The sequence below is a fragment of the Ammonicoccus luteus genome (genome assembly GCF_050880385.1).
Taxonomy (GTDB): domain Bacteria; phylum Actinomycetota; class Actinomycetes; order Propionibacteriales; family Propionibacteriaceae; genus Enemella.
In genome coordinates this window covers 111,821-158,637 of record NZ_JBNZCI010000008.1, presented here as the reverse complement: position 1 = coordinate 158,637, position 46,817 = coordinate 111,821, and the positions used below count along the sequence as shown (strand labels likewise).

Here is a 46,817-nt window from a genome sequence, read left to right as displayed (position 1 = left end):
CCCGCGGCGGAAAGGCTGCGCTGTGGCGCGAAAAGGAGTCCGAGCGGGTGATCTTCCATACCGACCGTGGCAGCACCGGCGGATTCAACTGGTCGTCGCAACACCTGATCGTGGAGGTGCTTGGTGGCGAGTTCGAGGAAGCCGTGGCCGGAGTTGCCGGCTGGTGCACGGCGGCAGTGGGCGGCGGATCGGGCGTTGCGGCCGGCGATGCGGTCGCCGGGGCGGCCGGAGCCGTCGCGGGCGGTGCAGCGCGAGTTCTGGCGGTTGATTGCGACCGGTGTCACGACGGTCGAGGCGTCGGAGGCCGTGGGTGTGTCGTGGCCGGTCGGCGCGCGGTGGTTCCGTCACGCTGGCGGGATGCCACCGCTGAGCCTGGACGAACCCTCGGGCCGCTACCTGTCGTTCGCCGAACGGGAGGAGATCGCGATCCTGAGGGCACAGGACAAGGGCGTGCGCGAGATCGCCCGCGCGATCGGGCGGGATCCCGGCACGGTATCGCGCGAGCTGCGCCGCAACGCCGCCACCAGGGGCGGGAAGCCCGACTACCGGGCCCTGGTAGCGCAGTGGAAGGCGCAACAGGCTGCGAAGCGCCCCAAGACCGCCAAGCTCGTGACCAACGACAGGTTGCGCGAGTACGTGCAAGAACGTCTCTCGGGCAACGTCCACCGGCCCGACGGCACGGTCGTTGGGCCCGAGCCGCCTGCGTGGAAGGGCTTGAACAAGCCGCACCGGCAGGATCGGCGGTGGGCGACTGCATGGAGCCCTGAGCAGATCTCCCACCGATTGAGGATCGACTTCCCCAATGATGAGTCCATGCGCATCAGCCATGAGGCGATCTATCAATCGCTGTTCATCCAGGGCCGTGGCGCGCTCAAGCGGGAGCTGGTCGCGTGCCTGCGGACCGGCCGGGCGCTGCGCCAGCCGCGGGAGCGGTCGCGGAACAAGCCGCAAGGACACGTGACTGCCGATGTCGTGCTCTCCGAGCGGCCCGCCGAGGCCGCCGACCGGGCCGTGCCCGGGCACTGGGAAGGTGATCTGATCATCGGCACCGGCCGGTCCGCGATCGGAACGCTCATCGAGCGGTCCAGCCGTTCCACGCTGCTGGTGCACCTGCCCCGGCTGGACGGCTGGGGCGAACAGCCGGTCGTGAAAAACGGACCCGCGCTCGGCGGTTACGGCGCAATCGCGATGAACGCCGCCCTGACCGCATCCATGACCCGCCTGCCCGAACAGCTACGCAAGACCCTCACCTGGGACCGCGGCAAGGAGCTCTCCGCACACGCCGAGTTCGCGCTCGAGACCGGCACGAAGGTCTTCTTCGCTGACCCACACTCACCGTGGCAACGGCCCACGAACGAGAACACCAACGGCCTGCTGCGACAGTACTTCCCCAAGGGCACCGACCTGTCCCGCTGGAGCGCCGATGACCTCGAAGCCGTCGCGCTCGCACTCAACAACCGACCCCGCAAGACCCTCGGCTGGAAAACCCCGGCCGAGGTCTTCGATGAACAGCTACGCTCCCTTCAACAAACCGGTGTTGCATCGACCGGTTGAACTCGCCACCTACACCGCGAAACGGTTCACCCAGCTCTGCGGCGAGCTGGGGATCCGCCAGTCCATGGGGCGCGTGGGATCGTGCTTTGACAACAGTGTCGCCGAAGCGTTCTTCTCATCGCTGGAATGGGAAGTCCTATCCCGCCATCCCTTCGCCACCCGCACCCAGGCCCGCGCGGTCGTGCTCGACTGGTGCTACGGGTTCTACAACCACGACCGACGCCACTCCACGATCGGCCTGGTCAGCCCCATCCAGTACGAAACCACCACGGCCTCCAAACCGGACGCCGCATAACAAACCTCTACGATTTCGGGGGAACCACAGAACGTGTTTCCGGATCATTGGTCGTTCCTGTTGGGTGAGATCGCGCTGTTCTCGTTCATCATCTTGTTGATCACCGGGGTGGTCCTGACCCTGTGGTTCAAGCCCTCGATGGCCGAGATCGAGTACGAGGGCAGCTACCAGCTGCTGCGCGGACTGCAGATGTCGGAGGCGTTCGCCTCCACCCTCGACATCTCCTTCGACATCCGCGGCGGGCTGTTGATCCGCCAGATGCACCACTGGGCCGCGCACCTGTTCATCGCCGCGATGTTCGTGCACATGCTGCGCACGTTCTTCACCGGCGCGTTCCGCAAGCCCCGGGAGATCAACTGGCTGCTCGGCGTCGGGCTGTTGTCGATGGGCATGGTCGAAGGCTTCGCCGGCTATTCCCTGCCCGATGACCTGCTCTCGGGCACCGGGCTTCGCTTCGCCGACGGCATGATCCGCTCGGTGCCGATCGTGGGCACCTGGGCCGAGTTCTTCGTCTTCGCCGGGGAGTTCCCCGGCGAGTTGATCATCGCCCGGCTCTACATGGTCCACATCCTGCTGTTGCCAGGGCTGTTGCTCGGGCTGATCGCCGCCCACATCGGGCTGGTGGTCTATCACAAGCACACCCAGTTCCCCGGCCCCGGACGCACCGAACGCAACGTGGTCGGCTACCCGGTCTATCCGGTCTACATGGCCAAGCAGGCCGGCTTCTTCTTCATCGTGGCCGGCGTGATCACCCTGATGGGCGCGTTCGCCCAGATCAACCCGGTGTGGACCATCGGCCCCTACAACCCCGCCCAGGTCACCGCCGGCTCCCACAACCCGACTGGTACATGGGCCCCGCCGAGGGCGCGGTCCGGATCATGCCCGGCTGGGAAACCCACATCCTGGGCACCACCTGGTCGTGGAACATCTTCATTCCCGGTCTCGGCCTGCTCGGACTGTTGTTCACCTCGATGGCCCTGTGGCCGTTCTTCGAACAATGGATCACCAAGGACAAGCGCGAACACCACATCCTGGACTACCCCTGGCAAAACCCGAACCGGACCGCGTTCGGTGTCGCCGCGATCACCTGCTACCTGCTGTTCCTGATCGCCGGCGGCAACGACATCATCGCCGTCCGCTTCCAGGTCTCGCTCAACGCGGTCACCTACTTCATGCGGGTCGCGGTCTTCGTGCTCCCGGTCATCGCGTTCATCATTACCAAACGGATCTGCCTGGGCATCCAACGCGCCCGCCACGAACGCCTGCTCCACGGCTCGGAATCCGGACTGATGGAACGCTCCGCCGAGGGCGCCTACTACGAAGACCACGCCCCCATCTCCGACGGCGAGGCCTACGCCCTCACCCACCGCAGCGACATCGTCCCGATCGAGCCCACCCCCGACCACGACACCGCCGGCCTCACCACCAAAAACGGCATCAGCAAACGCCGCGCCCGCTTCCACCGCTGGTTCTTCGGCCACAACATCCCCAAACCCACCCGCACCGACATCGACCAAGCCCGCAACCACACCGACCACCACACCCCCGAACTGACGGGCAGCGTGACCACGTCACGCCGCACGTCCGGTGGGGACGGTCCCGACCGGAATGACGGGCCGGACGCGCACGACCGGAAAGGTGACCACCATGGTTGACGGGGCCCTGATGCTGACGATGATGGCGGTGAGCGCGGTCCTGGTCGTCATTGTCCTGTTCGGTGGGCGCCAACCCCGACGGCGACCCGTCAGCGGTCCGGGCCGCGCCCCCACGTTCGCTCCCGACGATCTGTCCGAGCTTTCGACCCGCTTCAAGGTCGTCGACGAGGAACACCGGAGGAACCGGCTCAAGAAGTCGGAGGAGCTACACCGTCGCTTGGACATGCTCGTGGCGGGTCGCGCGCCCGTCCGCAGGGTCGCACCCGCACCGGATTCAAGCGACGCGAATCGGGCGCACATCCACTTCGCCGATGGCACGACGCTGCGCGTCCGGGTCAACCTCGATCAGCTTGAGCCCCTCATCGAGGCCGTCAACCGTTCCACGGTCTGGCTGAGTTCCTATCGAACCGGTGCATCCGGCCTGCGGCTGTCCTTCGACTCCCGCCAGGGACGGGTTGCCACGATCCAGCTCGGCGTTCAGGTCTCGTAAGCCCTGCTGCCCCGCTCTGGAGTGTCACCGTCGATCGGCCGGTGTCGTCAAGTCCCCGGCCAGTCGTCGGCCAGCGGCGCTGCCGCTGTCGAGCGCGCCTTGGATCGAAGCATCGGAAAGGTCGCCCGCGACGATGAGGTCGCCTTCTGCATAGGACGGGGCGAACGCCCTACCGGGCTCGATCGTGGCCAGGGCATGCGGCAGGTGATGCACCGCCAGCACCGGCCACCGATCAGCCGAGCAGCCGTAGATGGAGCCGACGTGACGGCGTACGTCCTCCTCCCGCGGCGCCTCACCGGCCAGCAGCGTCGACGCCTGCACCAGATGACGCCCCGCGGGCGCGTACGACGGCTGCACGTTGCTGATCACCAGCGTGTTCACCACCGGCCCCTCCCGCCGACCGTCCACATGCAGGTGTATCGACTCCGTGGGCGGCTCATCCGGCGCGAACCACCAGGTGGCCAGGCCCCGCATCGGCGCGACGGCGAGCCGGCACAGCGACGAGGTGGTCCGCGGGTCGGTCGCAACCACGACGCCACGCGACGCGAAGGACTCCCCCTCCGCATCGACGCGCCAGCCGCCCACCTCGCGGCTGACGCCGGTCACCCGGATGCCCAACCGGATCTCGGCGTCGGTCTGCTGCCGCAGCAGGGCCGGCAGCGCCGCCATGCCCTGAGCGGGCAATCCGGGCGTACCCAGGGCGAACCAACGCACCAACCAGCGCGCGAAGGCGGCCGACGACGCTCCGGTGCCGTCGCCGAGCACCCCGCTCAGGAACGGCTCGAGGACCTGCTCGCGCAAGGGGCCGCGGGCACCCACAGCGTCGAGCGACGCGGACAGGGTGGTGTCCGACGTCTGGGCCAGCGCGTCGCGCCCCCGTAACGCGGGCGTCACCCACGCGGCCAGGCCGGCCGCGCCGCGGGGATCGCGGCTGACGAGACGCAGCAGCCCGGCTGACCGCCAGGGTGCCCGGGAGGGGTCGGTCACCGTTCTCAGATCAGGTCCCCGCCGCACGACGACACCGCGCCCGAACGGGGAGATCGCCAGGCGATCGACATCCACCGCGTCGCGCAGCGCGGGATACGCGGGATTGAGGACCTGGAAGCCTCGGTCCACCCGGTAACCGTCGATCACGTCGGTGCGCACCCGCCCGCCGATGTCGTCGGCGGCCTCCAGAACGACCGTACGCACTCCGCGGCGGGTCAACTCGCGGGCCGCGTTCAGCCCGGCGAGGCCGGCACCGATCACGATCACATCAGCATCCATGAGTCACCTCTCCACCAACAGGAGTGGACTGATCGCGGCCTCACCGCCGATTGAGCCTGGCGATGGTCCCGGACAAGGCAGTCGCGAACGTGCACCAGCCGGCGTACGCCCCGAACGCCAGTGCCTTGCCCGGCCCGGCCTTCGCGCCGCGGCGCGTGAGGTCGGCGGACGACGCCGCCAGGGCAGCCGCACCGACGGTCGCGAGCGGCAGGTTGTGCACCCGGAAGAACAAGCCGCTCCACCCCGCGTTCAGCACCAGGTTCACCCACAGGGCCCGCCGGAAGGCGGCCGCGTCGTCGGCCGCTCCGGACTCCTCCAGGTCCGCACTCGTGGCCGTCGCGGCAACTGTGATGAGGACATACAGCGTCGTCCAGACGAGCGGGAAAGCAGCGGCCGGCGGTTGCCAGGACGGCTTGCGCAACTGGGCGTACCACTCACCGTTCGGCTTCGTCAGCACCGATCCGACAGCGGCGCAGGCCGCCACGGCGGCGCCGATGCGGGTCAGGGTGCGACCCCAACGCCCCGGGTCGAGGTGAGCCGTGGCGCGCGCGACGGCCGCCTCGAAGCCCAATGTGCCGCCCGGAGGGTCCCCGAGCAGTTCGGCGGCGTCGTTCTCATGCTTGACGGCATCGTGGATGAGGCTGCCGACCAGCGGCCGGGCGATGTGCTTGCTCACCGGGGTCACGAGTCCGACCCAGTGGGAGGCCAACCCGGGTGTCAGCACGGGCACGGTGCCGACGAGGCGGGGCTTCAGACCTGTGACGCGCGCATAACGGCGCATCATGTCGCTGTAGGTCAGCACTTCGTCCATGCCGATGTCGATGGTCCGGTTCACCGACGGGTCGAGATCCGCCGCGGCAACCAGATAGTGCACCACGTCATCGATGGCGATCGGCTGGATGCGATTGCGCAGCCACTTCGGCCCGATCGCGGCCGGCAGTCGCTCGCTGAGGTGCCGCAGCATGTCGAAGGACGCCGATCCGTCACCGAGGACGATGCCTGCCTGCAGGACTGCCGTGGGCACACCCGAGTCGAGCAGGATGCGACCGACCTCCACCCGCGAGGCCAGATGATCCGACAGGTCACCGTCCGGGTGCAGCCCGCTGAGATAGACGATGCGCGAGACATTCTGCTCGCGCGCAACGGTGGCGAACTTCTCGGCCAACTCGCGGTCGCGTTCGCGGAAACCGCCCTGGGCGTCCATGGAATGCAGGAGATAGTACGCCGCCGTGGTCCCGCCGAGAGCGCGTTCAAGATCCTCACGCTTCGTGGCATCGCCCTGGACGACCTCGACCTCGTCTCGCCAATCCTGAGGCAAACGCGCGGGCGTGCGCGCCAGCACCCGAACGTGCCAACCCGCTGACAGGAGCGCCGGGACGAGCTGGCCGCCAACATAACCGGTGGCACCAGTGACCAGAACCGTTCGTGGACTCATCTCAGCCTCCCAGGGCGAAGATCGGTGGCAACAGGAACAGCATTCCGAGCGACCACGTGAGGTGGGACGCCATCGGGCCGAGCACACCGCCGGTCACGCGACGCTGGGCAGCTGTCAACAGACCCAGGCAGACGGCGGCGAACGTCAGCAGCGGCACGCCGGAGAACAGGGTGGAGGCGGCATAGAGCGCCGTGGACCCCAGGGCATTCATACGCGGGGGCAGCGCGGCGTACACGGCTCCCCGGAAGAACAACTCCTCAGCCAGGCCACTGACCGCCGTGATCAGCGCGACCAGCCACAGGGAGCCGAACCGAGCATGGTCGAGCAGCCCTTCGACCGGCGCCCGCAGCACCGGGATCTGGGCGATGACCAAGGCGCCGGCGAGAAACAGGCTGAGGAGGATGAGCCCCAGGATGAACCCCTGCAGCACTCCACGGCTGACTCCGCCCTCCCTCGTCCGGCCCCGGCCCAACCGCAACGGTCCCGAGGCCAGCGATCCCACGACCCACAGCGCGGCAACGCCCAGAGTCGCCGGATAGAAGAGCGGATCACCCGGCCGCACGGACAATGCCAGCCCGAGGGCGACGGCTCCCAGCGCGAGGGTGACTCCGACCACGATCCGTCGGCGCAGGCGGAGCGCCGGTGTTTCCGTGCGCTTACGCTCCACCGGGCTGATCAACGACGCCCGGAAGAACGCTCGCAGCTCGCCGACGACGGGCTTCACGATTCCGCGACCGCCACTTTCTGGCGCGGGTCGAGTCGCAGGTTCCACAAGGCCTCCCTGACTGTCGCGTCCCACCCCAGGCCTAGACAAAACTTGAACAAGACCGAGGGGCCATCGGCAACCACCGTAGCGCCCGCCGCCTTGGACACGCAGGGGTGCCGTGTTGGTTGTGCGCAATGGCGCACGGCGAAGGTCGGCCTGGTGGATGTGAAATCGGGCCGCATTCAGCTGTGCGCTCAATTCGTTCTGACCCAGTTCTCAGGCCAACAACCCTTTCCGATGCTCTTCGACAAGGGGCGCCCGATGTCGGGACGGCGGCTCAGACGGCACCCGAGCGCAACTGTGACGCGAGCTCCGCGGCAGCGTGGCCGATGGGCGAGGGCAGCCGCACCGCTCCGGCGACCTGGTCGCCCTCACTCCCGCCGACCCAAACGGGGAGAGCCAGCGCAGCCAGCCGGTTCGTGACCGCCTGCGCGGCTGGCGCGGCACCGACGTGGACGCCGAGCACCGCTCCGCGCGGCAACCGTTCCTGGGCGGCGGTCGACCAGTCGTCGGCGGGGACGTCCGCGCCCAGGTAGGCGACTTCGACGCCGCGCAGGCGCAGGCAGGCCGAGAGCGCGAGCAGCGGGATCTCGTGGCGTTGGCCGCTCGGCAGACCGACGAGCACCAGCGGGCTGTCGGGCTCCGGCTGCGCACGGTCGAAGTGGGCCGCGAGGACACGCATCACGCCCCCGGCCGCAAAGTGCTCGTGGGCGGCCGTCAACTGCCCGCGCTCCCAGGCCTCGCCGAGCCTGGCCAGTTCGGGCATCAGCCAGTGGTCGATGACCGTCTCGAACGGTCCGGTGGCGAATGCCTCCGCCAGCTGGTCGGCCAGGTGCCGGGGGCGAAGGCTGGCCGCCGCCTCGACGAGATCGCTGCCCGTCGCCGGCGGCGTCTCCGGCGACGGGGACTGCTCGAGGACCGCGGCGGCAGCCTTGGATGCCGGCACGCCACGATTCATCAGCGCGGTCATGCGCCGCAACCGGGCAACGTCCGTGTCGGAATAGAGCCGATATCCGCCGTGGGATCGCATCGGCTGCACGACGCCATAGCGGCGCTCCCAGGCCCGCAGGTTGTACTCCGAGATGCCGGTCAGGGCGGCAGCCTGCTTCACGGTGTACACGCGGTCCTCCGATGCGGCCGTCCGAAAGCCCTCTGCGCGCTGGCCGCACCGGGAGCAGCCAGAGCTTAGACAAACTCTGCATAATCCGGCAACGGTCGCCGGCTGCCGGGTTGTGGCCCGCTAGCGTCCTGTCATGACCTCGAACAGCATCCTGTGGCTTCGCCGAGACCTCCGCCGAGCCGATCACCCGGCCCTCGTCGCCGCCGCGGACAACGGCCCGGTCGCGGTGCTGTTCGTGCTTGACCCCTCGATCTTCGATCCGGCCGGGCCGGTCCGGCAGGCGTGGATCGCCCGAACCCTGGAAGCGACCGCTGCGGCGTACGAGGGGAAGCTGTGCGTCCGTCTGGGCGATCCGGCCGAGGTGGTCCCGGCGGTCGCGGCGGAAATCGGGGCCCGATCCGTGCATGTCTCCACCGAGACCGAGCCGGATGGCAGCGTCCGGGACCGCCGGGTCCGCGACCGGCTCGGCGAGTTGGGGGTGGCCTGGGAGGAGACTGGATCGCCGTACGCCGTGACGCCGGGTCGGGTGCGCAACGGTGAGGGTGGGGCCCACCGGGTGTTCTCACCCTTTGCCAAGGCCTGGCGGAATCACGGATGGCGCCCCCCCGCTGAAAAGCCCGCGGACCTCGCACTCCTCGAACTGGAGTCGGATCCCGAAGCTTGGGAGCGACTCACTGCGGCAGCCACTGCCCCAGGGCTTCCGGATCTCCCTCCGGCGGGCGAGGACGCGGCGCTGCACAGGTGGCGGACGTTCCTGGCCGATGACCTCGAGGCGTACGCCGAGGACCGCAATCGCCCCGATCTGTCGGCCACCTCGCGACTCTCGCCGTACCTGAAGCTCGGCGTCGTCCACCCGCGCACGCTTCTGCACGACCTCGCCGACCACCCGGGCAAAGGCCCCGCGATCTTCACCAACGAGCTCGCGTGGCGTGAGTTCTATGCCGACGTCCTGCACCACAATCCGGACAGCCTCTGGCAGGACCTGAATCCCGCGCTCGCGCAGATGCCGTACGACGAGCCCGAGGACCTGATCCAGGCGTGGAAGAACGGCCGCACCGGTTATCCGATCGTCGACGCCGGGATGCGCCAGCTGTTGGGCAGCGGGTGGATGCACAACCGCGTGCGGATGATCACCGCCAGCTTCCTCTGCAAGCACCTGCATGTGTGGTGGCCGGTCGGGGCGCGGCATTTCCTGCAGCACCTCGTCGACGGCGATCTGGCCTCAAACAACCACGGCTGGCAGTGGGTGGCGGGCACGGGGACCGATGCCGCGCCGTACTTCCGCATCTTCAACCCCATGCTGCAAGGACCCAAGTTCGATCCGGAGGGCGCGTATGTGCGCCGGTGGATTCCCGAACTCCGCCACCTCGAGGGAAGGTCGGCGCATGAACCGTGGAAGAACGAGCAGGGGTACGCCCGCGGCTATTCGGAACGGATTGTTGATCACGCCGAGGAGCGCAAGGAGGCCTTGGCCCGGTATCAACTCACGCGCTGATGGAGCCGGCGGTCAGCGCCATGTGCTCACCGGGCTCGCCGCGCTCGATGCGCCCGGGATCGTGTCGGCGTCGGTCGATCGAGTTGGCGAACAGGACGGCCACTGCGGGCAGCACCAGGGCCGCCACGAGGAGCACGATGCCCAAGGCACCGGGCACGAGGATCATGCCGACGAAGCAGACCATGCGCAGCGTCATCGCCACCAGATAGTTGCGCTGGCGGCGAGCAAGATCCCGGGACCGCCCGGGCGCGGCGGTGGTGATCAACGGAACACCTGCCCGAGCTTCACGCTGTTCTGCCCGCCAATCACTCATTGAGTCCCCGTCCCTGGTTGTGTGCTGGCAGGGCGGGCGCCTTGCCGGGGGAACCCGCCCTGCCTCTGTGGGCTATTCGGCGGAAAGGGTGCTTCGGGTTGCATCGGTGACGACGTATTTTCGGCGGGTGCCGTCGGGGCGGCAGCTCGGGCTGGCACAGTGTGGCGCATGCTCCGCTTGCCGCATCCCCATCTGATCGCGCTGCGAACCGCCGCGACGATCGTGCTCAGCTGCCTGGTCGCGCAGGCGGGCTGGGCGGCCGCCTTCCTCGGTGGTGACACCGGCTATCGGGCGCACCATCGCGTGGGCGCGGCGGTCACGGTCGCCGTGTGCGTGCTGGCAGCGGGCGTGTATGTCGTCCTCCGACGCTCGGCCGGCCGGGTGAACGTCGCACTGGCGGTGCTGGTCGCGGTGGGTGCAGGCATGCAGTACGCACTGGGCGAGGCGGGGATCACTGCCCAGCACATCTTCATCGGCGTCCTGCTGGGCATGCTCGGCACAGCTCTTACGTCGTGGACCTATCGCCACACGCTCCCGGCCGCGAACGCTGGGGGCGACGACGCCGGTCCGGACCTCCCCACCGAGACGTAGACTGCTCCAATGCCTCATCCTCGGCGGGATTCCGTCGCTCCCGGGCAGGAGTCGGTGTGGGACTATCCGCGTCCCCCTGCGCTGCGGTGGTGCAACCAGCGCATCCGCGTGGTGCTCGGTGGCCAGACCATCTGTGACGCGCCGGGGGCCTGGCAGGTGCTGGAAACCAGCCATCCGCCCACCTACTATCTGCCGGGCACTGCGTTCGTCGAGCAGGCGATCACCCCGGCCGACGGGTCGTCCTTCTGCGAATGGAAGGGCGCCGCCCGCTATTTCGATCTCCATGGCGGCGGCCGGACTGCCGACCGGGCCGCGTGGACCTATCCCGAGCCCTCGCCCGGCTTTGAGCGCATCGCGGAGCACATCGCGCTGTACGCACACGCCGTGGACGCGTGCTACGTCGGCGACGAGCTGGTCCGGCCCCAACCCGGCCGCTTCTACGGTGGCTGGATCACCGAGTCGGTGGCCGGACCTTTCAAGGGAGTCCCGGGCAGCTTGGGTTGGTGAACGTGTCTTTTCTTGCTTGCGTCGATAGGTGAAGTCTGCTTCACTTGTTCTCGCAAGGGGAGTACTCCAGAGGCGTCCTGTCGTCATTACGGCCCTGAGGGAGGGGTCCGGCTGGGCGGGCCCGATCGGGCCGGAAGAGACCTTCGATCATCGGAATCGAAAGGTGTCCGTCATGGGTGTTCCGTTCTGGGTCTGGGCCGCATTGCTGGCATTCATCATCCTCATGCTCGCGGTTGACCTCTTCGCCCACCGCCGGGCCCACGTCATCGGCGTGCGAGAAGCCGCTGTCTGGTCAGCGATCTGGGTGGCCTTCGGCGTGCTGTTCGGAGTCATCGTCTGGACCGCCTGGGGGGCGGGATTCGGACAGCAGTACTTCGCCGGCTATCTGATCGAGAAGTCGCTGGCCGTCGACAACCTCTTTGTCTGGGCCATCATCTTCAGCTTCTTCGGCGTGCCCCGCGAGTTTCAGCATCGGGTGCTGTTCCTGGGCGTCCTGGGAGCCTTGGTTTTTCGCGGCATCTTCATCGCCGCCGGTGCGGTGCTCATCGAGAATTTCGCGTGGATCCTCTATGTTTTTGCCGCCTTCCTGCTCTGGACGGGGTGGCGCATGATCAAGGAGCGCAACACGCATCTTGATCCCAACGAGTCGGCCGTCCTGCGCATCTTTCGGCGCGTGGTGCCGATGACGAACGCTTTCCACGGCCAGAAGCTGGTGGTCCGCAAAGAAGCTGGTGGTCCGCAAAGGCGGGGTCGTCCTGGCCACGCCCCTGCTGGCGGTGCTGGTCCTGATCGAATTCACCGACATCGTCTTCGCCGTCGACTCGATCCCCGCGATCTTCGCCGTCACCGACGAGGTGTTCCTCGTGTTCACCGCCAATGCCTTCGCGATCCTTGGGCTGCGGGCGATGTACTTCCTGCTCGCCGATCTCATCCACCGCTTCATCTATCTGAAGATCGGCCTCGCTCTGGTGCTCATCTGGGTGGGGATCAAGATGCTGCTGAAGATCGACATCCTGTACGTTCCGACGCCCATCTCCCTGGCAGTGGTGGCCACTATCATCACCGTGTCGATCGTGGCCAGCCTGCACGCCACCCGTGGGCAGGGTCGCCGGCCCCTGGAGAGCGCGTCCGAGCCGCCCTTCCACGTGGCGACCGCGGCCGAGGACGCAGCCCTCGAACCCCTGTGGGGACGTGGTCACGGTCCCCTCGCCAAGGCAGGAACCGGGACCGTGTCCGGCAAGGGCACCGATGCGGAAAGGCAGATCTGACGTGGGGCGCACCCCGGTGACCCGGCCGCCGTGGACCTTCCTCACGAATCACGGTCACGTCCTGCTGGCCGTGGCGCGGTCCCCGGACGCCCTGGTCAGCGACATCGCCGGTCAGGTCGGGATCACGACACGGGCAACCCTGACCATCCTCGATGACCTCGAGAAAGCCGGTTATCTCACCCGGGACCGGGTGGGTCGCCGAAACCACTACTCGGTGGCCCGGCATCGCCCGTTCCGGCACCCCGCGATCGCCGGCCATGAGGTGGACGAGTTGCTGTCCATCTTTGCGCTGGACCCACCCATCGCGGGCGGGGAACGCCGGCCTTAGCGCCGGCAGGCTCCCGGCACGTCCGGGTCTGCACGGTAGACCTGCAGACCCGGACGTCAGTCGCCGAGGTGCTGACGGAGGAAAGCATGGGTCTCGGCCATGGCCCGGGACCACAGCCGTCCGTAGGCGTGCTCCTCGCCGTCGCGCTCGATGAGGCGCGCATCCACGTTCGCGGCCTGCAGCAATGCATGGCTGCGGCGCGACCATTCGATCGGACACGTCGAGTCGGCCGTGCCGTGTTCGATCAGCACCGGCACGGCGACGCGATCGAAGAACGTGCGCGACGACAGGTCGGCATAGAAGCTGTTGTCGTCACTCAGCGGTCCGAACCTCCGTTCGAGTTCCGCGACGGCTTCCGGCCGGGAGCGCGCGGTGAAGTGGCGCACGTTGTCCACGAAGGCCGAGCTCACCGACGCCCAGATCACCGCGGCGCGGACCTGCTCCGGCGCGATGACCAGAGCGTTCAGCGTCACTCCGCCGCCCATCGAACGCCCGAACATGGCGACGCGGTCCGCATCGACTTCGGGCATCGCCTTCAACGCCGCGGCGGCATGGAGGGCGTCCTCGGCGTACCCCAAGCGCAGCTCGCGATCGACCTGCGGAGCGGGCGAGGATGTCGCGTGGCCGCGGTAGTCGGTGTGGAGCACCACGAACCCCTGCTCGGCGAGAAACGCCTGTTCCGGTGCCATTCCCTGTCCCGTGACATAACGGCTGGGCTCGATGTAGCCATGGTTCAGCACGATGCCGGGAGAAGGCCCCTCGACCCGAGGGACATAGAGGACTCCGGAGACCGTGAGGTCCCCGCTCGGATAGTGCACGGCATGTTTGGTGTACGCCCGGGTCGTCGCCAGGGTGCGGAGTCGTTCGGGCGGGGCGGCTGCGTACCGGCGACGCATGAGCGCGGGCAGGGACGGCTCGTACCGGACCGGGGGCAGCGTTGGCGATGGGGTGGGGCTCGGCGAGCGTGCGGTGACGCTGGAGGCTGTCGGAACGGACGTGCTCGGCCCGCTCTCGCCGGGCGGGCTCGGCATTGGCGCGCCCTGGGGTGTGGAGCAGCCTGCGACCAGCCCCACGCTGGTCCCCACTGCGAGCCGCAAGGCTGCGCGGCGCGACCAATGGCTCATGCCTCAGATTCGCACAGTCGGTGGCCGCGGCAACAGCCCTTCCTGCTTGCTCACCCGCCGGTCCGCTGCGCTCGTGATCACCGCGCCCCGGCCTGGAACGCCGCGAACTCCTCGGCCGTGGGATAGGACCGCTGCGCCCCCGGTCTGGTGGTGGTGAAGCTCGCGACCTGGGCGGCCGTCCGGGCGGCGGTCAGGAGGTCGTCGCCCTCGGCGAGCCTCAGCGCAAGCGACCCGGTGAACGCGTCGCCGGCGCCGGTGGTGTCGACGGCCGAGACGGCCGGCGAGGACACCCGCTCCCCCGCTGCGTCGGTGATCACGACCGCTCCCTCGGCCCCGAGGGTCACCACGGCCTGCTGGATGCCATGGGCCGCGAGTCGTTGGGGTGCTTCGGTCAGGTCGTCGGAGCCCACCAGGTCGGCGAGCTCGTGCTCGTTGACCAGCAGCACGTCGGTGACCTCCAGCAGCGCCGGATCGACCTCGGCGAAGGGGGACAGATTGAGGACCACCCGCACGCCACGGGCAGCCGCATCCTGGGCGGCCGCGAGCACCGTGGCCTGGTCCACCTCGAGACACAGGCACAGGACGGCGGCGTCGTCGAGGATGTCGGCGCCCTCCGCATACCGCTGCGGTGACAGCCGGGCGTTGGCGCCGGGGGAGATGATGATGAAGTTCTCCGCGTCGTCGTCGACCGCGATCATCGCCGTACCCGTGGCCACGCCGGGCTCGGTGCCCACCCAGCGCAGGGCCACCCCCGCCTTGTCGGCCTCCGCGCGGAGCAGGGCTCCGTGCGGGTCATCGCCCACGAGCGCCAACAAGCCGACCTCGCCACCGAGTCTGGCCGCGATGGCGGCCTGGTTGGAGGACTTGCCGCCGGGGTTGATTGCGAGTTCCGACCCGGTGACCGTCTCGCCGGGCCGGGGCAACCGTTTGGTGCGCACGGTCAGGTCGGCGTTCATCGACCCCACGACGGCAATTCGCGACATCGTCACTCCTTGGACGTTGTTGCCTCGGCGGCCGCGGTCGCCGGGTCCGGCGCATCCTCCGGCGGCCGCGGGATCAACCAGGACACCAGCATCGCCAACAGGAGCAGCGCGCCACCGGTGAACATGCCCGCCTGATAGCCGCGCGCGGACCCCTCGGCGGCGAACGCCGTCTGCATGGCGAACAGCACCGCGAAACTCAGTCCGGCACCGAGGTTGAAGGCGCCCGCGTTGAGACCGGGCAGCATCCCGGGGGCCTCCCTGGGCGACAGAACCACACCGAGGCCGTTCAGCATAATATTGACCGTCCCTGCATAGGTCACGCCGATGGCGATCGAGAGCACCAGAAGGAGCACCGGCGTGGTGCGCCCCGAGGTCAGCGCCAGCACGATGACCCCGATCAGCGTACCGATCATGCCGACGCGCAGCACCACCAGATAACCGATCGAGCCGGCCAGCCGACCGGCGACAGGGCCCATGACCAGCCCGGCCAGTGCGTACGGCGTCAGTGTCCAGAAAGCGGCCGCATCCGCCGCGAGCCCGGGGCCGACCGCCCCGTCCTGGGCGATCCCGGGCACCAGCCCGTTCATGATGGCGAAGATGCCGGTCATGGTCAGCAGGGTCGTCAGCAGCAGCGCCCACATGGAGCGCTGCCGCATCTGAGCGGGGCTGATGAGGGGATGCGGTCGCCTGCCCGACATCCGCCAGAAGATGGCGAAGGCGATCGCCGCGACGACGAGCAGGACCCCGACCACCCACCAGTTGGCGGCGGCGAGCTTGCCGGCCTCGTTGATCGCGATCAGCGCCGCTCCCACGGTCAACACCAGCAGCAGCACGCCCGGCCAATCCATCGGTGCAGGCTCGCCCCCGGTCGACTCCGGCGTCAGGAACCGCACCAGCAGGGCCGCGACCACGGCCACTGCGGCCATCGCCCAGAACACCGACCGGAAGCCGAAGTTGGCGGCGAGCCAGCCACCGGCCAGGGCATCGACACCGGCCACACCGCCATTGATGGCCGTGACGACGCCCATCAGGGTGGCGTACAGCTTGTTGCTCGGGATCTCGTGGCGCAGCATGATGAGGCACAACGGCACGGTCGGTCCGGACAGGCCTTGGATCACGCGCCCGACGAACAGCATGGGGATCCCGGTCGCGAAGGCCGACACCACACACCCGATCGCCATGATCGCGAGCATCCCGAACAGCACCCGGCGCCGCCCGACCATGTCGCCGAGGCGCGGAAGGAACAGGGAGAACAGCGCCGCCGACGTGAAGAACGCGGTCTGGGTCACCCCGACCGCCGCCGGCGTGGTCTCGAGTTCCCGCTCGATGGACACGAGCGCTGGGGACAGCATGGACGCATTGAGTTGGAAATGGTGGCGCACGTGAGGGACACAACGTCGCTCAGGGTGACAACTCAGCGCGAATCCTTTGCAGGATGAGCAACCCGACCGTGACTTAGTGAGTTGGGCAAACGCCCCTGAGCTCGCCGCAGGCCAAGTCTGTCCGACCCCGAAGGCATGATGTACGTCGTGCCACGCCCCATTCCCACTTACGTGCTCCACATGACGCGGATCGAGCGTCTGTTCAACATCGTCCGGGATGGCCTCCTGCCGCAATCCGAATGCCGCAGGCGCAGCATTGCGGGAGTCGAAATCGGATATCCGCATCTTAAGGACCGGCGCTCCAAGACAGTAGTGCCATGCCATCCCGGCGGCACGCTGAGTGACTACGTTCCGTTCTACTTCGCCCCGCGGAGTCCGATGTTGTTCGCGATTAGCAGTGGGCAACTCGGACCCGAAGCGGCTCACACCGAGCGCATTATCTATCTCGTCAGCAGCATCCAAAACCTCCGCACCCACGGCCTGTCCGTGGTGGTTTCCGACCGCCATCCAGCCATGAGCTTCGCGAAGTTCACAACGAACGACGTTGACCTCGATCGCGACGACTTCGTTGACTGGCCGCTGATGGGTCAGAGGTACTGGAACAGCACGCCAGAAGAGCCGGACCGCAAGGAGCGTCGCCAAGCCGAGTGCCTGGTCCACCCGCATGTGCCATGGCCTCTATTCGACGCGGTCGTCACCAAGACTGACGAGATAGCTATTGCGGTCCACGCGGTTCTGGCTAGCGTGGATGCACACACCGCCGTCGCTGTCAGACGCGACTGGTACTTCTGAGGAATGAACATGCCGATCAAGCCGGGGACTGGAAACCTCCTGACGCAGGATGTTGATGCCCTGGTGAACACCGTGAACACCCAAGGCGTCATGGGCAAGGGCATCGCGCTGCAGTTCAAGAAGGCGTGGCCTGAGATGTTCCGCTCCTACCAAGCTGCCTGCCGACGCGGCGAGGTCGTGCCCGGGAAGGTGCATGTGTGGGAGACGCACGCCGCGACGGGCCCCAGACTCATCGTCAACTTCCCCACCAAGCGACACTGGCGGGAACGGTCTCGCCTCACTGACATCGTGGCGGGTCTGACAGATCTCACCCGAGTCATCCGCGAGTTCGACCTTCGCTCCATCGCGGTCCCTCCACTCGGCTGCGGCAACGGCGGATTGGACTGGCGCGATGTCCGCCCCCGGATAGAGGAAGCTCTCGAGCCCCTGGCGGACTCCGTCACCATCATCTTGTTTGCACCCTCAAGTGCGCCTGAAGCCGCTGCGCAGCCCAACCGTGAACAACGTCCGGCGCTGACTCCGGCCCGCGCTGCCATGCTCGGTGTAATGCGTGAATACGAGCGGCTCACCCTCGAGCCCCCCACCCTCATCGAGGTCCAGAAACTCGCCTACTTCCTCCAGCTGGCCGGCGAACCTCTTCGGCTGGATTTCCAGCCCGCCCATTACGGCCCGTACGCAAACAACCTTCGGAAAGCATTGCGCGCGATGGAGGGTCATTTCATCATCGGGTTTGGCGACGGGTCAGCGTCCGTCAACGACGCCGAACCCATCCGAGTGATGCCCGAGATGGACCAAGTGCTCACCGAATACATTGCCGTCCATCCCGAGACACGGCAACGCATCCAGGACGTACTCGAGACTGTCGAAGGCTTCGAAAGCACCTACGGACTCGAACTGCTCGCCACAGTGCGATGGATCCTAGAACACGACGAAGCAGCCCGTAGGAATACCCAAGTCGTCCACGACCGTGTCCAGAAGTGGAGCCGTCGCAAGGCTTCCTTGTTCACACAAGAACACATCGAACAGGCGTGGCGGAAGTCTGCAAAAGCAGTGGAGCCCGCATAGGTGCAGACCATCATGAATGCGATGTTGCCGAGCCTCCAGGCCCACGACCTGCAGCGGGCTCTGGTCGACTACCTCACCACGACGTTCGCTCTCGCCGACCAGCCGGCACAGGTCGCTCTGACCGACTTCCTGCATCACCAAACCGACGGCATTTTCAAAGGCCCCTTCACACGGCTTCGTCTTCCCTTCGCGCCGGCTGACACTGCCTGGCGTACCCACCTCGATTGGTATCCGGAGGATTTCACCCCCTACGGGCACCAGGCCCGGGCGTACGAACGTTTGAGCAGCAAGGGAATCACCGAGCTACGGCAGCCCCAGCCGACGCTTGTTACCACGGGCACGGGTTCCGGCAAGACCGAGGCGTTCACGCATCCGATTCTCGATCACTGCCTGCGCGCCAGGCGGCTCGGGATTACCGGGATGAAGGCGCTGATTCTGTATCCGATGAACGCCTTGGCGTCCGACCAGGCCCAGCGCATCGCGGACGCGATCACCACCGACGAGCGGCTGTCGACGCTGACGGCAGCGATCTACACGGGCGAGTCCACCACCGCCCGCACGACCGTCACCAAAGACGGGCTCATCACCGACCGCGCGATCATCCGGGACACCCCACCGGACATCCTGCTCACCAACTACAAGATGCTCGACCAGCTCCTGCTGCGGCCGGAGGACCAGAACCTGTGGCGGGCGTCCGCTGATTCGCTGACCTATCTGGTCCTGGACGAGTTCCACACCTATGACGGAGCCCAGGGCACCGATGTGGCGATGCTCATTCGGCGGCTCGGGCTCGCCCTGATGGAGCATCGGTCCGAGCCTTCGAGACGCTCGTACCTCGCTCCTCAGGCATCGGACAATCGCGACGACCGTGCTCCTCAGGCATCGGACAATCGCGACGACCGCGCTCCTCAGGCATCGGACAATCGCGACGACCGCGCTCCTCAGGCATCGGACACCTATCCGCTGGGGAATGTCATCCCGGTCGCAACCTCAGCGACCCTCGGTGACGGTGCTGACCCGGCGACCATGCTCGGCTTCGCGTCCACGGTTTTCGGGACGCCCTTTCCGCCCGAGGCCGTGATCACCGAGACCCGGCAGACCCGAGACGAGTGGACTGCCGACATCACGGAGGGCTTCGATCTCCCCCAACCCCGCACGGTGGGACTCCCCGATGCCGACGAGCTGGTCCGCCGCCTCACCGCTCGCGAGCCCGAGCCTGACGATCTGGTACGCCAGGTCCTCGCCGTGCTCTATGACGACGCCACCCCGGACGACGACCGGCATGCCATCGCCCTGCTCGCGCACCACCCGATGGTCGCCAACCTCCTCGACGCCGCCCATGAGGCAGCCTCCCTCGACACCCTCGCCGACACCGTCTTCCCCCGACCCGACGCCGGCGACATCGCCACCGGCTTTGTCACCGTCCTCATCGCGGCTCTCAGCCACCTCCGCACCCGTCTCGGCCGCGCACTGCCATCGGTCGAGGTCCACCTGTGGGTCCGTGAGCTCACTCGGATCGACAGGTACGCAGGCAGCGCGCCGGCGTACCGCTGGTCCGACGACGGCACCCTCGACGATCCGCACGCCACCGCCTTCCCGGCCATCTATTGCCGCCACTGCGGCCGCTCCGGCTGGGGCGTCACGCTCGAACCGACCGGCTGGAGCCTCCACCCCGACGACACCGCCATCCGGCGCAAGCACGCGATGAACGAGCCATACTTCCGGGCGCTCATCCATGCCCCGACCGAAGCGGAGACCGGCGTACTCGACCGACTCCGCTGGCTCGACGCCCGGACCCGCGAGATCCGCGGGAACGCTCCGGACGCCGACGACGAGGACTATCTCAACGGGCTGGTCCTGCCCGTGCTCACCCATGGCCGCGACGATGAAGAGGCCGCGCAGCAGGACGAATGCCCCTCGTGCGGCAAGCGCGACGGGATCCGGTTCCTCGGCTCCGCGATCGCCACACTGCTGTCAGTCTCGCTGTCCGCCCTGTTCGGCAGCGACGACCTGGCGCCCGCCGACAAAAAGGCGCTCGTGTTCACCGACTCCGTGCAGGATGCGGCGCATCGCGCAGGGTTCGTGGAGGCGCGGTCGCATACGTTGAGTCTGCGGTCGGCGATTAGGGATGGGTTCGGGGACGAGGCTTCGAGACGCTCCTTCGGAGCTCCTCAGCCATCGGTTTTCGGCGACCCGCAGCCATCGTTTCTTGGCGCTGCTCAACCGTCATTCGAGGAGGCGTACACGCCGACGGCGATGAACTTGGAGCAGTTGGCCGACACGGTTCTCCGGCACGCGGACGATCCGTTCGCGCGATACCGCCTGCTCGGGCCCGACATCGTCGAGCGGGAATCGTTCGCGCCGTTCTGGCGATCTCGCGCCGCCGCGCCCAACTGGGTGCAGCTCAACGTCAGGCGACGCCTGCTGTTCGACCTGGAACTCGAGTTCGGGCTGCAGTCCCGCTTCGGCCGCACCCTCGAGGCGACCGGCGCGGTCGTGGCCGAGGTCGATGCCCGGCCGGCAGTGCTGCTTCGCGCGGCGACCGCGGCGTACAACGACGTCTCCGCCCTCGACGGACCTCCCAGCGATGACACTTTGATCGCTTGGACCCGCGGCGTCCTCGAACGCCTCCGCGGTTCCGGCGCCATGCAGCATGAATGGCTCGACAAATACCTCGAGGAGGACGGCAGCCGCTGGCGGATCTGGGGCGGCCGGCCCAAGAAGCAGGGCATGCCCGCCTTCCCGCCCGGCCGGTCGGCGCCCACGTTTCCGCGCGTCGGGCCACCGCTCAACCGGTCCGCCGAGGTCCTCATGGACCAGGTCACCGCGACCCAGGGCTGGTACGCCGGGTGGGCCGCCAAGGTGCTCGGCGTCCCGCGGCCCGCGGGCGCGACCCTCAGCAAGCTGCTGCTCGGTCAACTCGCGCGGGCCGGCGTACTGCGCGAACTCCCCACCCGGACCGGCACCGCCTATGCCATTCCGCCGGCGCACGTGCTCGTCCAGCCCACCCAGCTCGACGACCTCGAAGCCGCGCGGCACCTGCTGCGCTGCGACACCTGCCACGCCGAGACCGCCGGCACCGTCACCGTCATCGACCAGCTCGCCGGCGCCCCCTGCACCCACGACCGCTGCCCCGGCCGGCTGCGCTGCGCGGCCGGGGAGGACAACTACTACCGCCGGCTCTATGGCGCCACCGACATGCGCCGCGTCGTCGCGCGCGAGCACTCGTCGATGCTCGACGACAAGACCCGCGTGGGCTACGAGAACGCGTTCAAGGCCGCCTCCGCCGACCCGTCGGCCCCGAACGTCCTGGTCGCCACCCCGACCCTGGAGATGGGCATCGATATCGGCGACCTGTCCACGGTCATGCTCGCCTCGCTCCCCCGCACCGTCGCGTCCTATCTGCAGCGCATCGGCCGCGCCGGCCGCCGCACCGGCAACAGCCTCAACCTCGCGTACCTCACCGGCCGCGGCGACACCCTCCCCCGCCTCGGCGACCCGCTCTCGGTGATCAACGGCGAGGTCCGCCCACCCGCGACCTATCTGTCGGCCGAGGAGATCTTGCAGCGGCAGTACCTCGCGTCGATCGTCGACCGCCTCGCCCGCCGCCCCGGCGCACTCTCGATCAGCAAGGCGCCCGGCGTGCTGGGCTCCGCCGATCCGGGCACGTGGCTGGGAGATCTCATTGAGTACGCCGACGGTCACGCGGAGGAGTTGCTGTCCGCGTTCCTGGCCGGTTTCGAGGGCCTGCAGGAGACCGCCCGAGATGCGCTGACGGCGTGGGCGACTCCGGCCAACGGGGTGGGGACGTCGGGGCTGGCCGCGACGGCGTACGCCGCATCCGGGCGCTGGCAGCGCGACCGGGAGGACCTGCAGTTCCGGATCGACGCGATCCAGACCGAGCTGCCCGACCTGCAGCTGCGCGCCGAATCGCCGGCGGCGAGCAAGGCGGACGAGCGGGCGTACTCCACCGCACTCGCCGCCATCAAAGGCACCCGCAAGCAGCTCGCCGACACGAACACCGAGTACTGGATCGCGGCGCTGGAGGCGCACGGGCTGCTGCCGAACTACACGCTGCTCGATGACCGGGTGACCCTCGATGTGGCGATCAGTTGGATCGACCCGGAGGACGATGGATACAAGCAGGATCACACCCGGCTCGACCGCCCCTCGTCGCGGGCGCTGGAGGAGTTCGCGCCCGGAGCGACGTTCTATTCGCGCGGGTTCGAGATCGGCATCGACGCCGTCGACGTCGGCCGGGATGCCGCGGACGTGCGGACCTGGGCGTGGTGCGCGGAGTGCGGCTATGCGCAGTGCCTGGACGAGCAGCCCGAGCTGGCCGCGTGCCCGCGATGTGGCGGGACCGCGCTGACGGATGCGAATCAGCGGTTGCGGGTCGTGGAGCTGACCCGGGTCTCCGCCCAACTGCAGCGCGACGAGGCGCACATCGGGGACCGGACCGATGACCGCAAGCGGGCGCGGTTCACGGTGGTGCCGGCGGTGGACGTGGCGCCCGACGACCTGGCCGGGTCGTGGTTCGTGGAGCAGCTCGGCTTCGGGGCCCGATATGCCCGCCGGCTCACGATCCGCTGGCTCAACATCGGGCCGCGCGGGCCGGGGCCGAGCAGGGATCTGGCCGGCGAGACGTACGCCGCGCCGCTGTTCCGGATCTGCCGCGGCTGCGGCGTCCGCGACCGGGCCACCCACGAGAACCGGCCCGAGGAGCATCGGCCGTGGTGCACCCATCGCAACGCCACCGACGAGAAGCATGTCGAGACGCTGGCGCTGTCGCGGACGTTGCACACCCAGGGGGTGCTGCTGCCGCTGCCGTGGTCGGTCGTGCTGGGTGACGAGTTCGCGCTGCCGTCGCTGACGGCTGCGATCCTGCTGGGCCTGCGCGAGACGTTCGGCGGATCACCGGACCACATCGGGGTGCTGGCCTGTCCCGATCCCGTGCTCGGGGGCGAGAACCGGAAGGCGTTGCTGCTGCATGACACCGTGCCCGGCGGCACCGGCTATCTCGCTGACCTGGCCCGCCCAGAACAGGTCTGGGACCTGCTGACTCGTGCGTACCTCCTCGTCCGCGACTGCGCCTGCGCCGACGAGGGGCGCCAGGCGTGCCACCGCTGCCTGTTGCCGTTCGCCGGACGAGAGCCGAACAAGGTCTCGCGCGCGACCGCCGAACGGCACCTGCGCGATCTGCTCACCCTCGGCGAGCACGACGACCCGACCGCCGGGATGCTGTGGCGGGTCACCAAGGACACACCGCCCGCCGACGATCCGTGGTCGCACCTGGAGAAGCGGTTCCACCGGGAATTCCGGGACTTGGTCGAGGGGCTGGGCGGGACGATCGTCACCCGCCCGACGGCCCAGGGCAATCAGCTCACGATCACGCTCGGGAAGTCGCGGCGGACTTGGTACCTCTCTCCCCAGCTCACCGTCTCCGGCGCCAAGCCGGACTTCGTGCTGGAGTGCTCGGATCAATCGATTCCCCGGGTCGCGATCTTCCCCGACGGGCGGCAGTGGCACGCCAGCCACGCGCACAACCGCTTGGCCGACGACGCCGAGAAACGCGCGAACCTGCGCGATGCCGGCTATGTGGTGCTCGCCGTGACTGCCGAGGATGTGCGGTTGCATCAGGAAGGCGTCACGCCCAATCCGCCGGCGTGGTGGGACGACCAGAAGGCCGCCTATGTGGTGCAGCACGCGCCGAAGTCGTCGGTGATGATGCCCGCCGTGCTCGGGGGGCCGTTCGCGTTCCTGCGGTCCTGGCTGACCGACCCGGATCCGGATGCTCAGCAGGCCTTGGCGCAGGCGCTGGGATTGATGTTCCTCCAGTCGGCTGACGCGGTGGATGGGGATCAGCCGTTGGTGGATCAGGTACGCCGCCGCGTGCGCGGGGGAACCTCAGTTGTCGCGGCTCCCCGGCCCGGCGGGATGTACGCGAAGGGCGCTCTCGGCGTGGGTGTTGCTGCGATCGGTCCAGGGCCGGCGCTGGAGCTGTGCGTGCTGCTCGATGATGGCGCGAAGGCGCTTGGTGCGCCGGGCTTCGAGGAGTCCTGGCGCGAGTGGCTGCGGCTGTCGAATGCGCTGCAGCTGTCGCAGGCGCCGTTGACGATCGCGACGCTCGGCATGGCCACGCGGGTGGACGTGGTGGCGCCTCCGGTGGAGGTTGCCGTGGAGATCGAGATTCCGGAGCCGTGGCGGCCGGCGTACGACAACGCCGCAGGCGACGACGAACGCACGTTCCTGCGCGCACTCGCCGACCGCGGGCTGCCCGCTCCCGACGAGATCGGCCCGGAACTCGGTGAGATCGGGCTGATCGTCGACTATGCCTGGACCGACCTGAAGGTCGCGGTCATGGAGGACCCGGCCGAGGAGGACGTCACTGATCTTGCCGCCGAGGGTTGGCGGCTCATCGGTCTCGACCCGGCCGCGGTCGCCGGCGTGGTCCAGCAGCAAGGACGTTGACCGAGAACAGCGTCGAGGTTTGGCTGGCGGAGAACGCTGCGGACTGCTGTTTGGCTGCGCTCAATTCGCGCTGAACAGACGGTATTGGCTGCCGCGGTCGCCCGGATTGCCAATCAGAACGACGTGACCAGACTCCCGCAACTTCTCCAGCGCGTACGTGATCTGTCGCTTGCTGAGCTTGGTCCGTGCTTCAAGCTGAGCGACCGTCGCAGCTCCGGCTTCCAAAGCCCTCAGCACTGCCTCGCCGTTGCGAGTCACGGCAGACGCAGGGAGAGATCGATTCGCCGCTTGGGAGTGAGCCCGCGGAGGGGAGTCCGCAAGTCGGTAAATACGGCCCCTCCCATCGCCCTCAGCAAGAGCAAGGCCTGCCTGCACCAAGCCGAGCAATTCCCGGCGCGCTTCAACTGAATCGAGAGCGAACTGAGTTCGATAGCCGTGGTTGGTCCATTCGCCGCCACGGCGCATTACGACCAAGGCGTGCTTCTGCGAGTCAGTCAGCTGACGCGACTCAGGAAGGTCCGAAATCCACTGAAGATCAGCCGGATCAAGAAGTGTGTGTCGTGGAACCAAGACGGTGAAGCGGACACCGCTGTCGATGAACTTGGGTGGCGTCATGCCGGCATCGAGCAACGCACGGCGAGCTGCCGCGATCCCCGATCCAATGCCCTCAATCACACGCGCACCGGACCTGGTTCGCAGGAATTTGCAGATCTCGTACAGCACCGGATTTCTCGAGACGCCACCCCCGGTCCGGCCGAGCTGCTCGACGGTGATCCCCCACAACCCACCTGGATTCGTCAGAACCATCTGCGTGCTGTCCAACCTCAAGTTGACCGAGACAGACTGGACATGGGGTCCAAGATCTCGATGGACCAGAGCATTTGCCACGAGTTCGCGCACTGCTTCGTCGGGGTATTGGGCAACCGATCGGCCTTGTCCCTGGCCGTCGAACACCACACGTGTCGACGTATTCCGCCGGATCCACGGAAGCGCCGCATCCAACATGTCTGGAAGAGCGCCGGAGATGTAGGCGATGTCTTGACTTCTGGTCTTTGGGTCGGTGGTTTCAGTCGGCACAACACTGGCCGTGATCTGGAGCGACGGCAGGAGCCGTTGCGGATAGCTGCCGAGAGCATAGAGACCAGCCAAGGTCAGTCGCGAGCGATCAGCCGCAATTACGTTCTTGTGGAAGAGAATGTCCTCGTCAGACATGGTCGCCAGGCGTGACGGCTGGTTGCGGACTTCCGCGACGAACAAGGAGGTCAGTGTGGAATCGAGGTCTTCCGCGCTGGAGCCTTCGACCGGCTGCCTGTCGAAAGTCGGCTGCCCACGATCACTGCGGAAGACCTCGATCTCTTGATCTGAGATCGAATGATCACCATCGAACCCGCGCACATAGGCGGCGCCTGTCCGGCGGACAACGCACGGTTTCAACGCGGCTGGCAGCTCCGGTACACGTGCAACCACCAGCGTCACCCCCTCGAACTGGACAAGCTCGATCTCGGGCGTGAGCGGCGGGTCCAACGCCTTGCGCGCTCTGTCAGCGAGCGCCCGCGCGAGCGCCGCGGGATCACCCAATCGGACGACCGAGAAACCTCTGTCCTCGGCAAGCCCCAGAATGATCACGCCGCCCCCGGGCCGGTTAGCGAAGGCTGACAACGTCGCTGTGAGGGATTCAGGCAGGCCGCCAGATCCCGATTTGATCTCCACATCCGTGCTGTCGCTGTGATCCTGCCGCGCGGCATCGATCAACTCGTTAACGACCTCGTCAGCGGCCGGATGGAACGTGGTGTTGTCCAGCTGGGGTTGTTCCTCCACAACCGGATTGTATATATACAAACGAGCTTTGTAGAGCTGATCTCCGCGAGCCGCCAGCTGCGGCGAACTCGCCTACGGGGATGTGGCGTCCCACTTTGCCGCGTGGCGGGCTCCTTAACTGCCACTCGCCCGCTTGGACAGAATGTCCCCATGGCTGAGTCGACTGTGATCCTGACCAAGCGGGGCCGCAACGCGGACCCGTCGATCCGCAAGCTCGAGATGGCCTTCCTCGACAAGCTCACCGCCGACGACGCTCTGCCCGGCCTGCACATCGAGCCGATCAACAACTCGGCCGATCCCCGGGCCCGCACCGGGCGGGTCAACGACAACTTCCGCGCCGTGCTGTTCCGGCTCGACCAGAACGGTTCGCCGGTCTACATCTATTACGGGGCGTACCCCCATGACGAGGGCACCGCCCTCGCCCAGCGGATGACGCTCACGATCAACCCGCTCAACGGGATCCCGGAGATCCGGGAGACCGAGCCGCGCCTTTCTGCCACGCCAGAACCGCGCCGGGAGACCAAGCCCACAGGCGACCAGGTCCGCGTACTCGGGCACACCAGCAACGAACTCACCGCACTCGGAATCGATCCCGACCTCGCGGAAGCCGCAGCGGAAGCGACCACCGAGGACGGTCTCCTGGATGCCGCCGCGCAGCACCCCGAGTGGCAGGGGATGGTCCTGCTCGACCTGTTGACGGGCATTCCGCTGGAGGAGATCGCTGAGCGGCTCAAGGCCGGCGCTGAGGCGACGGCCGACGAGGAGGACGAGGACACCCGCATCATCGAGGCGGTGCGGCGGAGTCCGGATACGCAGGCAACCTTCACCTATATCGAGAACAACGACGAGCTCCGCCAGGCGATCGAGGCGGGCGACTTCGGTGCCTGGCGGATCTGGCTGCATCCTGCGCAGCGTCGGCTGGTGGCGGCGGACTACAAGGGGCCCTATCGCCTGGCGGGTGGTGCCGGCACCGGCAAGACCGTCGTCCTCGTCCATCGTGCGCGGCGGCTGTGGCGGGCGGATGAATCGCGGCGAGTGCTGCTGACGACTTTCACCACCAACCTCGCCGACGGAATCGCCGAACAGCTGTCACTCCTGGATCCGGGCGTGCCGATCACCGACCAACCGGGTCAGCCCGGCATCTGCGTGGTCGGGATCGACGCCTTGGCCGCACGCGTGTTGAAGCAGGCCGGCGCAGCGATTGCCGAGGATGTCGCGACCGTGCTCGGGCAGGCGCGCGCGGAGATTGCCCGGCGTACGTCCCAGCAAGCCTGGCGCGACGCCATCGACTCAGCCGGCTCCGAATTGCCCGATGAGCTGCGCCGGCCGGAGTTCTTTGCGGCCGAATATGGCGCGGTCATCCTGCCGAACCGGCTCACCGAGGAACGGGCCTATCTGCGGGTACGCAGGCCTGGGCGCGGGGTCAGGTTGGGCAAGCTGCAGCGGCAGGCGGTGTGGCGGGTCGTGTCGGCGTACCGGATGAATGCCCGCATGGATGGCGCGCTCGACTTTGTCGAGGCCGCCATGATCGCGGCCGCCCACGTGGAGCGGACCGGGCCCCTTTTCGACCACGTGCTGGTCGACGAGGCCCAAGACCTCGGGCCGGCGCATCTGATGCTCGTGCGGGCGCTGGCGGCCGAGGGCCCCAACGACGTATTCCTCGCCGAGGACGCGCACCAGCGGATCTATGGCGCGCGGCTGGTGCTGTCGCACTATGGGTTGCAGGTGCGGGGCCGGTCGAGCCGGCTGAAGCTGAACTATCGGACCACGGCGCAGAATCTCCGGCTGGCACAGCAGATCCTCGAGGGCGGCGACTGGGTCGATGGCGACGAGGGCGTGGAGGAGCATGGGGGCTATCGGTCGGCCCGGCGCGGCCCCGAGCCCGAGCTGGCGGAGAGCGCGTCGCTGACCGCCGAACTGGACCGAGCTGCCGAGGTCGTGAAAGCGTGGCTCGCCGAGGACGCGAAGCCGGAGACCATCGCGATCCTCGTCCGCGACCAGCAGGTGCGTGACCGCGTGGCGACGGCGTTGGGCGAACGGGGCGTGAAAGTACGCGCGGTGGAACGCGAACGCGTTCCCGCGGGAACGCCCGTGGTGATGACGATGCACCGCGCCAAGGGGACGGAGTTCTCCCGGGTGCTGCTCTTCGGGATCTCCGAGGCGAGCATCCCGAAGGCCCAGCGGGCGTACGAATTCGATCCCGAAGCCCACGCCGAGGCGATCCTGCGCGAGCGTGCGCTTCTCTATGTCGCGGCGACCCGCGCGCGGGATGCGCTCGCGGTCAGCTGGAGCGGACAGGCGAGCAGCCTGCTGCCTCAACCGAGCCACTAGTTTTCGTGGGGTCGAGCTCTCCCTACTCGTTCCCCGGGGGCTGGCGCCTGCTCGGTTGGGACGCTGGCGCCCCCTGCCGCTCGCCGGGTCACCTCTGCTCGTGGAAGAACACCTTGGCCAGGACGCGTGCGCCAAGGGTGAAGGCGAGGAACAGGCAGGTCAGCCCGAAGAACTGCCACATCGACACGGTCGGCAACAGCATCGCGCCGCCCTGACGGGTGAGCAGGAAGACCCCGGCGATGCCCAGCACGCTGCCGAGGATCGTCAGGATGAACTGATAGCCGAGCCCGGCAACCCAGTCGCGGTCGTGCACATCCCCGAACGTGCGGATGTTGAGCGCGAACGTGCCGTCCTCGAGCTGTTCGCTGATCCGCGACAGCCGGCGCGGGAGCCGGGACAGCACCGGCACCAAGGTGGCGACCTGGTGGCTGGCCTGCTGCCTGACCTCGTTGATGCTCGCAAACCGCTTGGCCAACTCGGCGCCCCGGGTCCGGGCGATGTCGACCAGATCGATGTCGGGATCGATGAGCCGCAGCGTGCCGTCGAGCGTGCTGAGCGTCCGGAACACCGCGGCCAACTGCGACGGGATCCGCAACCCATGACCGACCACCAGCCGCACCAACTCCGCGAACATCGCCGCGCTGCCACCGGGGGCGAACCCGTCGCTGTACCGCATCACAAGCCGGCTCACATCGTGCTCCAGGCTCCGGTCGTCGATGCCGGAGGGACGGTCGAGCAGATCGAGGAGCGCGTCGGTGGCCGCGATGGAATCCTGGCGCTCGACGGCGTACAACAACAGCACCAGCGCCGTCCGCGTCGGCCGATCGAGCCGCCCGACCGAGCCGAAGTCGAGCAGCGCAAGCCCGTCGGCGGTGAGGATGACGTTGCCGGGATGCAGGTCGGCATGGAAGGTGCCGCTGACGAAGATCTGTTGGAGTACGCCGCCGAGCAGCTCCTCGGCCAGCTCCGCGCGGCGCTCGGCCGGGAGGGCGTCGAGTTCGGCGGCCGCCGAGGACAGCGGCTTCCCGTCGATCCGCTCCATGACGATGACCTCGGCGGTGGACAGCCCCACGTACGCCTTCGGCACGATCAGATCACTGGACGCGGCGACCGCGCGCATGTTGCCCAGCTCGACGCCATAGTCGAGCTCCTCGTGCAGCGATTGGCCAAAGCCCTCGGCGAGCGCGACCGCACCGATCTGGCGCCCCCACAGGGTCTGCCTCTCCAAGCGCTGCGCGAGCCGGAGGAGTATGTCGAGGTCGGCGGTCACCTGGCTGCGGGCCCGGGGCCGCTGCACCTTGACCACCACGTCGGTGCCGTCGGCGAGGCGAGCCGCATGGATCTGCGCGACAGAGGCGGCGGCCATCGGAGTTTCGGACAGCTCGTCGAACACCTCGTCAAGCGGTCGATCGAGCGCTGACTCGACGACCGGGCGTACCTCCGCCCACGGCTCCGCCGCCACCTCCGAATGCAAACGGGACAACTCGGCGACGAAGGCCGGCGGCAGCAGATCGCCCCGGGTGGCGAGCACCTGACCGAACTTGACGAACGTCACGCCCGCGTCGGTCAACGCCAGCCGCAGCGACCGTGCGACGCGGGGGGTCTCGAGGTCAGTCTTCTTGGTGGGGCCGAGGTACGCCGTCAGTCCGCGCCGGGTCAGAATCCACCAGATCTCGGCATAGCGGCGGAAACGGCGGATCCCACGCGGAGTGCCGGTCACCACGCTCGTGAACGTCGGCACCGATTCCGTCGGGATGATCGCCTCCAGAATCGTGAGCACGATCATCTGGGCGGTGATGATGCACCCGAGAAACACCACGCTCAACGCAACGGCCGGCCACGTCGGGGTGTCGCGCGAGATCTGGAAAGTCTCCAGATAGACGAGGGCGGCGTCGCTGCCCAGCGCGTTGGCGAAGGCGGCGACGATGACCACCCGACCCCACCCGACGGGTACGCCCAGCAGCCGCCTCGTCAGGAAGACCAGCAGAGCCGTGTTGATGATCCACGCCAGGACAAGCACGCGACACCTCCAGAAGTCGGTTTACCGACAGTCTGTCAGGAAGTTCCCCCGAGGCAAGGCGCTTGGCGTGCTGCCAGTGGCAGCTAAAGGACCGCAACACCGCAAACCGGTAGGCCACGTCCGAGCCAAGTTTCTCTTCGAACACTGACTTTCCACCGGTCGGCCGAGGCAGGCCTGACAAAACGAGGCGCATATGCTGCCCAGACTGTCCCGATACAACTCGAGGTAGGACCGTGCCCAACGAAGACCCCTTGGCAGAGAAGGCCGTTCGACTGTTCACGTTCCTGACCAAGGCGCAGCAACTGCGCCAACGGGCGGTGCGGGACGTCAGCGACTACACAACCGCCGGCTCGGTCCATTGGCTCGGAGATCTGCCCGACCACAGCGCGATCCGTTGGGGAGTCGACAGCAACTGGGACGAGTTCCCTCTGCTGAGCATCGACCGTCTCATCGCGCCCGAACCGCCGGGAGTGCCGCGCTCGCTCGCTCCCTGGCTGAGCAACGACGGCACCCAACCAAAGAGTCGTCCGGAACTGATCGACCCGACTCCGGAGGAAGGACCGGACGGCCCTGAGCGGCCGCCGGAGATCCAGCTCGCCTTTGATGCCTGGATTCCGTCGTGGGACGCGTGGGCGGCCAAGCGGCTGGAAACCGATCCGGTCCGCCGGGCTTATGGGGATCTGTTCAAGGTTTACGTCCAGGCCACGCAAAAGACCGAAGAGCTGGAACTCGTCCTCGGCACTGGGCTGCTGTCCTGGGCGGCTCCCGGCTTTGAGCGCGTGCGCAGGCATCTCTTTACGGTCGCTGTCACACCCATCCTCGATGACAACACCGGCCGTCTGGAATTCCACATAGACGAAGCAGCGATCGGATTGACCGCAGAGTTCGACATGCTCGACCCCAAACTGCTGCCCGATCCGCGCATGATCCCGCAGATCGAAGAAGCCGCCCACGAGATTGACCTGAGTCCGCTCGCCCCTGACACCGTCGGCGTCTTGGGCAACACTGCAGCGACCCGTCTCCACCACCAAGGACGATGGGACGCGAACGCCACTCCCCCTCCAGCGACAGCACATCCGGTCGTGTCCTGGGCCCCTGCGCTCATTCTCCGCCCACGAACCCAGCGCGGCCTGGTCAACGTTCTCGACTCGATCACACGACAGATCTCGGACAGCGGGGTCGCTCCGGCGGGCATCCTCCCCCTGATCGACCCGGACCGGCTTCCGCCGGTCACGGAGAACACCACCCCTGGCGCGTTGCTGAGCGTCGACGACGAGGTCATCTCACCGCTGCCCTTGAACGATGTCCAGCGCAGAATCCTCAACCAAGTCGACACCCACGCCCAAACTCTGGTTCAGGGACCACCGGGGACGGGCAAGACCCATACGGCTGCCGCACTTCTGTCCCATTTGCTCGCGCAAGGTCAGCGGATCCTGGTCACGGCGCACACCGACCGCGCGCTCCATGAGGTGCGACTCAAGCTGCCGGAGAAAATCAGGCCACTCGCGGTCTCAGTCCTCGGCGCCAGCAGAGACGACTTGGCCGACCTCCGCACGGCGGTCGACACCATCGCTCGCCGAGCGGGCGAGCACCGTTCGGGGGAGCCGGCCAAGCGCATTGATGAGACTCTCGAGAAGGTAGCTCAGCTGGGGGCGGAACGCCGTGCACTGAACCACCAGTTGTTGGACGCTCGGGAGGCTGACGTTTCCAACCGCGCGCACCGCGATTACACGGGCACGCTGTCGTCGATCGCCCAGCGATACCGGGACGAAGCGCAGGACCATGGATGGATCGCGCACTTGGTGGATTTCCGTGCAGACTCGACAGCCCCCGTCACAGACCCTGAGGCGATCGAATGGCTGGAGCTGCTGCGCGACCACTCTCTGGTCGACGACGCGGATGACAGCCTTCGTCGAAGGATAGCGAGCTCGTCCGTTCCGGCGCCCCAGGCCTTCGCAGATGCCGTACGCCTCGAATCGAACGCGATGGACCGGGCTGCCAACTACGCGGGACAGCCCAATGAGCCCAGCTTGCGCGCTCTGTCCCCTCAACGGCGCCACCAACTTCGGGACCGACTCGTGGAGGCGCGCGACGAAATCGAGCACGTTGGCCACACACCCGGTGACTGGGCGCCCGAAGCGCACGCAGACGTGCTCGCCGGTGGTGCCGAGGTGTGGTTCGGCAGAGCCGAAGCACTTCGCAAGGGCATCGACGAAGTCGAAGAGATCCTCACCCGGATCCCGCTGAGAGCCCGCGTCGAGATTCTCGGCGACCAGGATCGGCTGCGTCAGCTGGCTTCGACAATGCTGGACTTCGTTTCGGGCGGCGGAGTCCTCAAGACCAACTCGGATGGCTCGGTGAAGATCGGGACCTTCACCAAGTCCGTGATCAAGGAATGCCGCTCCGTCTTCGAGGAAACCAAGGTCAATGGCCTGCCTCCGTCGACAGCAGAGGCCTTCGCGCTGATCGTGAACTATCGGGACGCTTCCGCTCTCCTCCACCAGCTGGACCGCCTGTGGCCCGCGCACGTCATCATCCCCATGGAGGACACCCCGCGCGAGCGAGTCGATTGGCATCGAGGTCAACTCGCTCAGTTGGATCGCATCCTGAAGCTTCACCATGTCCTGCTCACCGTGGATAAGCACCTCCAAGAGCTGGGTGTCCCCCGCCCCGACTGGACCGACTCGGCAAGCGTCCAAGCTCTGGTGACAGGGATCGACACAGCCGATGCGTTCGAGCACATGCTGACGACCCAGCAACCACTGGAACAGCTGAGAGAACAGCTGGACGCCGTCGTCGAGTGGGATGACACAGTCGGCGCCGTCAGGGAACTGCACGAGGCAGTCCGGCATCGGGACATCGAGGCGTACGCGAGGGCTCACCAACGAATCCTGCGACTGGAGATCGTCAGCCTCAAACTCGACCGTCGCGAGGACCTCACGACACGCATCAGCACGGCAGCCCCGAACCTGGCCGGGGCGGTCCAAGCGACGGCCGGCGACGACGGGTGGCTGACTCGCCTCAGCGCCCTCGCCGCGGCATTTCGCTGGGGCAGCGTTGGCGCGTGGGTGCTGGCCCAGGAGCAGGTGGACGCGAACGCGATCCAAGCCAAGATCGCAGTGCTCGATCAGCACCTTCGCGACAGCGCAGAGTTGATCGCCGCTGAGCGCGCATGGGATCACGCGGTCGGGACCGGTCGCCTGACGCAGGGCCGGAAGGCTGACCTGCGCAACTATTCGCAGCTGGTGACGCGCTTGGGGAAGGGCACGGGCAAGTACGCTCCCCAGCGCCGCGCCGAGATCCGTCGCGCGATGGACCGGTGTCGACCGGCCGTCCCAGTCTGGATCATGCCCATTTACCGCGTGGCTGAGCAGTTCCAGGTCGAAGAGAACATGTTCGACGTGGTGGTAGTGGATGAGGCGTCGCAGGCTGGCTTGGAAGCTACGTTCCTGCAATACCTGGCACCGAAGATTGTGGTCATCGGTGACGACAAGCAGGTCTCCCCCGCAGCCGTGGGCGTGGACGAGCAGCAGCTGCGAGACTTGGGCGCGCAATACCTCAGCGGCGACCGCTATCGCGCAACCTGGCAGGACCCCAAGCGTTCACTGTTCGATGAAGCCCAAATGCGTTATGGCGGTGAGTTGACGCTCGTCGAGCACCGGAGGTGTGTGCCGGAAATCATCGGCTTCTCCAATCGCATCGCCTATGAACCACACGGGATCAATCTGATTCCGGTGCGCCAGTTCGGCGCTCAGCGGCTGGAACCATTCGTCGTGAGCCACGTTGCCGCCGGCGTCGAGGAAGGGCGCAGTGGGAAGATCAATCGGGCTGAGGCCAGAGCCCTGGTGGACGACCTGAAGAACTGCCTCGAAAACCCGGCCTTCGACGGCCGGACGATGGCGGTGATCTCGCTGGTGGGTCCCCACCAAGCCCAGCACATCGAGAGTCTGCTGCTGGACGAAGTTCCGGCAGACGAGTGGGCTCGGCGCGACTTGCGCGTCGGAACCGCGCCCGACTTCCAGGGCTCGGAGCGGGATGTCGTCTTCCTCTCCATGGTGTCCTCTCGCGAAGAAGGCCAGCGCATGGCGACCCTTTCCGCGGAGATGTATGTCCAGCGCTTCAACGTCGCTGTCAGTCGTGCCAAGGACCAAGTCCGCCTGTTCCACAGCATCGCGCTCAGCGACCTCCACAACAGCGAAGACATGCGCCACCATCTGCTCGACTACGCGTACGGGATCGTGTCACACGGCCGCGAACTCGCGCCGACGGACGCGATGGCGGTCGTGCCGGAGGACTATCGGGTGGAACCGTTTGAATCACAGTTCGAACAGGCCGTCTTCAACCGCATCGTCGAACGTGGTTTCAGAGTGCTCCCTCAGGTGGAAGCGCTCGGCCATCGGGTGGACCTCGTGGTGGTCGGGACGCGTGCCCGGTTGGCCGTCGAATGCGATGGGGACGCATGGCGGGGTCGGGAGTCGTACGAGAAGGACCTTGCTGCCCAGCGTGAACTCGAGCGCTGTCAATGGACCTTCTTCCGCATGCGCGAGTCGGCGTTCTATATCGATGAGGCTGCCGCGCTGGCACCACTCTGGGAACTGCTCGAAGAGATGGATATTCGTCCGATCAACGACGAGCAAGACGTCTTGGACGCCGACCTCGATGAACCCGCCGACATCGACGAACCGATGGTCGCGGCAGCCGGAGACGTCGAGGAATCGTCGCGCGTCGAGGAATCCGAGCAGCTCGTGGGAGTTGGGGAGCCTGAGCGAGCCGAGGCCGCGGAAAACACAGCGGCGAAGAACGAAGAGGACGACGGACGCGCAACAACCCCGTCCGTCGGAACGATCCTGCGCCAAGCCCCGGCACCGGGTCAGGCTCAAGACCCCGGGAACTCTTCGCCGGGGTCTGCCCCCTCCCCGGACAGCTTCCGTGCGCCGCTACGCGCCTCCGCCTCCGCCTCTGCCTCTGCCGGCAGCATGGCTGATCCGGAGGTGGCGGATGGCATCGTCCTCGACCGCTATCAGGTTTTCGACGGAGTGACGGCACCAGTCAGCACAGCTACTGACGACGAAATAATCATCGGGCTCTTGCAGATCGCTGAAGCAGAAGGGCCCCTGCTGGGCAGCCGTCTCCTGTCGGCCTATGCGGTCGCTTCCGGCGGGCAACGGGTGGGCAAACTCATTGCCAAGCGGCTCAACGCAGTCGTAGCCAAGGCTGAACGTCGTGGATTGCTGCTCGGGGATGATCCATTCCGCCGGTCGGGGATCAAGTTCCGCACGTTCAGGTTGCCAGGGCAGCCGGTTGCGATCCTGCGCGAGCTCGGTCCGCGTCGGCTTGATGAAGTTCCGCCGGCGGAGTTGGCTCTTGCATTGACAGGTGTGGCACAAAGGCACCCGGCGGTTGGTCAGGAGCAACTGCTGCGGTTGACTTTGCGCTTGTTCGGTCGCGCAGCACTCACCACCACGGCACGCGAGGTCTTGGAGCCTGCGATCGGCCTCATGAATCGCAGCACGAACCCCTTCGCCTAAGCGGTGACCGGCTCCGCTCGCGGACCGGTGCTGTCGACGGGGTCTGGATCGGACCAGGAGTAACCCGCCGAAGCAACGGCGCTAATCCCCGAATCCCGGACGTGGGACGAACGACATAAGGGCGGTGCTGAACCCACCGTCGACGACGATCTCCTGGCCGGTGACATAGGCGGAACGCTCCGACAGCAGATAGAGCGCGACATCAGCCATGTCCTGCGGCGTGGCGATCCTGCGCAGGGGTACCGCCTGCTCACGAGCCTCCAGCACTCCCGGCGCCTGATAGAACGCTTCGCTCATGGGCGTTCGCACCAGTCCGGGACTGACGACGTTGGAGCGCACACCGATGGGGCCCCACTCGAAGGCGACCTGGCGACTCAGCATTCCCAAGCCGGCTTTCGACGGGCTATAGGCGCCGCTGAACGGTTGGGGGTTTGAGCCGGCGATCGACGAGATGTGCACGATCGAACCACCGCTGGCCATCTGCTGTGCCGCTGCCTGCGAGGTGAGGAAGCACCCGGTCAGGTCGATGCGCAGCGTGAGGTCCCAGTCTTCCTGCGACAAGGTGGCCAGCTCGCCGGCCCGCAGCAGCCCGGCGGCGTTGACCAACCCATGCAGTTCGCCGTACTTCTGCTTGATCGCCGCAAAGACTTCGCGCACGCGGCCGCCATCGCAGACGTCCACCCCGAAACCCGATGCGTCCACGCCGAACCACTGCCGCGCGACGTCCGCAACCCTTTCGGCGCTCTCGGCAACGAGATCGAGCGCAACAGGCACCGCTCCGACCGCCGCAAGTTCCAGCGCCACGCTTTCGCCGATCCCGCTGCCACCGCCGGTGACGGCGACGACCTTGCCCCTCAGCGCCAACCAGTTCCCGCTCATTCCTCACTCCTTCGCGTCATTTGCCGAAAGGTTTTCCGGAATCTGAGTTGCGGCACAGGAGATTCCCCGAACATCGGGAATTCGGATCCCCAATAGGTGGGATTTTCCCGATGAACGGGGATCTCACTTCACGACCTCGACGGGCTCGCCGACTCTGATGGGGCACCCGCATTCTGACGAAGGAGTTAGGCGAATGTCTCAAACGATTCACACCGACGTGTTGGTCATCGGCTCTGGCGCGGCCGGCATCGGCACCGCGTTGAAGGCCGCACAGCAGGGCCACTCGGTCCTGGTCATCGAGAAGGACCGCTATCTGGGCGGCACGTCCGCCATCTGCGGCGGCTGGGGCTGGGTCCCCGGCAACAAGGGCGGGGGCGACGACACCCGTGCCGAAGCGAAGCAATACATCAAGGCCCTCGCGCAGGACGGTTATGACGAGGACATGGTCGATGTCTTTCTCGACGCGGTGCCCGAGGCCATGGAGTTCTTCGAGGACGAGGGCGTGCAGATGGTCTACGGCGCCATGAGCCCGGACTACCAGATGGACGCCCCCGGCGCGAAGGAGAAGGGCCGAGCGGTCACGTTCAAGCGGGCCGACGCCCGGATCCTGGGCGAGGATCGCCTCCGCGTTCAGCCCTATCTCATGCCCTACACGGTCTACGGCTACATGCCCGAGATCGGCACCGACATCGCCAAGATGCTCAAGGCGAACCAGAGCGTCCCGAATTTCTTGTACGCCACCAAGAACGTCCTCACGACCTGGGCCCAGACCGCCCTCTACAAGCGTGCGTACACCCGCACCAACGGCAATGCGCTCATGACGTGGATGTTCGCCGCCGCCCGCAACGCCGGCATCCGGATGTGGACCAACACCGAAGCCAGCGAGCTCATCACCGACAGCCGCGGGACGGTCACCGGTGCCCGCATCAAGGGCGAGCACGCCGGCGTCATCGAAGCCCGCCTCGGCGTCGTCCTGGCCTCCGGCGGCTTCTCCAACAACCCGGAACTGCGCAAGAAGTTCTTCGCCCATGACCCCAACGGCGACGACCACTTCACGCCGACCATCGGGCACGACGGCGATGCGTACCTGATGGCGAAAAGCCTCGGCGGATTCATGGACGAGTCGGTGCATCAGCCCGCGTCCTGGGGTCCGGTGACCACGTTCACCACCCTGATGAAAAAGCGCTCGGCGATCTTCCCGCACTTGCGCGCGTTCGGCCTGCCGGGCCTGATCGCAGTCGATCGCGACGGCGTCCGGTTCGCCAATGAGTCGCTGAGCTACCACGACTACGGCGTCGAGATGATCAACAACGACGCCGATCGCGACAAGACGTTCGGCTGGATCATCGCCGATGCCAAGGCCATGAAGAAATATGGCATCGGCTACGCCAAGCCCTGGCCCTTCCCGAAGCAGATCTTCGAAGCGGAGAAGTTCCTGATCGAGGCCCCAACGATCGAGGACCTCGCCAACAAGATCGGCGTCCCGACGGCCAATCTCCGCAGGACCGTCGACGAGTTCAACCTCCACGCTGCACGAGGTGAGGACCCCAAGTTCAAGCGGGGTTCGCTGAAATACCACAACTTCAAGGGCGACATGGACCACAAGCCCAACCCGAACCTCGAGCCGCTGGACAAGGGGCCATTCTTCGCGGTGAAGATCCAGATGGGCGACCTCGGCACCTATGCTGGCCTCAAAGTCAACGGTCGCAGTGAAGTCGTCAGGGCCGACGGCAGCGCTATCCCGGGTCTGTACGCCGTGGGCACGGCCGCCGTCAGTGTGTTCGGTGGCGGATACCCCGGCTATGGCGCCAACATCGGTCCGGCGATGGTCTTCGGCTATCTGACCGGACGCGACATCGCCGCACACGCCGCCGAGCGCTCCACGAAGCAGTTCGTCTGACCGCAGGCAATCGCAGCCACGATGACCACAAGGAGGTGGGGGCGGTGGCGAACTCATCGAGCGGCGACTCGATCGTCGAACGCGTCGCACGCATCCTGGAGGCCTTCGACGGGTCGACGCTGGTGATGACGGTCGCCGAGCTCGGTCGTCGCGCGGACCTGCCCTCAACCACCGCCCATCGGCTGGTCGACGAGCTCGTCGCCACCGGCCTGCTCGATCGCCGCGGACGCGAGGTGCAACTCGGCCTGAGGCTGTGGGAACTCACGGAGCGCTCCTCGGGCCTGTTCGCACTCCGAGAGGCGGCCCGCCCGCACCTGGAAAACCTGCGAGACCGCCTGCAGCACCACGTTTACCTTGGCGTGCTCAACCGACACGAGGTGCTGTACGTCGATCGACTGACCACCGAGAAGTCCACGGTCAACATCACCAAGATCGCCGCCCGGCTGCCGGCCCACGCTTCCTCCGCGGGATATGTGCTGATGGCCCATGCCTCCGCCGAGGCACAGGATGCGTTTCTCAACTCACGCTTCACCCGCTATACCTCCGACACCGTCACGGACCCCAACGAGTTGCGGCGGATCCTGGCGCAGGTGCGTCAGCAGGGATTCGCCGTCGCTGTGCGGGCCATCGTGACACCGTCCAGCGGGATCGCTGTCCCGATCGAGAACAGCGTCGGCGAGGTCGTGGCCGCGCTCGGCATCGTCGTGCCGGTCGGCGAGGAGTCCCTGCGCGCGACCCTCCCCGCCCTGAAGACCGCCTCCGCTGAGATCACATCCTCGATCAGAACCGCTGCGCCTGGCCTCACCGCCCGCACGTTCTGACCGGCATCTCTGCCGGCCTTCCAATCTCTGACAACGCTCTTTGAGGAGACCAACTCCGATGATTCGCCATGTCGTCATGTTCAAGTGGGCCCCGACGTTCACGCCTGAGATCAAGCAGCGATGGATCTCCGGCCTCGACCGGTTGGAAGGCAATATCCCCGGTCTGCTGAAGCTGTCCCATGGCACGGATGTGCTGGGCGCCGGACGCTCCTGGGACCACGCGATCGTCGCGGACTTCGAATCCCTTGCTGCTGTCGCCGTCTATGACACGCACCCGCTGCACGAAGCCATCAAGCCTCTGTCCCTGCCCAACGTCGAGGTCATCGCGGCCGTCGACTTCGAGCTATGAGCTCCCCACCGCTTCCGAAAGGCCCACCCATGCGACACTCATCCGACCCCTTCCGCGAGGACATCGACCAGATCCTCAGCGACGCCGAAACCCACGTCGACGGTCAGAAGAAAACCCCCGGCAAGGCTGCCCTGGCATCGTTCCTGGGCTCGACTCTCGAGTACTACGACTTCTTCATCTTCGGAACTGCGGCAGCACTCGTCTTCCCGCAGCTCTTCTTCCCCACCGGTGACCCAACGATTGCGGCGGTTGCCTCGTTCATGGCCTTCGGCGCCGCCTATATCGCGCGTCCGCTCGGCGGTCTTGTGATGGGACACTTCGGTGATCGCGTGGGCCGCAAGAAGGTGCTCCTCGTGACCTTGGGCATCATGGGCGTGGCGTCGACCCTGATCGGCGTGCTGCCCACCTATGCGCAGATCGGCGTCTGGGCTCCCGTCCTTCTGGTGACGCTGCGGCTGGCCCAGGGTTTCACCGCAGGTGCCGAGGCCGCCGGCGCAGCCACCCTCACGGTCGAGCACTCACCGGAGGGCAGGCGAGGTCTGTTCACGAGCTCGGTGATGGCCGGATATGCCTCCGGCAATGTGTTGGCCTCACTCGTCTTCATCCCGGTCGCTTTGCTGCCTTCCGAAGCGCTGTTGTCGTGGGGCTGGCGCGTGCCGTTCCTGTTGTCGATCGCGGTGCTTGCCATTGCCTATTTCGTGCGCACCCACCTCGACGAGACACCGGTCTTCGAGGAGGCGAAAGAGGACGACGTCGTGGAGCGCCTCCCTGCCGCCCGCGTGGTCCGTCATCAATGGAAGGACATCCTGCGGGTCATGGTGTCGATGATGTTCTCGCTCATGCAGACCCTTTTCAGCGTGTTCGCACTTCGTTATGGCGTGGAACAGGGAATCCCGCGCGAGACCATGCTGATGATCGCCGTCGTTGCCGTAGGCGCATCGATGGTCACCATTCCCCTGGCGGGCGCGCTTTCGGACCGCATCGGGCGCAAGAAGTCGATCTATATCGCCCACGTCGGCGTTGTTGTCACCCTCTTCTTCTATTTCTGGACGCTCTCGACCGGCAATGTTGCCCTGGCCTTCCTCGGGGCATTCCTCAACATGAGCGTCTTCTATTCCTTCTGGAACGGCGTGTGGCCCGTCTATTTCGCCGAGATGTTCGCTGCCCCCGTCCGCTATACAGGCTCCGCCATGGGCAACCAGCTGGGCCTGCTCGTGGCAGGGTTCGCGCCTGCCATCGCCGCTGGCCTGCTCGGTGAGGGAACCTGGGGCTGGCTTCCGGTTGCCGCCTTTGCCGCCGCCATCGCGTTCCTTGCCTTCATTGCTGTCGCCACCTCACGCGAGACCGCGCATGTGCCGCTCGATGAACTCGGCGTCGACTATGACACGGGAAGGCCCGTCGTGGAGCAGGCGGATGCGCTCCGCGTGGAGCAGGCGAATGCGTTCCGGGCTGCCGGCAGCCTCTGATCCCGCGGGACGCCCCGGGCATCGGACCGATCCGGTGAGCCAGACCTCTTTTTGGCTGGGATCACGTCCGCTGCCCGGGAGCGCCCCACCGACCCCACCGCCTCTGGCTGAAGATCGGATCAGCGGGCTCGACGAACCTCTCAGGGACCGCCGCAGACCTGGAGCTGGAAGGCATAGAACTGCGCGATCGGCTGGACCGAGATGTGCTCGACGACACCGGAGGGCGTCAACTCGAAGAACAGGCCGACAGCGCCGTCGCGCAGAACATAGACCTCACCGGTCTGGCTCTCCGTTCCGCGGAACTGCTCCAGCTTCGGATAGACCTGCTTGACCTTCGCCAGACTGTCGCCCTGCTTGATGCCGGATCGCGTCGACACCGATGGGCTCACGCTATGCAACGTGTTGATCCGGCCTGACCCATCGGCCTGGCCCGTGAAGAATTCCATGCGTTCGTTGCCCTGCCGATCCTTGATGATCGGACCGATGCACTCCCAGGATGGCTTGAGCTGACCGCGCAGGTTCGCGGGCAGCGGTGAACCGATGCGCACGGGACCCCAGCCGGCGGTGGTCAGGGTCCAGGAGTTCATGTCCGCGTTCTCCGTGGTCGATGCGGCCGGCTCCGGCGAAGCGCTCGCCGGAGCAGCCGCACCGGGTGACGCCGTTGTCTCGGATTCTCCCTCCACCGAAGCACTCGGACTCACCGCTTCCGGGGTCGGCGACGGCGCTGCTGTCGTTTCTGCCGCGGTGGTCGCGGCCACGGGCGGCGACGGGGTGGCCTGTGTCTGCTCGCTCTTCTCTGCACAACCGGCAACTGACAGCGTCAGCGCCAACCCCGAGATCCACAGTGCTGCCCCTCGTCTCAAGCCAGTGGCTCCCATCCCTGCCCCCTGCTCCGGTCCGTGACCGATCCGCGATCCTCGCTCCACGTTGCGCCGACCACGCACCCCGCGCAAGTCATCGGAATGGGGGACACCAAGCCGCCAGCAGACGAATCTCGGCCGCCGCCCTGGTCCTCGTCATAGCCGTCCGACCCGATAGCCTCGCGGGCGTCGACGACTGCGAGGTGTTCTGTGTCCGACCAGCCCAGCAACGATCAGCCCACTCCCCTTGCGCCGGAGGCTGCCGAGGTGTTGGCCGCCGCGCCCCGGCGTCCCGAGCGGCACCTGCTCTCCATCGAGGAGAACCGCGCGGCGATGCGGGCGACGTCGACGGCTTTCGGCGCGGGCGCGGAGATCGATCGGGTCGAGAACACCACCTTTCCGGGTCGGGACGGCGCGATCCCCGTGCGGATCTATCGCACCGCCAGCGGCTCCCAGCCCGTTCTTGTCTATGCCCATGGTGGCGGCTGGGTGCTCGGGGACCTCGACACCCACGACGCCATCTGCCGCAACCTCGCCGCGCTCGCTGACTGCGCCGTGGTGTCGGTCGATTATCGGCAACCGCCCGAGCACAAGTTCCCCGCGGCACCGCACGACGTCATCGACGTGGTCCAGCACGTCCTCGACCATGCGGAGAAGTTCGACTTCGATCCCGGCCGGATCGCGGTCGGCGGTGACAGTGCGGGCGGCAACCTCGCGGCGGTCGCCGCCCAGCATCTGCGCATCCACCCCGGGCTGGTCCATCAGCTTCTGTTGATCCCGACGCTGGACACCCACCTCGATCAATGGCCCAGCCAGCGCGAGTTCGCCACCGTCTATAACCTCACCCGCAACGACTTGGATTGGTACTTCAACCACTACTTCGGCGACACCGACACCAGCCCGGACGACCCGCTGCTCGCGCCCTATCAGGCACGCGACCTCACGGGCCTCCCGTCCGCCACGATCGTGACGGCCGAGTGCGACCCGCTCCGCGACGAGGCCGAGGCGTACGCGGCCCGCCTCGAACAATCCGGCGTCGACATCGGCCTCCGCCGCTTCGACGGGATGTTCCATCCGTTCATCCTCTTCGGCGGGAGTTTGGCGGCGGCCCGGGAGGCGCAGGAGTACGCGGCTGCCGAGCTCCGGAAGGCCTTCGATCGGGCCGCACCTCGCTAGTGCACGCCTCTGGCACTGATGCGACCGGTGTCCAGAAACACACTTCCCTATGGTGAAGCGGCAGCGACACCCCTTAATCTCCGAGAAGTTTCTGATTAGGGGCACGGACGCCATGCCCGCTTGAACACCTGGGAGCGCCATGGCCAACGGGCCCGCACGTCTCGGAGACACGCACGTCTTCCCGCAGTCCCGCACGGCCCCGGAGACGGCCGCCCACGCTCCGCGGGTCGAGATTCCGCCCCCCATTCGCACCGACCATCCGGACCTGGTCCACCGCCGTCCGCGCCGGGGCGCGCGCGTGTTCGGTGTGATCGCCATGGTTGCGATCGTGATCGCCTGGAGCACGGCCGCCCTCCACACGAGCCACCGCATTCACCAGCAATCAGCCGTCTCACCCGTGTCGGCTCTCGACATCACCCTGGTGGCCGTCGTCTTCGTGGTCGCAGGCTTCATGAGTTTGTCCGCGCTCGTCTATCTGCTCACCCGCCACGGCGATCGGCCGACTCGCCCGGCACGAGCGAACGCCGCGCGTGGAACTCGATCGGCACTTCGCCACGGGCGACCAGGCGGTGACCGTGCTCGTCCCGTCCTACGCCGAGCAACCCGAGGTCGTGCGCGCGACGCTGTGGTCGGCGGCGTTGCAGGAGTTCCCCGACGTGCAGGTCGTCCTGCTCATCGACGACAAGCCTTTCCCGACCGATCCCGCGACGCTGGCGTTGCTGGAGCGGACGCGTGGTCTGCCGTTGGAGATCGAGGCCGCCCTGCAGGAACCCCTCGCGGTCATCGCACCCTATTGGGCCTGCGTCAGCGGCGAGTTGGGCGTACGCGCACCAACCGCGCTCACCGCAGCGAGCCTCGCCGACCTCTATGCCCGATGCGCGGGCTGGCTGTCCGGCATGGCCGGGCGCGAGAACGTCATCGACCACGCGGATGCCTTCTTCGTCGACCAGGTCCTGCTCAGCCTCGCCCGCGACCTGGCCGGGGTTGCCGACGGGCTCCGGCGGCGCGACCCGACCGATCCGCCGTCCTTGGCGGAATGCCGCACGCTGGTCCAGCGGGTGCGGCGCATCTTCAGCGCGCGATTGGTGGTGTTCGAGCGGAAGCGGTACGCATCCCTCTCCCACGAGGCCAACAAGGCGATGAACCTCAACTCCTATATCTCCCTCATGGGCCATGAGTGGGTGATCGAAGCGCTGTCGGACACCGACCGGCCGCTCACGACCCTGCGGCCGGCACGGCCGGGCGAGCGCCCCGACCTCGCGGTCCCGGCGACCGACTATCTCCTCACCCTCGACGCCGATTCGCTGCTGGTGCCGGACTATTGCCTGCGCCTCGTGCACGTTCTGGAGCAGCCGGGTCAGGAGCGGATCGCGGTGATCCAGACCCCGTATTCCTCCTATCGCGGCGCCCCCACCACCGTCGAACGCATCGCCGGGATGACCACCGACCTGCAGCATCTGCAGCACCAGGGACGCACTGCTTTCGATGCGACCTTTTGGGTCGGCGCGAACGCGGTCATCCGGTCGGCGGCACTGGCGGACATCGTCGAGGTCGGCGTGGAGGACGGACCCGCCGGGCGGCATGAGGTGCGCACCTATATCCAGGACCGCACCGTCATCGAGGACACCGAGTCGAGCATGGATCTCGTCGCGCGCGGTTGGTCGCTGCACAATCATCCGGAGCGGCTGAGCTATAGCGCGACGCCGCCGGACTTCGGCTCGCTCGTCGTGCAGCGACGGCGCTGGGCCAACGGTGGATTGATCATCATGCCGAAGATCGTCGATGTGCTGCGCGGCCGGCGGGCTCGTGGTGAGCGCACCCGCCTCGGCGAGATCGTGGTGCGGCTGGACTATCTGGGCTCGATCGCTTGGACCACCTGTGGCCTGGTGCTGCTCCTGGCCATTCCCGCGAGCAACGAACTGCTGAGTCCGCTGTTGGCGCTGACGGCGATGCCGTACTTCGCCGCGATGGCAACGGACCTCCGCACCAGCGGCCATCGCGCGGGCAACGTGCTGTGGGTGTTCGCGCTCAACCTCGTGCTCGTGCCGGTCAACCTCGCGGGCGTGCTCAAGTCGATCGAGCAGGCGGTCACGAAAAGGAAGATCCCGTTCGCGCGGACGCCGAAGGTGGCTGACCGTGTGGCGGCTCCGGCGCTGTATGTCCTGCTCCCCTATCTCCTCGCCCTCATCCTGCTCGCCCTCGCGGTGATCTCCGGTCTGCGTGGGCACTGGATGGGCATGGTCTTCGGCACGGTGATCGGGGTGGCGATGCTCGTGGGTGCGATGGCGTTCGTCGGCACGCGCGCGGCTGTCGAGGACGTTGCGGCGGGTTGGCGGTCGAGGTGGTCCGGCGAGGGTACGCGGAGCACGCACGCTCGCGGGCACCGGTCACGGCCCATCTCCGCAGCAGCCTTGCGCCGTGAGCACTGGCGCCGCTATCCGCCCACTCATCGCCGCCCATCCGTTCAGGGGGTCCTTAATCGGGTGTGAGCGCGGCGCGTGCGGAAGACGAAGAGGCGCATCATCGAATACATGAACACGGCTTCGCAGGCTCCCGCGAGCATGCGGGCCAGGAGATAGTGCATGCCGACGGCTTCGAGCATCGAGGCCACCAGCAGGATGAACAGGACATAGTTCGCCACCACGGTGAGGACATAGCGCCCGGTCTGGCGGCCCACGTGCCCGTGCACTTGGAAGTTGAGCCACCGGTTGAGCAGGAACGACAGCCCGAACGCGATCGCATAGCCGATGGTCACCGCCACCGGATAGG

Annotated in this window: 33 protein-coding genes and 2 pseudogenes (1 of these 35 cut by a window edge); 22 read left to right on the top strand and 13 right to left on the bottom strand. The window is 67.2% G+C overall.

Going from position 1 to position 46,817, the window contains the following annotated elements; all coding sequences use genetic code 11:
• Window positions 1–207: 207 nt before the first annotated feature.
• The 4 genes and pseudogenes from ACQ260_RS15835 (at window position 208) to ACQ260_RS15820 (ending at window position 3,994) form a co-directional block, all read left to right on the top strand.
• Window positions 208–1,554: an IS30 family transposase gene (locus tag ACQ260_RS15835; protein ID WP_432560436.1), complete on the top strand. Its 1,347-nt coding sequence runs from the start codon at window positions 208–210 to the stop codon at window positions 1,552–1,554.
• A complete protein-coding gene (locus ACQ260_RS15830) occupies window positions 1,505–1,849 on the top strand; it encodes an integrase core domain-containing protein (protein WP_432560432.1) in 345 nt (114 codons plus the stop codon). The genes ACQ260_RS15835 and ACQ260_RS15830 overlap by 50 nt, the downstream gene beginning before the upstream one ends.
• A 27-nt stretch (window positions 1,850–1,876) precedes the next feature.
• A pseudogene (qcrB, locus tag ACQ260_RS15825) lies at window positions 1,877–3,504 on the top strand (cytochrome bc1 complex cytochrome b subunit); the annotation flags it as partial.
• Entirely contained in the window at window positions 3,497–3,994 is a 498-nt protein-coding gene (locus ACQ260_RS15820; protein WP_432560431.1) for a hypothetical protein, read from the top strand. The pseudogene qcrB and the gene ACQ260_RS15820, both read left to right, overlap by 8 nt.
• 24 nt (window positions 3,995–4,018) lie before the next feature.
• On the opposite strand, the gene ACQ260_RS15815 is transcribed toward ACQ260_RS15820, so the two are convergent.
• The 4 genes from ACQ260_RS15815 to ACQ260_RS15800 form a co-directional block, all read right to left on the bottom strand.
• On the bottom strand, window positions 4,019–5,260 hold the full coding sequence (locus ACQ260_RS15815; RefSeq protein WP_432560430.1) for an NAD(P)/FAD-dependent oxidoreductase: 1,242 nt from the start codon (window positions 5,258–5,260) through the stop codon (window positions 4,019–4,021).
• 40 nt (window positions 5,261–5,300) lie between these two features.
• Window positions 5,301–6,695 (bottom strand): tryptophan-rich sensory protein, encoded by a 1,395-nt coding sequence (locus ACQ260_RS15810; protein ID WP_432560429.1) that lies wholly within the window; start codon window positions 6,693–6,695, stop codon window positions 5,301–5,303.
• Window position 6,696: 1 nt separating this feature from the next.
• The gene (locus tag ACQ260_RS15805) at window positions 6,697–7,419 is read right to left on the bottom strand and encodes a CPBP family intramembrane glutamic endopeptidase (RefSeq protein WP_432560428.1); all 723 of its coding nucleotides are present in this window, start codon (window positions 7,417–7,419) and stop codon (window positions 6,697–6,699) included.
• A 319-nt stretch (window positions 7,420–7,738) separates the two neighbouring features.
• Window positions 7,739–8,581, bottom strand: a complete 843-nt coding sequence (locus ACQ260_RS15800) for a MerR family transcriptional regulator (protein ID WP_432560427.1) — start codon at window positions 8,579–8,581, stop codon at window positions 7,739–7,741.
• 133 nt (window positions 8,582–8,714) lie between these two features.
• Here ACQ260_RS15800 and ACQ260_RS15795 point away from each other — a divergent pair, with 133 nt between their 5' ends.
• On the top strand, window positions 8,715–10,076 hold the full coding sequence (locus ACQ260_RS15795; protein ID WP_432560426.1) for a cryptochrome/photolyase family protein: 1,362 nt from the start codon (window positions 8,715–8,717) through the stop codon (window positions 10,074–10,076).
• Here the strand turns inward: ACQ260_RS15795 and ACQ260_RS15790 are convergent.
• The gene (locus ACQ260_RS15790) at window positions 10,066–10,341 is read right to left on the bottom strand and encodes a DUF3099 domain-containing protein (protein WP_432560425.1); all 276 of its coding nucleotides are present in this window, start codon (window positions 10,339–10,341) and stop codon (window positions 10,066–10,068) included. The two genes, ACQ260_RS15795 and ACQ260_RS15790, sit on opposite strands and share 11 nt — an antisense overlap.
• Window positions 10,342–10,557: 216 nt before the next feature.
• Here ACQ260_RS15790 and ACQ260_RS15785 point away from each other — a divergent pair, with 216 nt between their 5' ends.
• The 5 genes and pseudogenes from ACQ260_RS15785 to ACQ260_RS15765 all read left to right on the top strand — a co-directional run bounded on the left by ACQ260_RS15785 (window position 10,558) and on the right by ACQ260_RS15765 (window position 13,083).
• Window positions 10,558–10,980 carry a hypothetical protein gene (locus ACQ260_RS15785; RefSeq protein WP_432560424.1) on the top strand — a complete coding sequence of 141 codons (423 nt, stop codon included), beginning with the start codon at window positions 10,558–10,560 and terminating at the stop codon, window positions 10,978–10,980.
• A gap of 9 nt (window positions 10,981–10,989) precedes the next feature.
• Window positions 10,990–11,487: a DUF427 domain-containing protein gene (locus ACQ260_RS15780; protein WP_432560423.1), complete on the top strand. Its 498-nt coding sequence runs from the start codon at window positions 10,990–10,992 to the stop codon at window positions 11,485–11,487.
• Window positions 11,488–11,659: 172 nt separating this feature from the next.
• Window positions 11,660–12,067: pseudogene (locus tag ACQ260_RS15775) on the top strand (TerC family protein); the annotation flags it as partial.
• A gap of 151 nt (window positions 12,068–12,218) precedes the next feature.
• A complete protein-coding gene (locus tag ACQ260_RS15770) occupies window positions 12,219–12,755 on the top strand; it encodes a TerC family protein (RefSeq protein WP_432560422.1) in 537 nt (178 codons plus the stop codon).
• A gap of 1 nt (window position 12,756) precedes the next feature.
• On the top strand, window positions 12,757–13,083 hold the full coding sequence (locus tag ACQ260_RS15765) for a helix-turn-helix transcriptional regulator (protein WP_432560421.1): 327 nt from the start codon (window positions 12,757–12,759) through the stop codon (window positions 13,081–13,083).
• Between the two features lie 56 nt (window positions 13,084–13,139).
• Here ACQ260_RS15765 and ACQ260_RS15760 read toward each other — a convergent pair whose 3' ends face one another.
• The 3 genes from ACQ260_RS15760 to uriT form a co-directional block, all read right to left on the bottom strand.
• The gene (locus ACQ260_RS15760) at window positions 13,140–14,114 is read right to left on the bottom strand and encodes an alpha/beta hydrolase family protein (RefSeq protein WP_432560420.1); all 975 of its coding nucleotides are present in this window, start codon (window positions 14,112–14,114) and stop codon (window positions 13,140–13,142) included.
• Between the two features lie 170 nt (window positions 14,115–14,284).
• Entirely contained in the window at window positions 14,285–15,190 is a 906-nt protein-coding gene (locus ACQ260_RS15755) for a ribokinase (protein ID WP_432560419.1), read from the bottom strand.
• A gap of 2 nt (window positions 15,191–15,192) precedes the next feature.
• On the bottom strand, window positions 15,193–16,857 hold the full coding sequence (gene uriT, locus ACQ260_RS15750; RefSeq protein ID WP_502219710.1) for a uridine transporter UriT: 1,665 nt from the start codon (window positions 16,855–16,857) through the stop codon (window positions 15,193–15,195).
• Between uriT and darT the strand changes: the two genes are divergently transcribed.
• From darT to ACQ260_RS15735, 3 genes are read left to right on the top strand one after another with little or no spacing between them, the layout of a single operon-like run.
• A complete protein-coding gene (gene darT, locus ACQ260_RS15745; RefSeq protein WP_432560417.1) occupies window positions 16,753–17,364 on the top strand; it encodes a type II toxin-antitoxin system toxin DNA ADP-ribosyl transferase DarT in 612 nt (203 codons plus the stop codon). The genes uriT and darT overlap by 105 nt on opposite strands.
• Before the next feature lie 9 nt (window positions 17,365–17,373).
• Window positions 17,374–18,429: a type II toxin-antitoxin system antitoxin DNA ADP-ribosyl glycohydrolase DarG gene (darG, locus tag ACQ260_RS15740; RefSeq protein WP_432560416.1), complete on the top strand. Its 1,056-nt coding sequence runs from the start codon at window positions 17,374–17,376 to the stop codon at window positions 18,427–18,429.
• Between the two features lie 12 nt (window positions 18,430–18,441).
• On the top strand, window positions 18,442–24,900 hold the full coding sequence (locus tag ACQ260_RS15735; RefSeq protein ID WP_432560415.1) for a DEAD/DEAH box helicase: 6,459 nt from the start codon (window positions 18,442–18,444) through the stop codon (window positions 24,898–24,900).
• Between the two features lie 60 nt (window positions 24,901–24,960).
• Here ACQ260_RS15735 and ACQ260_RS15730 read toward each other — a convergent pair whose 3' ends face one another.
• Window positions 24,961–26,718 (bottom strand): ATP-binding protein, encoded by a 1,758-nt coding sequence (locus ACQ260_RS15730; RefSeq protein ID WP_432560414.1) that lies wholly within the window; start codon window positions 26,716–26,718, stop codon window positions 24,961–24,963.
• Between the two features lie 150 nt (window positions 26,719–26,868).
• On the opposite strand from ACQ260_RS15730, the gene ACQ260_RS15725 reads away from it, so the two are divergent.
• On the top strand, window positions 26,869–29,049 hold the full coding sequence (locus ACQ260_RS15725; protein ID WP_432560413.1) for a 3'-5' exonuclease: 2,181 nt from the start codon (window positions 26,869–26,871) through the stop codon (window positions 29,047–29,049).
• Window positions 29,050–29,137: 88 nt separating this feature from the next.
• On the opposite strand, the gene ACQ260_RS15720 is transcribed toward ACQ260_RS15725, so the two are convergent.
• Window positions 29,138–31,069 carry an ABC1 kinase family protein gene (locus ACQ260_RS15720; RefSeq protein ID WP_432560412.1) on the bottom strand — a complete coding sequence of 644 codons (1,932 nt, stop codon included), beginning with the start codon at window positions 31,067–31,069 and terminating at the stop codon, window positions 29,138–29,140.
• A gap of 233 nt (window positions 31,070–31,302) precedes the next feature.
• Here ACQ260_RS15720 and ACQ260_RS15715 point away from each other — a divergent pair, with 233 nt between their 5' ends.
• Complete coding sequence (locus ACQ260_RS15715) at window positions 31,303–36,597, top strand: PDDEXK-like endonuclease domain-containing protein (RefSeq protein ID WP_432560411.1); 5,295 nt, start codon at window positions 31,303–31,305, stop codon at window positions 36,595–36,597.
• 81 nt (window positions 36,598–36,678) lie between these two features.
• On the opposite strand, the gene ACQ260_RS15710 is transcribed toward ACQ260_RS15715, so the two are convergent.
• Complete coding sequence (locus ACQ260_RS15710) at window positions 36,679–37,476, bottom strand: SDR family NAD(P)-dependent oxidoreductase (protein WP_432560410.1); 798 nt, start codon at window positions 37,474–37,476, stop codon at window positions 36,679–36,681.
• Between the two features lie 193 nt (window positions 37,477–37,669).
• On the opposite strand from ACQ260_RS15710, the gene chcC2 reads away from it, so the two are divergent.
• From chcC2 to ACQ260_RS15690, 4 genes are read left to right on the top strand one after another with little or no spacing between them, the layout of a single operon-like run.
• A complete protein-coding gene (gene chcC2, locus ACQ260_RS15705; protein ID WP_432560409.1) occupies window positions 37,670–39,376 on the top strand; it encodes a 4-oxocyclohex-2-ene-1-carboxylate 5-dehydrogenase in 1,707 nt (568 codons plus the stop codon).
• A 44-nt stretch (window positions 39,377–39,420) separates the two neighbouring features.
• Window positions 39,421–40,197 carry an IclR family transcriptional regulator gene (locus ACQ260_RS15700; RefSeq protein ID WP_432560408.1) on the top strand — a complete coding sequence of 259 codons (777 nt, stop codon included), beginning with the start codon at window positions 39,421–39,423 and terminating at the stop codon, window positions 40,195–40,197.
• Between the two features lie 58 nt (window positions 40,198–40,255).
• Window positions 40,256–40,546 carry a Dabb family protein gene (locus ACQ260_RS15695; RefSeq protein ID WP_432560407.1) on the top strand — a complete coding sequence of 97 codons (291 nt, stop codon included), beginning with the start codon at window positions 40,256–40,258 and terminating at the stop codon, window positions 40,544–40,546.
• A gap of 29 nt (window positions 40,547–40,575) precedes the next feature.
• Entirely contained in the window at window positions 40,576–42,012 is a 1,437-nt protein-coding gene (locus ACQ260_RS15690) for an MFS transporter (RefSeq protein WP_432560406.1), read from the top strand.
• A 140-nt stretch (window positions 42,013–42,152) separates the two neighbouring features.
• Here the strand turns inward: ACQ260_RS15690 and ACQ260_RS15685 are convergent, their stop codons facing one another.
• A complete protein-coding gene (locus tag ACQ260_RS15685) occupies window positions 42,153–42,599 on the bottom strand; it encodes a hypothetical protein (protein ID WP_432560405.1) in 447 nt (148 codons plus the stop codon).
• On the opposite strand from ACQ260_RS15685, the gene ACQ260_RS15680 reads away from it, so the two are divergent.
• The 3 genes from ACQ260_RS15680 (at window position 42,598) to ACQ260_RS15670 (ending at window position 46,537) form a co-directional block, all read left to right on the top strand.
• Complete coding sequence (locus tag ACQ260_RS15680) at window positions 42,598–42,915, top strand: hypothetical protein (RefSeq protein ID WP_432560404.1); 318 nt, start codon at window positions 42,598–42,600, stop codon at window positions 42,913–42,915. The two genes, ACQ260_RS15685 and ACQ260_RS15680, sit on opposite strands and share 2 nt — an antisense overlap.
• A gap of 167 nt (window positions 42,916–43,082) precedes the next feature.
• A complete protein-coding gene (locus ACQ260_RS15675) occupies window positions 43,083–44,048 on the top strand; it encodes an alpha/beta hydrolase (protein WP_432560403.1) in 966 nt (321 codons plus the stop codon).
• A 530-nt stretch (window positions 44,049–44,578) separates the two neighbouring features.
• On the top strand, window positions 44,579–46,537 hold the full coding sequence (locus tag ACQ260_RS15670; RefSeq protein ID WP_432560402.1) for a glycosyltransferase family 2 protein: 1,959 nt from the start codon (window positions 44,579–44,581) through the stop codon (window positions 46,535–46,537).
• Here ACQ260_RS15670 and ACQ260_RS15665 read toward each other — a convergent pair.
• Window positions 46,513–46,817, bottom strand: partial view of a GtrA family protein gene (locus tag ACQ260_RS15665; RefSeq protein WP_432560401.1) — the 3' portion only. Its footprint extends 202 nt past the window's final position; only the last 305 of its 507 coding nucleotides appear in the window; its start codon lies off the right edge, out of view; it ends in the stop codon at window positions 46,513–46,515. The genes ACQ260_RS15670 and ACQ260_RS15665 overlap by 25 nt on opposite strands.

Excerpts from the sequence above, each read along its gene's own strand:
- ACQ260_RS15835 (WP_432560436.1), top strand. The coding sequence starts at position 208 with ATGCGGTCGCCGGGGCGGCCGGAGCCGTCGCGGGCGGTGCAGCGCGAG.
- ACQ260_RS15830 (WP_432560432.1), top strand. The coding sequence starts at position 1,505 with ATGAACAGCTACGCTCCCTTCAACAAACCGGTGTTGCATCGACCGGTT.
- ACQ260_RS15820 (WP_432560431.1), top strand. The coding sequence starts at position 3,497 with ATGGTTGACGGGGCCCTGATGCTGACGATGATGGCGGTGAGCGCGGTC.
- ACQ260_RS15815 (WP_432560430.1), bottom strand. The coding sequence starts at position 5,260 with ATGGATGCTGATGTGATCGTGATCGGTGCCGGCCTCGCCGGGCTGAAC.
- ACQ260_RS15810 (WP_432560429.1), bottom strand. The coding sequence starts at position 6,695 with ATGAGTCCACGAACGGTTCTGGTCACTGGTGCCACCGGTTATGTTGGC.
- ACQ260_RS15795 (WP_432560426.1), top strand. The coding sequence starts at position 8,715 with ATGACCTCGAACAGCATCCTGTGGCTTCGCCGAGACCTCCGCCGAGCC.
- ACQ260_RS15785 (WP_432560424.1), top strand. The coding sequence starts at position 10,558 with ATGCTCCGCTTGCCGCATCCCCATCTGATCGCGCTGCGAACCGCCGCG.
- ACQ260_RS15780 (WP_432560423.1), top strand. The coding sequence starts at position 10,990 with ATGCCTCATCCTCGGCGGGATTCCGTCGCTCCCGGGCAGGAGTCGGTG.
- ACQ260_RS15760 (WP_432560420.1), bottom strand. The coding sequence starts at position 14,114 with ATGCCGAGCCCGCCCGGCGAGAGCGGGCCGAGCACGTCCGTTCCGACA.
- ACQ260_RS15755 (WP_432560419.1), bottom strand. The coding sequence starts at position 15,190 with ATGTCGCGAATTGCCGTCGTGGGGTCGATGAACGCCGACCTGACCGTG.
- darT (WP_432560417.1), top strand. The coding sequence starts at position 16,753 with ATGACGCGGATCGAGCGTCTGTTCAACATCGTCCGGGATGGCCTCCTG.
- uriT (WP_502219710.1), bottom strand. The coding sequence starts at position 16,857 with ATGCGGATATCCGATTTCGACTCCCGCAATGCTGCGCCTGCGGCATTC.
- darG (WP_432560416.1), top strand. The coding sequence starts at position 17,374 with ATGCCGATCAAGCCGGGGACTGGAAACCTCCTGACGCAGGATGTTGAT.
- ACQ260_RS15735 (WP_432560415.1), top strand. The coding sequence starts at position 18,442 with ATGAATGCGATGTTGCCGAGCCTCCAGGCCCACGACCTGCAGCGGGCT.
- ACQ260_RS15725 (WP_432560413.1), top strand. The coding sequence starts at position 26,869 with ATGGCTGAGTCGACTGTGATCCTGACCAAGCGGGGCCGCAACGCGGAC.
- ACQ260_RS15710 (WP_432560410.1), bottom strand. The coding sequence starts at position 37,476 with ATGAGCGGGAACTGGTTGGCGCTGAGGGGCAAGGTCGTCGCCGTCACC.
- chcC2 (WP_432560409.1), top strand. The coding sequence starts at position 37,670 with ATGTCTCAAACGATTCACACCGACGTGTTGGTCATCGGCTCTGGCGCG.
- ACQ260_RS15695 (WP_432560407.1), top strand. The coding sequence starts at position 40,256 with ATGATTCGCCATGTCGTCATGTTCAAGTGGGCCCCGACGTTCACGCCT.
- ACQ260_RS15690 (WP_432560406.1), top strand. The coding sequence starts at position 40,576 with ATGCGACACTCATCCGACCCCTTCCGCGAGGACATCGACCAGATCCTC.
- ACQ260_RS15680 (WP_432560404.1), top strand. The coding sequence starts at position 42,598 with ATGTCCGCGTTCTCCGTGGTCGATGCGGCCGGCTCCGGCGAAGCGCTC.
- ACQ260_RS15685 (WP_432560405.1), bottom strand. The coding sequence starts at position 42,599 with ATGAACTCCTGGACCCTGACCACCGCCGGCTGGGGTCCCGTGCGCATC.